The organism is Dyella sp. Tek66A03, from assembly GCF_052567735.1.
Map to the genome: position 1 here is coordinate 1,312,839 of NZ_CP199584.1, position 55,923 is coordinate 1,368,761.

A 55,923-nucleotide genomic window follows, 5' to 3' on the forward strand; every position below is an offset into this window, starting at 1 on the left:
CGCCAGACCATGGAAAACCTCCGTGACGAAGTGCGCGACGTCGGCGACGAAGCCGAGCGCGCCACCCGTGAGACGGAAAACTCGCTGGAACTGCGTACACGCGATCGTTACCGCAAGCTGATCTCCAAGATCGACAAGGCCTTGCGCCGCATCGAAGAAGGCCGTTACGGCTACTGCGAAGAGACCGACGAGGAAATCGGTGTCGAGCGTCTCGATGCCCGCCCGATTGCCACGCTGTCGCTGGACGCGCAGGAGCGTCGCGAGCACCTGCAGAAGCAGATGGGCGACTGACCAACGAGTCCGTCCCCACATGAACAAAGCCCCGCCAGCGAGCGGGGCTTTGTTTTCAAGCGCGGCTCGCTTCGGCTCGCCTCGCGCCTAGGCTGTCGGGATGGCGGTCAGCTGAATGCGCCTGGCCTTAGGCCTTTAACATGGCCGCCGCATACGCCTTGAGCTTGACCAGCATCGCAACGAGTCCATTGGAGCGCGTCGGCGACAAGTGCTTGGCCAGACCAATCGCCTCGATAAAGCGTGGCTCGGTGGCGACGATTTCGCGAGCGGAACGGTCCGAATACACGCGCAGCACCAGCGCGATCAAGCCGGACACGATGGCCGAATCACTGGCTGCCTGGAAATGCAGTTTCTCCGCGCTGCCGCCAGGCACCAGCCATACCATCGACTGGCAACCATGCACGCGGTACTCCTCGGTCTTCAAATCATCGGGGAGCGGCGGCAACTGCTTGCCGAGGTCGATCAGGTACTGGTAGCGCTCGGTCCAGTCGCCAAAAAAGGCGAACTCGTCGACGATGTCTTGCTGCGCCTGCTCGGCGTTAGGTAGGGCAATGGCGTTCATGCCTGCATTATCGCGCGTTTGCGCGATTACCGCCCTTGACTCCCTCTCCCCGGAGGGGAGAGGGAGTACCAGCATCAGCCTTTCACCACGCTCCAGCGCGTACCCTGGGCACCGTCCTCGATCGCGATACCCATCGCAGTCAGTTCGTCGCGGATCTCGTCGGCGCGCTTGAAATCGCGGGCGGCGCGGGCCGCGCGGCGTGCTTCCAGCAAGGCTTCGATGCGAGCTTCGTCAACCGCCGATGCATCGCCGGCCTGCTTGAACCAGCTTTCCGGATCCTGCTGCAGCAGGCCGAGCAGGGCACCCGCGCCAAGCAGGGCACGTTTGGCTTCACGCCTGGCAAGCGCATCGCCGGCCTGACGGGCGGCATCGGCCAGTTGGGACAACTCGGCCAGCGCCTGCGGCGTATTGAGATCGTCGCAGAGCGCCGCCTCGACAGTGCCCGGCACCGGCAAGTCGGTGGTGTCGACCTCGACATCACCCAGGTCTCGCAGCACGCGATACCAGCCTTCAAGCGTACTGATCGCCTGGGCGATCGTCGCATCGGACCAGTCCAGCGGCTGGCGGTAATGGCCCCGCAGCAGCAACAGGCGCAAGGCTTCCGGCGGGTGTTGCTTGAGCAGTTCGTGCACCAGCATCACGTTGCCCAGCGACTTGGACATCTTGCGGCCGCCGAAGGTAAGCATGCCGTTGTGCAGCCAATAACGGGCGAAAACCTTGCCGCCGTGCGCGCAGGTGGACTGCGCAATCTCGTTTTCGTGGTGCGGGAATTGCAGATCCACACCACCGGCATGGATGTCGATGGAGTCGCCCAGGTGCGCCTCGCTCATGGCGGAGCACTCGATATGCCAGCCCGGACGGCCGCGACCCCAGGGACTGTCCCAGCCGGGAAGTTCGGGCGTGGATGGCTTCCATAGTACGAAATCGCCGGGGCTCTTCTTATACGGGGCCACTTCCACGCGTGCGCCTGCCAGCAGTTCCTCCGGGTCCCGGCCCGAGAGGGACCCGTAATCGGCGTAGGAATCGACGTCGAACAGCACATGGCCTTCGGCGACATAGGCGTGTCCGCTGACGATCAGGCGCTCGATCATCGCGATGATTTGCGGGATATGCGCCGTGGCGTGCGGCTCCACGTCGGGCGGGGCGATCCCCAGAGCCGCCATGTCTTCGCGGTAGGCTTGCGTATAGCGGCCGGTGATGCTCTCAATGCCTACACCCAGCTGCTGGGCGGCAGCATTGATCTTGTCGTCCACGTCGGTAATGTTGCGGGCGTACACCACATGGGGATAGTGGCGGCGCAGCAGGCGCGCCAGCACGTCGAAGACCACCGGGCCGCGTGCATTGCCGATATGCACGTAGTTGTAGACCGTCGGGCCGCACAGATACATCGTTACCCGGTCGGGATCGAGCGGGATGAACGGTTCAACGCGGCGCGTCAGGCTGTTGTGAAGCGAAATCGGCATCAGCAGGAAATCCGGTCGGTGGGAGCGGGCGCAGGCAGGCGCAAGCCGGCCGCGCATCTTAACAAGGTGATGCATACGCCGCAGGCACCCGCTGGTATCGAAAGCGAAGCGCCGCGGCCTTTGGTCGCAAGACCTTGGGTGAGTTCTAAGCGTCGATTCAGTGTGAATTTGTTGCAATGGATGCTATGAGGCGCATAGACGCGTCCAACTTGCCCCCAAGCAGAGATCTAATGACCAAGATGCTGTCCCCCGTGCTGGTGCTTGCCCTGATGGCCTGTGGCCTGATGGTTACCAGCGCGTTTGCGCAGGATGCGCGGTACCCAAATCAAAACCAGGGTCCGAACCAGGGTCCGAACCAGGGTCCGAGCCAGGGTCCGAACGACGACAATACCCATTTTGGCTGGGCCGACGTGCTGCGCGTCGATCCCGTTTATGGGGTCGCCCGTACCGAAGTGCCGCGGCAGGAATGCTACGACCAGCAGGTCGTGCAGAGCGTGCCGCCCCAGGGCAGCGCCGCCGGCACCATCCTGGGTGCGGTTGTCGGCGGTGTGCTGGGTAGTACCGTCGGCCACGGTAGCGGCCGCACGGCGGCCACCGTGGTCGGTGCGGTGGCCGGTGGCGCCGTCGGCAACAGCGTCTCGGCCACTGGTGGCGGCGAATACCAGGGCACCGAGACCCACTGCCGCCAAGTCGCCGCGGTGAGTGAGCAGCGCCGCATCATGGGATATGACGTGGAATACCGATATCGCGGCGAGGTCTACGTCTCCCGTCTCAACTACGACCCGGGCGAGCGTCTCCGGGTGCGGGTGAGCGTTGCCCCCGCCGACTGAGCCATCGATCCCGGTCCATTCAGCCAACCGCCGCCTCCGGGCGGCGGTTGGCTGCGGGCCTGGCTTTGCGACCACCACTTGTTGCATGGCAGCGAAAATCCCGTCATGATGCGCGTTCAATTACCCGGAACCTCGATGTCCGCAGCCGTCTATACCGCCACCGTACTCACCAGCGCCCGCATGGCTGCTGGGATGACGTCGCGTGCGCGCCGACCGCTGGTCCGACATTCGGCCGGGTAGGCAGTCGCGCGCGTTTCATGTGTATCGACGACAAAACCCGGCCTGCAGCCGGGTTTTTTTGTTTTTGGATTTTGACTTAGCGGGCTGGCCCGCCCTTAGACCACCGGCCTACCGGGCCGAACGATGAGATAAAGGTATTCACGAGATGACTCTTCGCCATTTTCTGACCACCCAGGACTACAGCCGCGCCGAGATCGATGCGCTGCTGGAACAGGCGGCCGCCTTCAAGCGTTCCCCGCGCGGCCAGCAGCTGGCTGGCAAGTCAGTGGCGCTGATGTTCTTCAATCCTTCGATGCGCACCCGCACCAGCTTCGAGCTGGGCGCCTTCCATATGGGCGGCCACGCCATCGTGCTGGCGCCGGGCAAGGATGCGTGGCCCATCGAGTTCGAGGTGGGCAGCGTGATGGAAGGCGATACGGAGGAGCACATCGCCGAAGTCGCGCGTGTGCTGTCGCGCTATGTGGATCTGATCGCCGTGCGCGCGTTTCCGAAGTTCCAGGACTGGTCAGTCGACCGCGAGGACAAGGTCATCAAGGCATTCGCCCACTACGCGACGGTGCCAGTGATCAACATGGAAACCATCACCCACCCGTGCCAGGAACTCGCGCACGCGATGGCGCTGAAGGAGCACCTTGGCAATCTGCAGAACAAGAAGTACGTGCTCACCTGGACCTATCACCCCAAGCCGCTGAACACCGCAGTGGCCAACTCCGCCTTGCTGATCGCCACCAAGATGGGCATGGACGTGACCTTGTTGTGCCCCACGCCGGATTACGTGCTGGACGAGCGCTACATGGAATTCGGCTATCAGAACGCCAAGGACAACGGCGGCTCGCTCAAGGTCAGCCACAACATCGAAGAAGCCTATCGCGGCGCCGACGTGGTCTACGCCAAGAGCTGGGGCGCGTTGCCGTTCTTCGGCAACTGGGAACAGGAAAAGCCCGTCCGCGAGGCGAGCCGGCACTTCATCGTCGACGAGGCCAAGATGGCATTGACCAACAACGGCCTCTTCAGCCACTGCCTGCCGCTGCGTCGCAATGTGAAGGCCACCGATGCCGTGATGGATTCGCCGGCCTGCATCGCCATCGACGAAGCAGAGAACCGCCTGCATGTGCAGAAGGCGGTGATGGCATCGTTGATCGGTCAGCGCTGAGTCGAGGCGATCACCGCATGTACATGCCTGCCTATTTCAAGGAAACGCGCAGCGAAGCGCTGCATGCGTTGATGCGCGCGTATCCGTTCGCCACGCTGGTCACGCATGGCGATGCGGGTCTCGTCGCCAATCATCTGCCTTTCGAGCTGGTGGGTGATTACTTGCATGGTCACGTGGCGCGCGGCAATGAATTGGCGCGTGCCGATGGCGCTGAAGTGCTGGTGATCTTCCGTGGGCCGGAAGGCTATGTGAGCCCGAACTGGTATCCGAGCAAGCACGAGACCGGGCGCGAAGTGCCGACCTGGAACTATGCCGTGATCCATGTACATGGCCGCCTGCGCGTGGTCGAGGATCACACCTGGCTGCGGCAGTTGCTTGAGCGCCTGACCGATCGCCACGAAGCGGGCCAGCCCAAGCCGTGGCACGTATCCGATGCTCCCGCCGACCACATCGAGAAGTCACTGGGTGGCATCGTTGGTCTGGAAGTCAGCATCGAGCGCATCGAGGGCAAGTTCAAGCTGAGCCAGAACCATCCGGCAGCGAACCGCGCTGGCGTGGTCGAGGGCTTGCGCCAGCGCAGCGGCAGGGGCGATGCCGAGCTGGCTGATCTGATGGCTCAACAAGAGGAGAGCAGGTCGTGAGTAAGGGACATCAGCATCACTACAAGGTGGACGTGACGTGGACCGGCAATCAGGGCACCGGGACGAAGACCTACCAGGGCTATGGCCGCGAGCATGAGATACGCATCGCCGGAAAGCCGGTGCTGGCCGGTTCGTCCGATCCCACGTTTCGCGGCGATGCCAGCAAGCACAATCCGGAAGACATGCTGGTGACCGCGCTTTCCACCTGTCACATGCTGTCGTACCTGCATCAGGCCGTGCTGGCCGGTGTGGTCGTCACGGCTTATCAGGACAGCGCCGAAGGCACGATGGAAACCGATGCGCATGGCGGCCGTTTCCTTGAGGTGGTGCTGCGTCCCGTGGTCACCATCGCCGCCGGCAGCGATCCGGCTAAGGCCGAGGCGGCGCACGAGCCCGCGCACCATGCCTGCTTTATCGCCAATTCCGTGAATTTTCCGGTGCGCTGCGAGCCGCGCATCGTCATCCAATCAGTCTGACCTCGTTTGTTCTTATTTCTTCTTCAGGATTGCCAGTCATGAGCAAAGATATCGTTCTCGCCTTCTCCGGTGGCCTCGACACCAGCTTCTGCGTGCCTTACCTCAAGGAGCGCGGCTGGGCCGTGCACACCGTGTTCGCCGATACCGGCGGCGTCGATGCTGAAGAGCGCGCCTATATCGAGCAGCGCGCCAAGGAGCTGGGCGTCGCCAGTCACGTCACCGTCGACGGCGGTCCGGCCATTTGGGAGGGCTTCGTCAAGCCGTTCGTGCAGGCAGGTGAGGCTTACCAGGGGCAGTACCCGCTGCTGGTGTCCGATCGTTACCTGATCGTGGACGCCGCCATCAAGCGCGCCGGCGAGCTGGGCACCAAGGCGATTGCGCACGGCTGCACTGGCATGGGCAATGACCAGGTGCGTTTCGACCTGGCGGTGAAGGCCTTGGGCGACTACGAGATCGTGGCGCCGATCCGCGAGATCCAGAAAGAACACACCCAGACCCGTGCCTACGAGCAGGCCTATCTGGAAGAGCGCGGCTTTGAAGTGCGCGCGAAGCAGAAGAGTTACACCATCAACGAGAACCTGCTGGGCGTGACCTTGTCCGGCGGCGAGATCGATCACTGGAAGACCCCGGGCGAAGGTGCCCGCGGCTGGTGCAAGCCGCGCGCCGAATGGCCGTCTGAAAAGCTTTCAGTGACCCTCGGCTTCGCGAAGGGCGAGGCGGTGTCGCTCAATGGCGAAAAGCTGCCGGGTGCCAAGCTGCTGGCCAAGCTCAACGAGCTGTTCGCGCCCTACGGCGTGGGCCGTGGCATGTATACCGGTGACACCACCATCGGCCTGAAGGGCCGCATCGTGTATGAAGCCCCGGGCCTGATCTCGCTGCTCACCGCGCATCGCGCGCTGGAAGAGGCCGTGCTGACCAAGCAGCAGAACCGCTTCAAGCCGGAAGTGGCGCGCAAGTGGGTGGAAGTGGTGTACGAGGGTTTCTTCCACGATCCGGTCAAGACCGATCTCGAGGCCTACCTGGCTTCCAGCCAGAGCTGCGTCAACGGCGAAGTCGTGCTGGAAACCTCGGGCGCCCAGGTCACGGCCGTGGAAGTGCGTTCGCCGCATATCCTCAATGCCAAGGGTGCAACCTACGCGCAGTCGGCCGACTGGGGCGTGGAGGAAGCCGAGGGCTTCATCAAGCTGTTCGGTATGAGCAGCACGTTGTGGGCCGAGATAAATCGCGGCTGATCGTCATCTGGCGAATGCCGGAACCCCGTGTCCGGGCGCTATATCCGACGACGATGGGGTTCGGCCTTCGCAGGAGCGACGGCTTGAGGAAGCCCATGGGCGGCATCGATGAATAACCACACAAGACGGACTGCATGAGCGCACTACTGGACGACACTCTCAGACATCTTCGCGCACTGGTCAGTTACGACACGCGCAATCCGCCGCGCGAAATCGGCACGGGCGGCATTTTCGATTATCTGCGCGACAACCTGCCTGGCTTCGACGTCACGGTGACCGATTTCGGTGCCGGCGCCGTGAACCTGTATGCAGTGCGCGGCCAGCCAAAGCTGCTGTTCAACGTCCACCTGGATACGGTACCGGATTCGCCGCACTGGACGATTGATCCACATACGTTGCGCCTGACCGAGGATCGCGCTATCGGCCTGGGAGCCTGCGATATCAAGGGCGCTGCTGCTGCGCTGGTGGCGGTGGCCAATGCGACGCAAGGCGACATGGCGTTGCTGCTGTCCACCGACGAAGAAGCCAATGACGCGCGTTGCATCGACGGCTTCCTCAAGCACAAGCCGGCGTATGACGCCGTCATCGTCGCCGAGCCGACCAAGGGCGAGGCCGTATTGGCGCATCGTGGTATCCATTCCGTGCAGATGCGCTTCAAGGGCAGTGCCGGTCATGCGTCGGGCGAGCAGAAGCCCAGCGACAGTGCGCTGCACCAGGCCATGCGTTGGGGTTCGGCGGCGCTGGATTTTGTCGAGAAGCAGGCGCACGAGCGCTTTGGTGGCCTGACTGGATTGCGCTTCAACATCGGCAAGGTCGAAGGCGGCATCAAGGCCAATATGATCGCGCCGACGGCCGATATCCGCTTCGGGTTCCGTCCGTTGCCCACCATGGCGCCGGACCAGATGCTGGAAACCTTCCGTAGCCTGGTCGAACCGCAGCCGGTGGAATTCGGCGAGACCTTCCGCGGTGATTCACTGCCGGCAGGTGACACCGCCACGGCCGAAGCGCGCCGCCTTGCCGCGCGCGATCTCGCCGACGAGCTGGATATTCCCATTGGCAATGCCGTGGACTTCTGGACCGAAGCGGCCCTGTTCTCCGCGGCCGGCTACACCTGTTTCGTCTATGGCCCCGGCGACATCGCCCAGGCGCACACCGCCGACGAATGGGTCGCCCTGAGCCAACTCCAGCATTACGCAGAAACCATTTACCGGATCATTGATCGTGGAAGCGCATAAGCACACCAGAAAGACCATCGTCCGCCTGCTTTCGAGCATGGGCAGTGCGAAGGAAATCCAGCAATACCTCAAGCGCTTCTCGCAGCTCGATGCCAAGCGCTTTGCCGTGGTGAAGGTCGGTGGCGCCGTGCTGCGCGACGACCTGCCTGCACTGACGTCCTCGTTGACCTTTCTGCAGCAGGTCGGCCTGACCCCAATCGTGTTGCACGGTGCCGGTCCGCAGCTGGACGAAGAGTTGGCTGCCGCCGGTATCGAGAAGCACACGGTCAACGGCCTGCGCGTGACCACGCCGCAGGCGCTGGCGATCGTGCGCAAGGTGTTCCAGGAGCAGAACCTGCGCCTGGTCGAGGCACTGCAGACCATGGACACGCGCGCCACCTCGGTGCTGTCGGGTGTGTTCACCGCCACGTACTTGGACCGCAACACCTATGGTCTCGTCGGCAAGGTAATCCGTATCAACCTGGCGCCGATCGAGGCGAGCCTGCGTGCGGGTTCCATCCCGGTGATCGCCAGCATGGGCGAGACGGAAGAGGGGCAGATCCTCAACGTCAACGCGGACTTCGCCGCCAACGAACTGGTGCGCGTGCTGCAGCCATACAAGATCGTATTCCTGACCGGCACCGGTGGCCTGCTGGATGATAAGGGTCGCATCATCGACTCGATCAACCTCAGCACCGAGTTCGATCACCTGATGGCGCAGCCTTGGATCAACGGTGGCATGCGCCTGAAGATCGAGCAGATCGCCGACCTGCTGGCCGATTTGCCGTTGACCTCGTCGGTGTCGATCACCCAGCCCGCCGAACTGGCCAAGGAGTTGTTCACCCATAAGGGTTCGGGCACGCTGGTACGTCGTGGCGAGAAGGTGCTTCGGTTCGACTCATGGGAAGGTATCGACCAGGAGCGCATGCGTGTCCTGATCGAGTCGAGTTTCGGCCGCACCCTGGTGCCGGACTATTTCGAGCGCACCAAGCCGTTCCGTATCTATGTCAGCGAGAACTATCGCACCGCGATGATACTCACCATGGAGGGTGGCTTGCCCTACCTCGACAAGTTTGCCGTGCTCGACGATGCGCAGGGTGAAGGCCTGGGTCGCGCCGTATGGCAGGTGATGCGAGAGGAAAATCCGCAGCTGTTCTGGCGTTCGCGTCACGGCAACTCGGTCAATCATTTCTATTACGCCGAATCGGACGGTTGTCTCAAGCAGCCGAGTTGGAAAGTGTTCTGGTACGGCCTCGACGACTTCGAAACGATCGCCAGTTGCGTGGCGCATTGCGCCACGCGGCAGCCGACCCTGGTGGGCTGAAGCATGAGCATGAGCAAACAACGCATCGGTATTGTGGGTGCGCGCGGTCATACCGGCGCGGAGCTGATTCGCCTGGTGGCAGCGCACCCGGGGCTGGAGCTTGCCTTCGTCTCCTCGCGTGAGCTGGATGGCCAGCGCGTGGCGGATCAGGTGGAGGGCTTCACCGGCGAAGTGCGTTACGCCAACCTCGATCCGGCGGCGGTCGCCGCACAGGGTGCGGACGTGGTAGTGCTGGCCTTGCCCAATGGCAAGGCGGCGCCTTATGTCGAGGCCATCGACAAGGCCAAGCCCGAGACGCTGATCGTCGACTTGTCGGCCGACTATCGCTTCGACGAGCGCTGGTATTACGGCTTGCCGGAGTTGACCCGTGAACGCTGGCGCGGTGAAAAGCGCATCAGCAATCCGGGCTGCTACGCCACCGCCGTGCAGCTTTCGATCGCGCCGTTGAAGGATCTGCTGGCGGCCCCGCCGGTCTCCTTCGGCGTCTCTGGTTACTCCGGCGCGGGCACCACACCGTCGGATCGCAACGACCCGGAGAAGCTGCGCGATAACCTGATGCCGTACTCGCTTACTGGCCATATGCACGAGAAGGAAGCCAGCCGCCATCTCGGGGTGCCGGTGGAATTCATGCCGCATGTGGCGTCGCATTTCCGTGGTCTCACTGTCACCACCAATCTTTACCTGGTGCGCCCGATCAAGCGCGAGGACGTGATTGCCCGCTTCAATGGCGCCTATGCAGGCGAGAAGCTGGTGCGCGTGCTGGACGAGGCGCCGTGGGTCAGCCAGATCGCCAACAAGCATCATGTGGAGATCGGTGGCTTTGCGGTGTCCGCCGACGGCAAGCGCGTCGTGGTGGTGGCAACGCTGGACAACCTGCTCAAGGGCGCCGCCACCCAGGCCATGCAGAACATCAATCGCGCGATGGGCGTGGACGAATACACGGCTATTCCGCGACCGTGACGCTTACGCGAACGTCATTGTAGGGAGAATCCACCAACCAATCGTCCGGGGTCATCGTCATGCGTCTGTCCCGTTATCTGTTGCCCACCTTGAAGGAAACGCCCGCCGAGGCGCAGATCGTCTCGCATCGGCTGATGTTGCGCGCCGGCATGATCCGCCAGGAGGCCGCCGGCATTTATGCCTGGCTGCCGCTGGGTCTGCAGGTGCTGCGCAAGATCGAGCGCATCGTGCGCGAGGAAATGAATCGCGCCGGTGCCCTCGAGCTGTTGATGCCGACGCTGCAGCTCGCCGAGCTCTGGCGCGAGAGCGGTCGCTACGATGCCTATGGTCCGGAGATGCTGCGTATCCGCGACCGCAACGAGCGCGAGCTGTTGTACGGGCCGACCAACGAAGAGATGGTCACCGACATCTTCCGCGCGAACGTGCGTTCGTACCGCGACCTTCCGTTGAATCTCTATCACGTGCAGTGGAAATTCCGCGACGAGCAGCGGCCGCGTTTTGGCGTGCTGCGCGGGCGCGAATTCCTGATGAAGGACGCCTATTCGTTCGATCTCGACGAGGCGTCCGCACGGCGCTCCTACCAGCGCATGTTCGTCGCCTACCTGCGCATGTTCTCCCGCATGGGACTGGTGGCGATCCCGATGCGCGCCGAGACCGGACCCATCGGCGGTGACCTGTCGCACGAGTTCATCGTGCTGGCCGATACCGGAGAATCGGGAGTGTACTGCGATCGCCAGTTGCTTGAGCTGCCGGCACCGGACGAACATGTGAACTACGAGGGCGACCTAGCTGCGCTGATCGAGCCCTGGACGCAGCTCTATGCTGCCACCGAGGACGTGCATGACGCCGAGCGCTTCGAGCGCGAGGTGGCAGCGGAGCGGCGGCTGCATACGCGAGGCATCGAAGTCGGGCAGATCTTCTACTTCGGCACCAAATATTCCGAGCCGATGAAGGCGCTGATCACCGGTCCGGACGGCGTGGACCGGCCGATCCACGGTGGCTCCTATGGCGTGGGCGTTTCGCGACTGGACGGTGCCATCGTCGAGGCCAGTCACGACGAGCGCGGCATTGTCTGGCCGGATGCGGTGGCTCCGTTCCAGGTCGGCTTGATCAATTTGCAGCAAGGCAACCCGGATACGGATGCGGCCTGCGAAACGATCTACACCAAGCTCAGGCAATCCAGCGTCGAGGTGTTGTACGACGACACCGGGGCACGGGCTGGCGGCAAGTTCGCCAATATGGATCTGATTGGCTTGCCTTGGCAGCTGGCCGTAGGGCCGCGTGAGCTGAAGAACGGCCAGGTTGAATTGAAGCGACGCGCCACCGACGAGCGAAGCGTGCTCAGCATCGGTGCCGCATTGGCGTCTCTGGTCGATGCGCGCCCTGGACGCGATTGAGATCTCCTTTTGTTTAGGCGCACCGATTGCGCTCTCATCTATCGATACAGCAGGACACGAACATGACCCAGCCGCTCTGGCAAAAATCCAATATCAAGATCGACGCCCGCATCATGAAGTTCCTGGCGGGTGACGACGTCTTGCTGGATCGCGAGTTTTTCCTCTACGACGTCACCGCCAGCAAGGCGCACGTGGAAGGATTGGCCAATATCGGTGTGGTCAGTGCGGACGAAGCCGCAGCACTCAAGCGTGAGTTGGACGTGTTGGCGGAGGACTTTCGTGCCGGCAGCTTTGTGCTCGACGACCGCTACGAAGACTGCCATTCGGCCATCGAGGCACGGCTGACCGAACGCCTGGGCGATGCCGGCCGTCGCGTGCATACCGGTCGCAGCCGCAACGATCAGATCCTGGTGGCGACGCGTCTGTGGCTGAAAGACCAGCTGGCCACACTGGAGCAGCACTGCCGAGCCATCGCCAACGTATGCCTGGATCGCGCGGCCCGGCCGGGACTGCCGCTGCCGGGCTACACCCATTTGCAGCGTGCGGTAGTCTCGTCCACCGGCATGTGGTTCGCCGGCTTTGCCGAGGGCTTTATCGACAATGCCCTGCGCGCCCGGCAGACCGCGACCCTGATCGACGCCAATCCGCTGGGCACGGCCGCCGGCTACGGCGTCAATATGAAGCTCGATCGCGAGCACACCACGGCGGCGCTGGGCTTCGGGCGCATGCAGATTTCGCCGATCTATGCACAGCTGTCGCGTGGCAAGTTCGAAATGGCCGTGCTGGAAGCTATCGGTGGCGCGCTGCTGGATGTCCGTCGACTGGCCTGGGATTTGTCGCTGTTCACCACGGCCGAATTCGATTTCGTGAAACTGCCGTCCGAATACACCACCGGCAGCTCGATCATGCCGAACAAGCGCAACCCGGACGTGGTGGAGCTGCTGCGCGCCAGCTATGCCAGCGTGGCTGCAGCCCGTACCGAGATCGAGCAGCTGCTGTCGCTGCCTTCCGGTTACCAGCGTGATCTGCAGTTCTCCAAGGGCTCGTTGTTCCACGGCTGCCGCCATGGCCTGGCCGCGCTGGAGCTGATGCCGGACCTGCTGGCCCGCATGGAGTGGAACGAGCCGGCCATGCGTGCGGCCATCGAGCCGGCCATGTACGCCACCGACGTGGCGATCGAGCAGGCGGCAGCTGGCGTACCGTTCCGCGACGCCTACCGCGCGGCTGCCGATACGGCATCTTCGGCCGGCGCAGGCCGTACGCCGGAGGGAAGTCTGGCGGCGCGCGTATCGCCCGGTTCGGGGCATGACCTGCGCCTGGACGAATTGCGCGCTAGACTCAGCCATCTGGATGGCTAAACGGTGAATAGGATGGGGGCCGTCAGCAAGGCTAATGCCGAGCACTATCGCTGGGGGAAAGGCTGCGACGGCTGGCATTTGCTGGCTGGAGATGACCTGAGCGTGATCGAAGAGCGTATGCCGCCCGGCGCTGCGGAAGTTCGCCATCGGCACGCGCGATCGCGACAGTTCTTCTATGCGCTTGAGGGCACGCTGACGCTCGAGCTGGACGGCGCTGTTCACCAACTGCAGAGCGGACAAGGCCTCCACGTGCCTCCGGGCGCAGCCCATCAGGCTCGCAACGAAGGCAGTGCTGACGCACGCTTTCTGGTGGTTTCGGCACCCCGTAGCCACGGCGATCGCATCGCGGCTCCCCTGGATGCCGAGGCATGAGTATCGCGTCGGCACGGGATGCTTTAGCCGAGCAGCCGTTGCCGGCCTGGCGACGCGCTGTATTGAAGGTTGGCAGCAACCTGCTGGCGGCTGACGGTGGCGGGTTGACGCCACGTTACGCCGACGCTTTGGCAGGGTTTATTACCGCCAGTCGCGAAGGCGGGCGGGAGGTCATCCTGGTGTCGTCCGGTGCCGTGGCGGCGGGTCGTTCCTTGCTACGGCAACACGTGCCGTCCGGCGGCGATCTGGCCGCACGGCAAGCGCTGGCCGCACTTGGCCAGGCACCCATGATCGCGTTATGGCAGTCCCTCAGCACTCGCCCGGTGGCTCAAGTGCTGCTGACTCACGATGACTTGCGTAACCGCCGCCGCTACCTCAACGCGCGCGCTACGTTGCGTGGGTTGCTTGCCCTCGACGTGCTGCCCGTAGTGAACGAAAACGACACCGTTGCCGTCGATGAGTTGAAGCTCGGGGACAACGACAATCTCGCTGCGATTGTTGCTGCCCTGGTCGATGCCGACCTGCTGTTGATCGCTTCTGACATTGATGCGCTCTATAGCGCCGACCCTCGCCGCGATCCTTCGGCCGTGCCGATTGCCCAGGTGGACGCGGTGACTCCCGAAGTACTGGCCATGGCCGGTGGTAGCGGCAGCAGCGTGGGCACCGGTGGCATGCGTACCAAGTTGGAGGCGGCCATCAAGGCGGCCGGGGCGGGCATTCCCACGGCGCTCTTCTGCGGTCGTGATGAGGACGCCGTTGGCGCGCTTACGCGGGGTTACTTGCGCGGCACGCTGATCGCCGCAGGCGGAAGCCGCATGCAGGCACGCAAGTACTGGCTTCGCCATGCACCGGCGGCGCCCGGGAGGATCCGAGTGGATGCGGGCGCCGCACGCGCGCTGGCGAGCGGTCGCGCTTCGTTGTTGCCGGGCGGCGTGGTCGAAGTAAGCGGTGATTTTCATCGCGGTGACCTGGTGGAGATTGTCGATGACAGCGGCCAGCTGCTTGCGCGTGGACTAAGCCAATACGGTGCGGGCGAAGCACGGCGATTGGCGGGCCGGCATAGTCGCGACATCGAACACCTATTGGGCTACAGCTATGGGGCAGAAGTCGTGCACCGCGACGATCTGGCCACGCTGGCTCATGTCGGAGCGGTAGGGGAGAACAACGCATGAGCGATATCCGTTCACTCGCACTGGCCTGTCGTGAGTCGGCGCCGCTGATCGCAGCGCTCGACAGCGGGACCAAGCGTTCGCTGTTGCAAGACATGGCATCGTCGCTGGAAAAGCACGTCGACGCGATCCTGACCGCGAACGCGCGCGATATGCAGCAGGCGACGGATAAGGGTGCGCAAGGTGCTGTGCTCGACCGCTTGCGCCTGGACGCCGCTCGCGTGACGGGCATCGCGCAAGCCTTGCGCGAAGTGGCCGAATTGCCTGATCCGGTTGGCGTAGTGACTCGCCGCGAGACGCGACCCAACGGTATCGCGGTCGAACGGGTGCGTATCCCGCTGGGCGTGGTGGCGATGATCTATGAGGCCCGCCCCAACGTCACCGCCGATGCGGCGGCACTCTGCCTGAAGGCCGGCAACGCGGTGATTCTGCGGGGTGGCTCCGAAGCACTGCATTCCAATGCGGCGATCGCTGCGGCACTGCACGAAGCGCTGCGTGCGCATGGCCTGCCGGAAGCGGCGATCACGTTGGTCGAAGATCTTCGCCGTGAAGCGATGGTAGAACTGCTGCAGCTTGCCGATATCGTCGACCTCGCCATTCCGCGTGGCGGTGAAGGGCTGATTCGTTTCGTCGCGGAACATGCGCGCGTTCCCGTGATCAAGCACTACAAGGGTGTTTGCCATTTGTACGTGGATCGAGATGCCGATGTTTCGCTGGCACTGAACCTGCTGATCGACGGCAAGACATCGCGCCCGGGCGTATGCAATGCGCTGGAGACGCTGTTGGTGCACAAGGATATGGCGGGGACGTTCCTGCCTCACGCGGCGGAGGCGTTGCGTGAGCGCGGCGTGGAGGTGCGCGGTGACGTGACAACCTGCGCGCTCGTAGCAGGAGCAAAGGTCGCGACGGAGGATGATTACGCCGCGGAGTTTCTGGACCTGATCCTGGCCGTGCGCGTGGTGGACGATCTCGACGAGGCGATCGCCCATATCCGCCGTTTCAGCTCCGACCATACCGAGGTGATCGCCACGCGCGATGAGGCCGCGGCGCAACGCTTTGTGCAGGCGTTGCGCTCCGCGGTGGTGATGGTCAACGCGTCGTCGCGATTCTCGGATGGAGGCGAGCTTGGCCTGGGCGCGGAAATTGGTATTTCGACCACGCGCCTGCACGCCTACGGACCGATGGGGGCGGAGTCCCTGACGATCGAGCGCTTCGTGGTGCGTGGCGAAGGGCAGGTGCGGCATCCGCAGAGCCGCACATCGGAATCGCACTGACGCGACGGCGGCAGGCCGTCGTCATCGCATCAATGGCTTCTTACTTGCTGTTGGGGTCCTTGACCTCGCGGTGGTCGTAACTGATCACCCGCGTCATCTGCCACTGACCGTCCTTGTAGCGCCAGATATTGAGGAACTTGCCCACGCCTTCGCATTTGTTGGTGTTGATATTGCAGAAGCGGTGCGTGCCTACTTCCATCGCGCCATAGTCCTTGATCGGATACACCTCGAGTGTTCCGACCAGTTCGCGCCGCACCTTGCCGCAGATGTACTGGCGGGTGGCTTCCACCACGGAGTCACGCGAGTTCATCAGGCCAGCCTTGTCGTGAAAGAACTCCACGTCGGTGCTGAAGTAGTTGCCGAAGGTTTTCAAATCGCAGCTGTTGTAGGCATGGAAGACGGCGGTATCGAGATCGCTCACGGTGCGCACGAGCTCATCGCCCGCAGGCATGGCCACCTCCGGCGTGGCGGCGCGGGCCATGGAAATCGCCAGCAGCGGCGTGATCATCAGGGTCAGTCGTTGCAGGTTGGATTTGCGCATGGTCGTTCCTTGAGGGCGGATGTCGTGGTTGTGGTAGCAATCCGTGTGCCAACGTGTTTGGACGTTGTATGTGGCTGGCATATAGGCACAAGGGAGGTTCGCTTTGCACGCGAGTGTGCGTCCGCGGACACATGGCAGACGGTCGATGTGTCCGCTCTCCTTCGTGGGCTCGTTATCCATGCGAACGCGCCTCCAGCCTTCGCTTGGATGGCGAGCGGGAAGAGCGGCCTCAGGCGCTGCGCGCAGCCCACTCCTTCACCGCCTCCACAAACGCCCAGCAGTCCGCAAACCGGTTGTACAACGGTGCCGGCGAAATCCGAATCACATCCGGCTCACGCCAGTCACCAATGATGCCGTGCTCCATCAGATACTCGAACAACGCGCGCCCCCATTCGCGACCACCCAGCACGCGGATGGAGAGCTGCGCGCCACGGCGTTCGGGGTCGTTGGGTGTCACCACCTCGAGTAGATGGTTCAACTGGGTGTGCACCAGCCATTCCAGATAGCCGGTGAGTCGCAGTGACTTCTCGCGCAGACGCGGCATGCCGGCGCGGCGGAAGATTTCCAACGATACGCGCAGTGGTGCCAGGGCAAGAATGGGCGGGTTGGAAAGCTGCCAGCCATCGGCGCCATGGGTGGGCACGAATTGTGGGCCCATTTGGAAGCGGGTGGTCTTGTCGTGGCCCCACCAGCCGGCGAAGCGTGGCAGGTCGGTGCGGGCGTGGCGTTCGTGGACGAAGGCACCACCGACAGCGCCCGGGCCGCTGTTGAGGTACTTGTAGCTGCACCAGATGGCGAAGTCGGCACCGCTGTCATGCAGCTGCAGCGGGAGGTTGCCCACGGCATGCGCGAGATCGAAACCGACCATGCAGCCGTGGCGGTTGGCGAGCCGCGTGATGGCGGCGAGATCGAACGCCTGGCCGGTGCGGTACTGGATTCCGGGCAGCATCACCAGGGCAATGCGCGAGCCGTGCTCGGCCAGCACGCGTTCGATGGCGGCCATCGAAGTGGTGCCATTCGGTTCGTCGCTTTTAAGTTCGATCAGGGCGGTGCTGGGATCGAAGCCGTGGAAGCGGATCTGCGATTCCACCGCGTAACGATCGGTAGGGAAAGAGCCCGCTTCGATCAGGATCGCGTGGCGCGCCGGCGTCGGGCGATAGAAGCTCACCATCATCAGGTGCAGGTTCACACCCAGGGTATTCATCGCTACGACTTCGGTGGGCTGTGCGCCCACCACCGTGGCGAGGTCGTCGCGCACGAACTCGTGATAATCCATCCAGGGCAGGCGCCCCTTGAAATGACCTTCCACGCCCAGCTCGCCCCAGTAGTCCAGTTCGGCGCTCAGCGCGGGGCGCACGGCACGTGGCTGCAGGCCCAGCGAATTGCCGCAGAAGTAGTGACTGTCGCGACCTTCGTGCGGCGGGATATGGAACTCGTCGCGGAAGTGGCGCAGCGGGTCGGCGGCATCCTGGGCCTGCGCCCAGGCGAGGGTGGCTTCGTACGGTGCGGACATCGGCATTCTCGTGCAGTGCGCCGCTCGCCCTTCGAAGGGCGAGCGGCAATGAACCGGATTACTTCAGGCGTGCCGCGATGGCGTCGCAGCCCTTGTCGAAGGCAGCCTTCCAGGCGGGGCCGGCCTGACTCTGGCTGGGACGCACGCAGCGCAACTGGATGGCGTGGCTGCCCTTGAGCCAGTAGCGCTCGGTGTAGCTGAACTGCGCGCCGTTTTCCTGGGCGGTGTAGACGAAGTTGTCCGCCGCCTGGCTGGCGCCGGCCTGGAAGCCGGTAAGCGCCTTGGCCTTGCCCATGGCGGCGCTTACGTACTGCTGGTAGGCGTTGCCGTCTGCTACCTGCTTCACCGTCACGGTCACCCGGGCGAGGCTGCTGGCCGCGGTGGGCGAGGGATCCGGTACCTGGAATACCCGCACTTCCGGATCGCCCTGCGTCTCCATGATGCTCACCCATGCGTCCGGCGTGCTGAAGCTGACGCTGCCGTCGGCCATGGTGACGTCGGTGGCGTGGACTGCGCCGGCCAGCATGAGGGCGCTGACCAGAACCGTGTTGCGGAAAAAGCTCATGCCTGCTCCTGTTAGGCGGCGGTGGGTTCGAAACGGTGGAGCGGCAGCCCCAACCATTCCAGTGCGGTGCCGTGGAAGAGTCGCGCACGGTCGGCGTCGTCGAGACCCAGCGCCTCGATCCCGCTACCCGGATGTTGTTCCCCCAGCGGGAAAGGATAGTCGGTACCCAGCATGACGCGGTCGACGCCGGTCACATCCAGGAGATAGCGCAGGGCCTGCGGGTCATGCACGCAGGAGTCGAAATACAGGCGCTGCAGGTACTCGCGCGGATTGCGGGGGTTGTCCGTGGCCACCAGGTCCGGGCGCATGCGGAAACCATGCTCGATACGGCCGATGCTCCACGGAAAGCTGCCGCCGCCATGGGCCAACATCACGCGTAGCCTTGGCAGCCGCTCAAGCACGCCACCGAACACCAGGCAGCAGCCGGCGCGCGATTGTTCGGCCGGCATGCCCACCAACCAGGGCAGCCAGTACTTGGGCATGCTGGCGGCACCCATCATGTCCCAGGGATGCACGAGTACGGCCGCGCCAAGATCCGCTGCCGCCTCGAAAAACGGAAACAGTTCCGGCGCGTCCAGGTTCCAGTCGTTGCAGTGCGAGCCGATCTGCACGCCTTGCAGGCCCAGTTCGTCGATGCAGCGTTCCAGTTCACGGATGGCCAGCTCCGGCGACTGCAGCGGCACCGTGCCGATGCCCGCGTAGTGACGCGGATAGTCGTTGCACAGCCGGGCGGTCTCATCGTTCAGGTGTCGATGCAGCTCCAGCGCCTGGTAGCCCGGTGCCCAGTAGGAGAACAGCACCGGCACGGTGGAGATGACCTGTACGCCGACGCCAAAACGCGCGTAGTCGTCGATACGGTGTTGCGGATCGAAGGCCGAATCCCATACCTCACGGAAGAACTTGCCGTCCTTGTAGATACGGTGGCGCCCGTCGTTGTGGATCATCACCGGGAAACGTTCGTCGCCGTATTTGGCCGCCAGATTGGGCCAGTCGCGGGGCAGGATATGCGCGTGGGTATCGATCTTGAGCATGGCGCAGAGTGTAGAGCCTGTGAATGGTCTTCGCGTAGAGAGCCGCACGGCGGGTCGGGGCAGGGCTGTCCGCGGGCCAGGTGCAGGCGATTGGTCCGTGGATGGCCCGAATCCCCCCCTTTGGAAATGGGTGCTGTGCCGGGTGTATCGCCCTTGACGATACAACGCGAATTGCGGCTTGCCCGCAGGTGGCTGCAAGGTGAACTGGAAGCCGCCCGAACGTGCACAGCGGGCGCTTTGCCGCCATCATGCGGGACTCCTTTCCGCCAACCGGCCTTCGGGGGCAGCATGAAATTCCTGGTCATGATCTACAACGACGACGCCTTGCTGGATGCACTTCCGCCAGGCGAGTTCGACAGCATGATGCGCGGCTGTTTCGCCCATGCCGACGAGCTGCGTGCCGAAGGCTGCCTGCTCGATTCGATGCAGCTGGAAGCGCCCGCGCAAGCGAAGTCGCTGCGCATGCGCGACAGCAAGATCAGCGTGATCGATGGGCCGTTTGCCGAGGCCAAGGAATACCTCGGTGGCTTCAACCTGATCGAGGCCGCGGATATGGACGAGGCGGTGCAGATCGCCATGACGTTTCCATGGTCGCGGACCGGGCGGATCGAGGTCCGGGCGGTGAGGGATTCGGACGCCGTGCGGAAGCGCGTGGGAGCTTGAGCCTTTAGCTTCCTCTCCCCTCCGGGGAGAAGATTGAGGTGAGGGGCGGGTGCTCGCGGTAAGGCCTCAACGAAGCTCGCTAGGACAAGACCTCATCTCAAGATTGCCCCCTCACCCCAACCTTCTCCCCAGAGGGGAGAGGGAGTAAATCAGGCGGTCGCTGCCGACTTGCTGCGACTGCGCCCGGTGATATGAGCCAGCGTGTTCACATTGTCGACGAGGCGGTCGCTGATGCGCGTCAGCAGACCGGCGGCCTGTCGATCCTCGGTCATGTTGAGCAGCGCTGCGTACGTACGTTGCAGGCTGCGCAGATCGGGCAGGCGCTCCGGTATGCGTTGCGCGCGCAAGGCCGCGGCAATCTCGTGCAGCGCGATGGCGACGTGATTGACGAAGGCGCACATCTCCGCCTGCTCGGGCAGGTTGGGGTGATCGTCAATCAATGCTTCCAGCGTCATCGCCGTGCGCGCGAGTCGATTGCTGTTGGCGAACAGGGCGTTGGCCAGTTCGAGCAGGGCGGGCGGCGTCGCCGGTTCGGCACGTATGCGATCCAGCGACGCCTGCGCGTTGCTGCGTGCCATGCGAGCGCCCGTGCGCGCTTCGCGCCGGCCGTCGCGTCGTTCCGGATTGGCCAGGGCCTGCATATAATTGGCATACGCATCCAGCATCTCCGACAGCGCGACGCGTGCACGGCCACGTTCCCAGGTGGGCCACAGCACGTAGGCAATCAGCGCGATGCCGCTGCCTAGGGCCGTATTGATCACGCGATCCATCACCGCATCGCTGGAATTGACACCTTCAAACGACAGCAGGATGACCACGGTGCCGGTCAGCGCCGCGACGGCAACACCGTAGTGCGCGGTAGCGAGGTAACGGAATGCCATGCACAACACCGCCATCAGGGCGAGATGCGCCCAGGCCTCGTGCGGGGTGAAATGCAACAGGGCCGTGGTCAGCACCAGGCCCAGGATCGTGCCAACCACGCGCAGCAAGCCGAAGTTGAAGGTGGCGGCGAAGTCCGGGCGCAGCACGATGGCGGCGGTCATCGGCAGCCAATAGCCATGCGGCAGCTGCAGCTGGCGCGCCACCCACAGCGTGGCGGTCAGGGTGACGGCACTGCGCACGGCATGGCGGAACGCCACGGAATGCGGGGTGAGGTTGGCGCGCAGCGTGGCGCGCGCCGAACTGCTGCGCAGCGCCGCCGGCAACGGCGTTTCCGCAGCGGCGGCACGAAGTTCGCCGCGACTGCCGGCCCAGTTCGCATTGCGCACGACGGCGGCGAGCTGACCGGAAAGTGCGTGAACATGCGTGGCCAGCCCGTCGGCCTGGCCGCCGTTGCCAAGCAGGGCCTGTTCGCTGGCTTGCAGGGTTTGCAGGGCATGTTCGGCCTGCCGGGGCGAGTCGCCGGCCTCCAGCGCATCGGCGACTGCAGCGAGCACGCGTGCCGCATCGCCTCGGAACATGGCGTGGATGGTGGCGTTGGCGCGTAGCTCCGCCATGGCAGTGAGCTCCAGGCGGATGCGTTCGGCCAGCTCCAGCAGCACGCCAAACGCTTCCATCGCGCGACCACGCGCGTGGTGCCGCCCGAGCAAGGTGTGCTGCAGCGTGGTCATGGCATCCGTGAGTGCGGGCACGTCCGCGTCGTCATGCGCCTGCTGACGCGCCAGCGTGGCCAATCCGCGATACACCGCGGCGAGCGCATGGCGTTCGGGACGGTAACGCTGCAGCGGCCATGCGGCGACCGAGAACACGGTGAGCAACAGGCCGCCGGCAAAGATCAGGGCCGACGCACCGAGCGCTTCGCCCAAAGGCCTCGGCGAGGCTGCGGTGACCACCAGCAGGATCATGCTGGTCATGCCGACGCGGGTCAGGTCGGTGCCGAACACCACCAGCAGTCCGCCGCAGAAGCCGAAGACGGCGGTCGCAATGAGAATGGGGATGAGCTGGTCGCCGAGCAGGAAACCGATCAGCGAGGCCAACCCCGCGGCCAGCGAGGCTAGCAGCAGTCGCGCCATGCGCTGACGATAAGGGCCAGGCTGGTCGGAGAACATGGTGTCCAGCGCGCCCGCGCCGATGCCCAGGCCGACGCCCGGGTGGCCCGTCGCGATGCCGAGCGCCAGCGGCAGGATCACGGCTGCCGTATTGCGCAGTACCACACGAGCCGGCACGTCCGGTCGCTTGGCAGTGAGCAGGCTGTCGACGACCGTGGTACGTAGCGAATAACCGCTGGAAGACATGAGGCTTCGTTCGCTCCTGAGATCCCAAACAGGCTCTACACGATACGGCGATTTTGCATGAGTGCGCCTGAAGCTGGCGCGACGGACGTCAAGGTCGCGGTTTACGGTGCCGCCGGACCACTCAGCTGGCGCGTCAGCGCGTACAGCACGCGCAGGTCCTGCGCATCGAGTGTGTCGCCGTCCATGCCGCGGAAGTGATGATGGAACGTACGCACGGTCGCGGCACGGTTATCGAGGGAGTACCCGACCATGCCCAGCGCCATCCACGGATCGAAGTCCGGCGGCGGATCCACCAGGGTGCCTTGCGGCCACCATCCGAAGCCAGCATCGGCGAGCTGTTCCCACGGGAACAGCTCGCCGGGATCGTCCTTGCGTCCTGGCGCCAGATCCTCGTGTCCGATGATCTGCGTGCGTGGAATACGCAGCCGGGTGGTGAGGTCGGTAAGCAGGCCGAGCAGGCTGTCGATCTGTGCCTGCGCAAACGGCGACTGCCCATCGTTGTCGAGCTCGATGCCGATCGAGGCGGAGTTGACGTCGGTAATCGTGCCCCAGCGTCCGGCGCCGGCGTGCCAGGCGCGTTGGCCATCGGCCACCAGCTGGAAAATATGCCCGTCGCGACCGATCAAGTAATGCGCGCTTACCGGGCCGCTGTCGTTGGACGTGCGCAGCGTCTCCAGGCTCTGCTGTGCCGAATGCCCGCCGGTGTAGTGCAGCACGATTAGTACTGGCCGACGTTGATCGAAGTTGGGCGACGGCACCCATTGGGCCATCGGATTACGTGCCGGGGCGGTTGCGCAGGCGGCGAGCAACGCCAGCAAGATGAGCAGCAGGGTAGTGCGGCTGGCGATGAACAGGCGCGCATACCTGGGGCGAGCGAAAGGCATGGCAGTCACAGCGGGTTCGGGTAGGGGAAACGTGCCGCACCCACCGCGCGACGTCAAGCCGATACGCCAACGGCGCCTGCTTGCGCAGGCGCCGTTGCATTCACGTCTTGGTCGTGGCGGTTTAGGCGCGGCCGGCGAACTCACCCGTCAGCGTGTTCACCCATACCTTTTCTTCGTTGGAGATGTACTCGGGCACCTGGATCTCGATGCCGGTGTTGAGCTTGGCCGGTTTGGTCCGTTTGGTGGCACTGGCACCCTTCATTTCCGGTGCGGTATCGACCACGGTGAGCGTGACGCTGGTCGGCACCTGCAGGCCCACCGGTGCGTCGTCGATCACCTGCACGTAATAGCCTTCCACGCCTTCCACGATGTAGCCGGCGTTGTCGCCCACCAATTCCGGCGCGAGCATGTACTGCGTGTAGTCCTCGTTGTCCATGAAGACGAACGCGTCACCGTCCATGTACGAGAAGTTCACTTCGCGGCGCACCAGCTCCATTTCCCTGAGATCGTCGTCGGCGCGCAGGCTCAGGTCGAACTTGCGACCGCCCGGGATGGAATACATGGTGAAGCGGAACGTAATGTTGCCGCCACGCGCAGTCGGCGAGCTGCGCTCGATATCGCGCACCTGGTACACGGTACCTTCGTGTTCGACCACATTGCCTTTCTTGACGTCGGAAGCTTTCATGGATGTGAGACCAACTGGCTTGAGGGTTTCATGTCCGTCATCCCAGTCTTTGCCGGGATGACGGTGTACTTGTATGTGGCAATTACTTCGGCTGCAAACGCACCGCGCCGTCGAGGCGGATGGTTTCCCCGTTGATGTAGCGGTTGCCGAGGATAAAGGCGACCGTGGAGGCGAACTCCTCCGGCTTGCCCAGGCGCGATGGGAACGGAATCGAAGCGGACAACGACTCCTGCACCTGCGGCGGCATGCCGTCCACCATGGGCGTCCAGAAGATGCCCGGTGCGATGGTCACCACGCGGATGCCGAAGCGTGACAGCTCGCGTGCCATCGGCAAGGTCATGGCGACGACGCCACCCTTGGAGGCGGAATAGGCGGCCTGGCCGATCTGGCCTTCGTAGGCGGCCACGGAGGCGGTATTGATGATCACGCCGCGCTCCCCATCTTCACCGGCTTCATTGCCCTGCATCAAGGCGGCGGCGGCCTTGGCCACGTTGAAGCTGCCCACCAGGTTCACCATCACGGTGGTGGCGAAGGTGTTCAGCGGCATCGGGCCTTCCTTGCCCAGCACGCGGCCGGCGCCGAGGATGCCGGCGCAGTTCATCACCACGTTGAGCCCGCCCAGGGCCTCGCGTGCGGCGGCGACGTTGGCCGTCACGCCTTCCTCGGACGTCACATCGGTGCGAAAGAACGTGGCGCCCATCGCCTTCGCGGCTTCCTGGCCCTTCTCCTCGTTGACGTCGAACAGGGCGACCTTGCCGCCGTGGGCGACCAGATGCTGCGCCACCGCGTGGCCGAGTCCGGAGGCGCCGCCGGTGATGATCGCCTTGACCTGATTGAGCTGCATGGGGGTGTCCGCTTAGTGTCCAGTCCCCAAGTTTAACCGACCCGCAGCAGGGCCCGCAGCGCTGGGTCGTCGTACAGGCTGGCGAATGGTTGGATGGGGCGGGGCGGGTTCTCCGGTGGCTGCAGTTCCTTCTGCCACACCCCCACGTCCCACCATTGGCCCAGCTTGTAGCCGGAGCTCCGCCACACACCGGCCGGGATGAAGCCCATGGCCTCATGCATGGCGACGCTGACTTCGCCGGGCAGCGTGATCACGCCAACCGCCTGGTTCAGCCCCTGCAGGCGCATCGAATCGAGCAGCACGCCATAGAGCCGGCGGGCGATGCCGCGGCGACGGGCGTCGGCGTGCACGTAGATGGACGTCTCGGCGATCCAGTCGTAGGCGGCGCGCTCGCGAAAGCGGCTGGCGTAGGCATAGGCGAGCACGCGGCCGTGTTCTTCCCATGCCAGCCACGGGTACTGCGTGAGCCGGCCGAGGATGCGTTCGCGCATGGCCTCGACGCCGGGCAATTCGGTTTCGAAGGTGGCCACGCCGGCGAGGACCGAGGGCGTATAGATCTCGTGGATGGCGGCCGCATCGTCGGCGTGGGCGATACGAATCATGCGAGGAATCTCTCCATGCAAATGCTTAGGGGGTTGGCACGATGTTCGCCAAAGGGCGCGCAGCGGCGGTAACCAGCGCGCCCGTAAAGTTCCAGCGCCTCGGCCTGGGCCGTGCCGGTCTCGAGCCGAATCAGCTTGCCGCCGGCCTGCGCTACTTGCTGCTCCAGCGCTTCCAGCAGTTGCTTGCCCAGGCCCAAGCCGCGGCATGCTGGCAATACGTACATGCGTTTCACCTCGACGTAGTCCGCGTGCCAAATGCAGGCACCACAGGCGACGGGTCTACCGTCGACGCGAGCGGTGAGAAACGTGACATTGGGCTGTTTGAGTGCCTCCACCGACACCGGCTGGATGTTGCCGGTGGGATACAGCTCGGCCAGATAGCCGTCCAGTTCGTGGATGAGCGGGATAACGTCCGCTGAAGCAGGGTCGTCAACTTCAAAGCGGAGCGCGGGCGCTCTCAGCATGACTCGTACTTCCAGTTGCGGCGCTTGCCTTCGGCCAACCATTCCAGTGTTGTCGCGATGCGCTTCTGCCGCGTGGCCTCGGTCTTGGCCTCACCGATCCATTCCACATATTCGCGCTGGGCGCCGGGTGGAAAACTTTCGTAGGCTTTGCGCGCCGCCACGTGCTTCTTCTGTGCGAGCAGGGCGGCAACGTCGTCTGGCATGACCGGTGGTGGCTTGGGTGCGCTCTTGGGACGCTTGGGCGCTGTGCCGGTATCGATCCGCACCATCGCCTGCTTGATCATGGCCACGAGTTCCTTCTTTGGCGGCAAGTCTTTCAGCGTCGTGAGCTTGCCGAATTGACCCATGCCTTCGTCATGAGCGTCGGCCGCGTCGCCAACGACATCCTTGTGGCGCCAGAACCCCAAGGCAGCGTGCTGCTTGAACGCCGCCATGTGACACATGGGCGAGCCGCGGTAGAGAAAGAACGGCATGCCCCATTTGATGCCTTCTTCCACCTCGGGACAACTGGCGTGTACCAGCGCACGGAGGTGTTCGAGTATCGGCTGGGCGAACGGCGCCGATTTGGCGAGATAGCTATCGACGCGTGGATCGTGGCTGCCCATGGCGAGGCCTCACAGTTCGCGGATAAAGAATTTGTCGCAGCTGAAGTGGCCCGTGCCGCCCATGGGCGCGTCCAGCCGGGTGAATCCATGTCGACGATACAAGCTTTGGGCGGCATCCATGCCGCTCAGGGTTTCCAGGTAACAGCGCTGGAAGCCATGTGTGCGCGCCGTATCGAGGCAGCGCAGCATCATGGCGCTGCCCGCACCGATGCCACGGGCTTCTGGCAGGAAGTACATCTTGCGCAGTTCACAGACGCCCGCATCGCCTCCCTCCAAGGGGGCGATGCCGCCGCCACCAATCACCACGCCGTGGCGCTCGACCACGAAGTACGCGCTACGCGGTCGAGCATAGGCTTCGTGCATGCCATCCACTTCAGCGTCATGGATGGCAAAGCCCGGACCGTCGGCGCCGAACTCGGGCATGACGGTGCGGATGATGTTGGCGACGGCGGGGTTGTCGCAGGCTTCGATGGGACGGATCAGAAAGTCGGTCATGGCGTCGCTGTTGGGGTGCGGTAGATGGTGCCGTCCTTCATCACGAAGACGGCCTGTCGGAGATCATCAATATGCGTGCTCGGATCGCCGTTGAACGCCACCAGGTCGGCGCGCAGGCCGGGCGCGATGCGACCGAAGCGGTCCTGCTGGCGCAGGATGCGCGCCGCCACATCGGTGGCCGCGTGCAGCGCCTGGGGCGGGGTCATGCCGTCGCGCACCATCGCGGCAGGCTCGCGCCAGTTCTCGCCATGGGTGAACACGCCGACGTCGCTGCCGTTGCCGATGGTCACGCCGAGCTTGAGCGCGGCGCGGAAGGCGCGCTCGGATTCACGCATGCGTGGCGTGGGCTCGCTTTGGCCGGGCACGTAATGTTCGAAATACTGCGCCGTCGACTCGACCGCCGTCAGCGTGGGCTCGTAGGCCACATGGTGCTGCTTGAGCAGGCGGAACGTGGCTTCGCTGGCGCCGTAGCCGTGTTCGATGCTGTCCACGCCCGCTTCGACCGCGAGGCGCACACCGGCGTCACTGGACGCATGTGCGGCTACCGGGCGTCCCGAGAGATGCGCGGTGTCGACGATGGCCTTCATTTCGGCCAGCGACAAGGTGGGTTGCGTGCTGCCGTCCGCACCGACACGATAGTCGGCGTACAGCTTGATCCAGTCCGCGCCGCGTCCGGCCTGTTCGCGGGTGGCGCGAATGGCTTCGTCGACGCCGCTGATCTCCTGCGCGCCACTGGGTAGATCCATATCGGGCCGGAAGCCGCGTGGGCCCGGGCCGTAGCTGGCGGTGGCCACGATGGCGCGTGTCGCCACGAACAGGCGCGGGCCGGGAATCATGCCCTCATCGATAGCGCGCTTGAGCGAGACATCGGCAAAGCCGGCACCTTCCGTCCCGAGGTCGCGCAAGCTGGTGAAGCCGGCCATCAGGGTGGCGCGCGCATGTGTCGCGGCTTCCAGCGTGCGGTAGTCCTGCGGCTCCTTGAGCACCTGGTCGTTCCACAGGGTTTCGTTGTACGGATGCAGGAAGACGTGCGAGTGCAGGTCGATCAGGCCCGGCGTCAAGGTGGTCCCGGCCAGGGTGATGCGTTGCGCGTAGGATGGGGCTTTGATCGTGTCGACGGGGCCGACCGCCGCGATGGCGCCCTCATGCACCAGTACGGCCCAGCCGCTGTGTGCGGTGTCGCCGTCTGCCGTCCAGACGCGATCAGGCAGCAGCAGGATGTCGGCGTGGGGCGTCGCGGCCATGGCGCTCGAGCCACCCAGCAGCAGCGTGGCCAGGAGCGCGCCGATCCAACCTTCGCATCGATTCCACCGCATCGCCAGTCCCCACGAATCCGAAGTCCGATTCTAGCGAGGTGTGGCCTGCGGCGGCGAGCCGGCGGGTCAGCGGGTCAGCGTGATGCGCGCCCGGCGTCTGCCATCAGCTGCCTGCAATCGTCGTCGGGTGCCGGCGTGGAGTTGACGCAGCTCTGGAAGCCGGCGGGTAGGCTGGTGTTGATGCGCATCTCGCCCTCGCGCACGGCGAAGTGCAGCGGCGGCGCGGCGCACGCGGCGCTGGCGGGCGCGCAATCATTGGCGACCACGGTGTAGTGACACTCGCCGCTCTCGCTACGCAGACAGCGGAAGCTGGCGAGCGGCCCGGTGACGTTGACCTTGCTATAGACCACGTCGTGGCCGTTGACGATCGAATGGACCACGACCGTGCGTCCTTGCTCGCATCCGGCGAGGACCAGCAGCAGGGGGAGCAATACGATGATCTTGTTCATGGGGACCTCTTGCGCGGGGCGCTGCGTGGCTTCGCCAGGAAGCTCACATGTTGCGGAACAACGCCATGAAGGGTTGGCTCACCACCAGGGTTTCCGGGCGCTGCTTGAGGCGCAGCGTGCCCTTGCCGGTGTCGTCGCGAACAATCGACGCGATCGCCTTGAGATTGACGATGGTCGAGCGATGGATCTGCTTGAACATGCTGGGGTCGAGCATGGCGGCCAGCTCGCGGATCGGCTTGCGCAACAGCGCCTCGCCCTCGGCGGTCATGGCCACGGTGTATTTGTTGTCGGCTCGGAAATAGGCTACGTCGTCCACCATGATCAGGCGCGTCTCGCGCCCGTTGCTGGCGGTGATCCAGGTCAGCGGCGACGCACCGGGCGTGTTGCCGATGGATAGCTCGCGCAGCAATTCGGCCAGCGCAGCGGTATCGGCGGGGTGCTTGTCCGTGCGGGCCTTCAGGCGCTGCACGGTCGCGGCGAGACGCTCGGTGGTGATGGGCTTCAGCAGGTAGTCCACCGCGCCCCGCTCGAACGCATCGATGGCGTATTGATCGTAGGCGGTGGTGAAGACAACTTGCGTGCCAGGGCTGGCCTCGGCGGCCGCGGCAGCCACTTCCAGTCCGCTCAGGCCGGGCATGCGGATGTCGAGAAAGGCCACGTCGGGTCGGTGCGCGTCGATCGCTTCGAGCGCGCTGGCGCCGTCCTCGCATTCGGCCAGCACGTCCAGTTCGGGCCATACATGGGCCAACAGGTCGCGCAGGGCGGCGCGCAGCAGGGCTTCGTCCTCGGCTAGGATGGCGGTGGTCATGTCGAAGCCTCCTTGTCGCCCGCCGCCGCGATCCGTCGCGGCACCGTGATGGTGCTGGCCACGCCTTCCGGCGCGTTGCCGACGACCGATAGCGAGGCGGCGCTGCCGTAGATCAAACGCAGGCGTTCGCGTACGTTCTTCAGGCCGATGCCGGTACCGCCGCTGGCATCGCTGAAGCCACGTCCGTCGTCGGCAATCGTGATGCTGACCCGGTCCTCATCATGGCGCGCGAGTATCCATACCGTGCCACCGCCGGGCTTGGGTTCCAGCCCGTGCTTGATCGCGTTCTCCACCAGCGTCTGCAGCATCATCGGCGGCAGCGAGATGGCACGCAGCGCATCGGGGACGTCGATCTGCAACGACAGGCGCGGGCCCATGCGCAGCTTCATGATCTCCAGATAGGCGCGGGTGCGTTCCAGCTCATCGCCCAGGGTCGACAACGCGTCGTCCGTGGTCGGCAGGGAGTGGCGCAGGTAGTGGATCAGATGGCCGAGCATCTGGTCAGCCTGGGCCGGATCGCTGCGGGTGAGGTATTGCGCGCTGGCAAGGGTGTTGTAGAGAAAGTGCGGTTCGACCTGGGCGTGCAGCAGGTTGAGTCGGGCCACTGTGCGTTCTTTTTCGCTCTCCGACTGCGCCGAGCGCAGCTTTTCCTGGCGCCGCTTTTCGGACACGCGGCGGGTAATGGCGCGGATGATCGCCTCGGCGTTTTCCAGGTTGGTGCCGTCGTCCACGCGGAACCAGTCGCTCCAGGCGCCGGCCTCGGGCTCGCAGATCAGGGTGACGCTGCCGGTGCCGTCGCCAGGGGTGACTGTCGCGAAGATCTGGTTGCGCAGGTGGCCGAACCAGGTGGATGGATCCAGGCGACCCAGTGCGCTACGTCCGTAGGGCATCGGTCGTTGCACCTTGGCGCGAACCTGCAGGCTGTCGCGGGCGCTCTCGATATCCTCGGTGCGTGGCAGCTCACGGATCGCGGCGTCGAGCAGGTCGAATGCTTCGTCGGCTTCGAACGGTATCTCCACCCGCCGCCGCTGCCGGTTGCCCAGGGTGTCGCTATCGATATGGCCGGCGATAAGCCGCACGCGGCGCAGGTGGGAGACCGCGCCGGTGACCACCATCAGCAGGGCGATGGCAACCAGCAGCACGAACGCACCGCCTGTGTCCCGGTAACGGAACGGTGGGCTGTTGGAGATCAGCAAGGCGGCGAACAGCAGGGCAAGAAACCATGCCAGGACCAGGCGGGCAACGAAGAGCACACTCTTGATCACGGCGGAACCTTGGGCTTCGGTGGGATGGCCGAGAGCATACTCAGCCCGGTTCCGGCCCGGGGCCCCTTTTCGACGAAACCGGGGTGGCCGCGACGAAAGCGTGCTGCGGGGGTGCGAAACCGTCGCCCCTTACCGCCTAGCCGGCCGTACGCGCCCGCGTCACCCGGCTGGCGGTTTCCTTGTGCAGCTGGGCGGCCAGCCATGCGCCGGTGGCCACCAGGATGTCCAGGTCGACGTCGGTGTGCATGCCGATGCCGTGCAGCATGTAGACCACGTCCTCGCTGGCGACATTGCCGGTGGCACCCTTGGCATAGGGACAGCCGCCGGTGCCGGAGACGGAGCTGTCGACGACGCGCACGCCTTCTTCGAGGCAGTTGAGGATATTGGCCAGCGCCTGGCCGTAGGTGTCGTGGAAGTGCACGGCCAATGCAGCCATCGGTACCTCCTGCGCCACCGCCCGCAGCATGGCACGCGCTTTCGCCGGCGTGCCGACGCCGATGGTATCGCCCAGTGAAATTTCGTAGCAGCCCAGTTCATGCAGGCGGCGCGCCACGCGCACGACATCGCTGATCGCTACGTCGCCCTGGTAGGGACAGCCTAGTACGGTAGAAACATAGCCACGCACCTTCACGCCATCGGCTTTCGCGCGTGCCAGTACCGGCGTGAAGCGCTCGATCGATTCATCGATCGAGGCGTTGATGTTCTTGCGGTTGAACGCTTCCGACGCCGCGGTGAATACGGCAATCTCGGTCACGCCGCTTGCACGCGCACGCTCATAGCCCTGCTCGTTGGGCACCAGCACCGGGTAGCTTACCCCGGGCACCTTGCGGATACCCTGGTAAACCTCGGCGGCGTCGGCCATCTGCGGCACCCACTTGGGGCTGACGAAGCTGGTCGCCTCGATGGTCCGTAGGCCGGTGCCCGACAGGCGATCGATCAGCGCGATCTTGACGTCGGTCGGCAGCAAGGTCTTTTCGTTCTGCAGGCCATCACGCGCGCCGACTTCGACGATGCGGACGTGGTCGGTTGAGATTGATGACGTGTTCATGACGTGCCTATTTGATCGATGCGATCAGGAATGGGGTTCCGCAATAAACCGAACCAGCACCGCGTCGGCTTCCACGAAGTCGCCTTGCGCGGCGCTGATGCTTTCGATGGTACCGGCGCGGGGCGCTTTCAATGCCAGCTCCATCTTCATCGCTTCCATCACCAGCAGTTCCTGACCCTCGACGACGCTATCGCCGGGGGCGGCCTTCACCAGCACGATACGGCCAGGCATCGGCGCCGCGATTTGGTTGCCGCCGCCGGCTTCCTTGGTCTGCCAGGCAAAGGCGGGCGCGCGTTCGAAACTGTGACGGTTACCCGCAGCATCGTGCACGGTGACACGGGCGCCATCGGCGCGTACCGGCATGCGCAGCGCTTCGTCGTCAAGGCGGGCACTCAGGTACTCGCCATCGTGGCGTGCACCGCGCACATCGGCGTTCGCTTCGCCGTGATGCAGTTGATAGTCCCCATCGTGGCCGTGCGCTTCGATCTCGTAGCGATGGCCGTGCAGCGATAGCGCAACGATGCGTTTGCCGGCATGACCCACGCGCCATGCATCGGCGCGCGACCATGGGGAATACGGATCGCTGCCATAGCGTGCGTTCGTCATGACGACGCACTCGTCATGCAGCAGGGCCGCAACCGCCGCGGCGAACAGCGCGCGCTGGTCCGGCGCCGTATCGCCGGCGAGAAATTCATCGAGATGACGGTCGAGATAGCCGGTGTCGATGCGAGCTTCGACTACGGCTGGGTGGCGTGCCAACCGTTCGAGGAAGGTGATATTCGATTTTGGTCCGACGATCTCGCCCTGCATCAACGCATCGCGCAGACGCTGCAAAGCCTGCGGGCGGTTCTCGTCCCACACGATGAGCTTGGCGATCATCGGGTCGTAGAAGATGGTGACGGTGTCGCCTTCGATCACGCCGCCGTCGAGGCGCACATGACGCGAGGGCGCGGGCAGGCGGAGCTTTTGCAGCTTGCCGGAGCCCGGCAGGAAGTTTTGGTCGGGATCTTCGGCGTATAGTCGCACTTCGATGGCGTGGCCGTGCGCGCGAACCTGGTCCTGCGACAACGGCAACGCTTCGCCAAACGCCACACGCAGCTGCCATTCGACCAGGTCCAGACCCAGCGTCTCTTCAGTCACCGGGTGCTCGACCTGCAGACGCGTGTTCATCTCCATGAAGAAGAACTCGCCGCCCTGGCCAACGATGAATTCCACCGTGCCGGCGCCGACGTAGTTCACCGCCCTGGCGGCCGCGACGGCGGCGGTGCCCATCGCGGTGCGACGTGCGTCGTCGAGGAAGGGCGAGGGGGTTTCTTCCAGCACTTTCTGGTAGCGACGTTGCGCCGAGCATTCACGCTCGTTGAGGTGGATCACGTTGCCGTGAGTATCGCCGAACACCTGGAATTCGATATGGCGGGGATGGTCTACGTAGCGCTCAAGAATCACGCGCGTATCGCCGAACGCACTGGCCGCCTCGCGCTGGGCGGACGCGAGCGCGTCGACGAACTCGGCCTCGCTACGCACGATGCGCATGCCCTTGCCGCCGCCACCCGACGCCGCCTTGATCATCAGCGGGAAACCGGTGTGACGCGCCTGCTCGGCGAGCACGTCAGCTGACTGGTCGGCACCGTGGTAGCCAGGGACGAGTGGCACATCGTGTTGTTCCATCAAGGCCTTGGCGGCCGCCTTGGAGCCCATCGCATCGATGCTTTCCGGACGCGGCCCGATAAAGGCAATGCCGGCATCCGTGCAGGCGCGCGCAAATGCCGTGTTCTCGGACAGAAAGCCGTAGCCCGGATGGATCGCCTGTGCGCCTGACTTGCGTGCCACCTCGAGGATCACGTCGCCGCGCAGATACGAATCCGTCGGACGAGGGCCGCCAATGGGCCACGCCTCATCCGCCAGTCGCACATGTTGCGCGTTGGCATCCGCTTCCGAATACACGGCGATGGTGCGGATGCCCAGGCGTCGGCAGGTGCGAATCACCCGACAGGCGATTTCGCCGCGATTGGCAATCAGTACGCGCTCGAACATGCGGCTTCCGGGGTTGTGCGAAGTGCCTAAACGTAGCAGATCGGCGTGACGTAGCCGATGCGCGGCGCAGCATGAGAGGGGATGGAGTGTTTGGTCATGTGTAGTTTTGGTGGATGTTGACGAGGCGCGCGAAAGACCTGCGTGGGTTTATTTCTTTCGCTCGTCATCCCAGCGAAGGCTGGAGGCGCTTTACAACAGCGAAGCTGGTCATCCAGTGACTTCGCTTTTCCGAGCTTGACCGCGATCTGGCTCGCCTGCGGCGGGCTTCCGCCCTCCTGCCGGAGGCCGGGTTACTTTCTCTTGCTTGCCCAAGAGAAAGTAACCAACGGAGAAAGGCACCCCGCTTGGCGCTTGCCGAGCTTAAGCTCGGCAAGTCCGTGAGGGTCGGCCGGGCTTTTCGACAGGGCTCCTGCCCTGACGAAAAGGGATCGACATCCCTGTCGATCCCCCTGCGGGCCTGATCGTCCGACCCTCACCGCCGCACAGGGGCCCCTAAAGTCAAAAGCCCGAGCTGAAGGCTCGAGCAGCGCGGTGCGCTGCTCATCGCTCTTGTGGCTCTTGTGCTGTTGCTTGAGCTTTTAGCTCTTGGCACTTCGGGCCCCTATGGCGCGGCGGGTGGGTGGAGGAAAAGCCCGCAGGGTGGCCGGCAGGACGCCGGCCAGTTTGTCGTCAGGGCAGGAGGCCCTGTCGACAAACCTCCGTAACCCACCCGCGCACCTGGAGGGCAAAGCCCGGAAGGCGCGCCATCGGGGCGGCCTCTCTTTTGGTTACTTTTCTCTGGCCAAAACAGAGAAAAGTGACCCGGGCCGCGGCAGCGGCTCGGAAGCCCGCGGCAGGCGAGCCAAGTCGCGGTAGCGCTACAACAGAGCGAAAGTCACCGGGAGAAAAGCGCCGCCGTTTTGAGGAGCCTTCAGCAAAAGCCATGAGCCCGACTTACTCCCCCTCCCAATAATCCACCGAAGAACCCGGCACATTGACCACGCGAAATCCCTGCGGCGAACCGTCCGCCGCAGGCGGGTATTCCGCCAGCACGCCGTACTTGCCGGTGTCCGGGTACTCGCAGATTTCCGGCGTCTGCTTGGTACTCACCGCGAGATAGCGCAGTTCGACCGTGCCGGTATTGATGATCTGGTGGGCGTGTTCCGGACCACCGGGAGGGCAGGCGATGACGTCGCCGCTGCGGATCGGGTGTCGCTCGCTGCCGATGCGGACCTCGCCTTCGCCTTCCAGCACGAAGAACATTTCTTCGTTGAAGCGGTGGCAGTGGAAGGGGAACGCGCGTTTGCCCGCAGGCACGGCGGTGATGTTGTAGCCGAGCTTCTGCGCACCGATCTGGGCAGAGAAACGACCCATGCGTGCTTCGAAACGATCGGCGACATCGCCGGTGGGGCCGAGACCCGGTGGGAACGGCTGCAGTTCGACGTCGGCGATATTGATGATCGGGTGAGTCATGACGTAGCGTCCGATGGAGATGTTGCGGAGTATCGCCCCTAGGACTCGCGCTTGCGGGTGCAGGGGGGCGGGCCTCCTGTCGCGCCGCTGTCATTGCGGCAAGTGGCACACCGCTTCGATATTGTGGCCGTCCGGATCGAGCACGAAGGCGCCGTAGTAGTGCTCGTGATAATGCGGACGCAATCCCGGCGGACCGTTGTCCTTGGCACCGGCAGCCAGCGCGATCAGGAAAAAATCATCGACGGCAGCGCGGTTGGGCGCCGCGAAGGCGATATGGACGGGGCCGGTCGCCATGCCGTTCGATGTCGTGCCGATCCAGAAGTTGGGCACGCCATTCACGCCGAAACCGGCATGGTCGCCATCGCCCGTCTGCTCTGCCGTCACCTCCATCACCAGCGCGCCACCGAGCGGCGCCAGCACCTTGCGATAGAACTCGCGGCTGCGTTCAAAGCCGGACACTTGCAAACCGAGGTGGTCGATCATGAGGTCGGTCCTTGCGTTAAGTGAAGCGCACGGCGGCGAGTATGCCGTGGCCTTCGTCAGTCCTTTGTGCACCAGGCGGGCAGACGTTTGCCGAGGAAGGCGCCGAGCCCTTCCTGTCCCTCGGGCGATACGCGCAGGCGCGCGATCAGTGCGGCGTTTTCCTGGTCGAGGCGTTCCGCTTCGACTTCGGCGGCACCGGCCACGCGCGAGGCCAGCTGCTTGGCCTCGGCCTGGGCCAGCGGGCCTGCCTTGGACAGCAAGCTCAGCGTGGCGTGGACGGCGTCGTCCAGTTTTTCCGCCGGCACGCACTGATGCAGCAGCCCGATCTGTAGCGCGGTGGCTGCGTCGAACAGTTCCCCGGTGAGGAACAACCGACGTGCATGGCGCAGGCCGATCGCGTGGATGACGTAGGGCGAGATCACGGCCGGTACCAGGCCGAGCTTCACTTCGGTCAGGCCGAAGCGTGCGCTGTCTACCCCGATGGCGATATCGCAACAGGCGACCAGGCCCACGCCGCCGCCGTAGGCGGCGCCGTTGACGCGGGCGATGGTCGGCTTGGGCAGGTATTGCAGGCTGCGCATCAGGCGCGCCAGTCGCAGCGAATCCTGGCGATTTTCCGCTTCGCTGGCGCCGGCCATGCCGCGCATCCAATTGAGGTCGGCACCAGCGGAAAAACTTGCGCCTTCACCGCTCAAGACGACGGCTCGCACGGCGGGGTCCGCCCCGGCCGTTTCCAGGGCCGTGGTCAGCTCGGCAATGAGCCCGTCGTCGAACGCGTTATGCACCTGCGGGCGGTTCAGGGTGATGCGACGGACCCCGGCCTGGTCGGCAATCTGGAGGTTGGCGGTCATGCGGGACTCCCGGAAAGGACGGACATCATAAACAGGGGACTTCCGCTGCGGGTGCACTGCAGGCGACGGCGGAATACCGTACAATGCGAACCATTCTTATTTGAGTGGTAGCCAGTGCGCCTGTCCGACCTGCCGAAAGGGTCTCCTGCCGTGGTGGACCGAGTGGACGATGCTCATGCTTCCGACCCGATTGCGCAGCGCTTGCGCGACCTCGGGTTCGTGGAGGGCGAACCGGTCCGGGTGGTGGCGATAGGCCCACTCGGCGCCGACCCGCTGTTGATCCAGATTGGCTCGACCCGCTTCGCGCTTCGACGCAGCGAAGCAGCTCGAGTGGTGGTGAACGCACAGGTGGCGGCATGAGTGCCAGCACGCTGCGCATCGCCCTGGTCGGCAATCCCAACTGCGGCAAGACCGCGCTGTTCAATCAACTCACCGGTGGCCGCCAGAAGGTGGCCAACTACGCCGGCGTCACGGTCGAGCGCAAGGAAGGGCGCTTCAGCGCCCCGTCGGGCCGCGTGCTGCACCTGCTCGATCTTCCCGGCACCTACAGCTTCGATGCGAACAGCCCTGACGAGCAGATCACCCGTGACGTATGCGAAGGCGTCTATCCGGGCGAAGCGGCGCCGGACCTGATCGTCTGCGTGGCCGATGCCACCAACCTGCGCCTGCATCTGCGTTTCGTGCTTGAAGTGAAGCGCCTGGGCCGACCGGTCGTGCTCGCCTTGAACATGATGGATACGGCGCGTCGCCGCGGCGTCGTCATCGATGTGCCGGAGTTGCAGCGTCGGCTGGGCATGCCTGTGGTGGAGACCATCGCTGTGCGACGTGATGGGGTGAAGGCGCTGGTCGAGCAGGTGGACGGCGCGATTCCGAAGGCCGCACCGGCGCAGCCGGACGATGCTGCCAGTCGCGCCGACCTGCATGCGCAGGTGCGTGAGCTGCTGGCCGCGACGGTAACCATGCCGCGCGCCACCGCCGAACTCGACGATGCGCTGGACCGCTGGGCCCTGCATCCGGTGTTCGGACTGGCGATCCTGTCGGTGGTGATGTTCCTGGTATTCCAGGCCGTGTATGCGGCGGGCAAACCGATGACCGACCTGATCGGCGATGGCTTCAGCTGGCTGGGCCAGCACGCGACGACGTGGATGCCGGCCGGGCCGCTGCAGAGCCTGATCGTCGACGGCATCTTCGGTGGCCTGGGCACCGTGCTCGGCTTCCTGCCGGTGATCCTGGTGTTGTTCTTCTTCATCCTGGTGCTGGAGGAATCCGGTTACCTGCCGCGCGCGGCCTTCCTGCTGGACCGCTTGATGGTGTCGGTGGGTCTGACCGGCCGTTCGTTCATTCCGCTGCTCTCGAGCTTTGCCTGTGCGATCCCCGGCATCATGGGCACGCGCAGCATTACCGATCCGCGCGACCGGCTCGCCACCATTCTGGTGGCACCCTTGATGACGTGTTCGGCGCGCCTGCCGGTGTATGCGTTGCTGATCGGCGCCTTCATTCCCATGCGACGCGTGTTTGGCGTCTTCAACATGCAGGGCCTGGTGCTGTTTGCGCTGTATGCCGTCGGCGTACTGGGCGCGATGGGCGTGGGTTGGGTGATGAAGAAACTGCGGCGCGATCGCAGCGAGCATGCGTTGCTGATGGAGCTGCCGTCCTACCGCCTGCCCAAGGTGCGCGATGTGGCGATCGGCTTGTGGGAACGCGGCGCGATCTTCCTCAAGCGCCTCACCGGGGTGATCCTGGGGCTGACCGTGCTGATGTGGTTCCTTTCCAGCTTCCCATCAGCGCCGGCCGGTGCCACGGGCCCGGCCATCGACTACAGCTTCGCCGGTTATATCGGCCATGGTTTGCAGTACATCTTCGCGCCGCTGGGCTTCAACTGGCAGATCAGCGTGTCGTTGATTCCGGCGTTCGCCGCACGCGAAACCGCCGTGGCCGCGCTCGCGACGGTCTACGCCGTGGGCGGTGATGCGGCGAACGGTGCCGGCTTGGGCCAGGCCCTGGCAGCGAACTTCTCCCTGGCCAGCGCGCTGTCGCTGCTGGTGTGGTTTGCGTTTGCACCGCAGTGCATGTCCACCTTGGCGGTGATTCGCCGCGAGACCCAGTCATGGCGAAACGTGGCGATCTCGTTTAGCTATATGTTCGTGGTTGCCTACATCGCCTCGCTGCTGACCTACCAGATCACGAGCCTGCTGACATGAGTACCGGACTGCTGGCGCAGTACATCGCGATTGGCGTGATCGTCTTGATCAGCACGCTGGTCACGTTCCGCAAACTGGCGCCGCAACTCACCAATCGCTGGCTGGCAGCGACGGCGCTTCACTTCGACCAACAAGGTCATCCTGCCTGGCAGCGCGCGCTTGGTCGGTATCTGCAGCCCAAGCAGGCCACTGGCAACTGCAGCGACGGTTGCAGCACGTGTGGCGCTTGCGGTCCCAAGCCACCGGCGGGGGCGCATGCCGAGGCGCAGCCGCTGGAATTTCGGCCGCGCGCGAAATAAGCCCCGGGTGCCGCGCGGCAACGTCAGCAAAGGCGATGCTGTACTTCGTTCACTGGTGCTCGGGGTTCTGCGAATCCGATGACGGTTTGTTGCCGTCCTTGTAGGGCGTATCGAAGTCCTGTTTCCTGATCGGGGTGAGGATGCCTACGGTGACCGTGCCCGACAGCAGATCCGTTTCGAACTTCGGATCGTAGGGATTGCGGCTGGCGCGCAGCTGTTCATAGGCGATGGCGCCATCGGTGTTGTGCACACCGGTGACTTCACCGGGCGTTGTGGCAATGATTCCACCATTGCCGACATCATAGTTGGCAGGTTGATGATGGCCGGCCAGGCCCACCATGCCGCCCGCCAACATATGCGGCGCTGCCGAACCAACGCGCGAACCGGTGGCGGACATCAGCACCTCGCGCCAGCGTGCCTTGGCCCGGGCCAGGGCGGTCGCGTCGCCATACGTGGGCAGCAACTCGCGCCAGATCTCGTTGGCCTGTTCAAACTGCGCTGGGCTCAGATGCGCGTATAGCAGCTGCTTCGCATACACATATTGCGTGTCGCCGCGCTCTGCTGACAGGGCGAACCAGGCCATCGCGCGCGGCAGATCTACTTCCGAACCATGGCCATTGAGATAAAGCACGCCCAGGTTGTACTGGGCGGGCTTATACGCCCAAGAGGCCGAGATCTCGTACATGGCGATCGCGTGCGTAAAGTCGTGTCGCTGATTCGCCAGGGCGCCGAGATAGAAGAAATACTCGCCGGGCCGGCCGTCATCCTGCGGCGTATTGAACGCGTCGTTACGACTGGCGGGCACGTCCGGGGTGGCGTGGAAGCTTACGACCTTGGGCGGCGGCGTCTGGGGATCGATTGGAATGGTTGGCAGTGAGGCGTCGCCGCCATTCGCGTGGGCCGATGCCATGGCCAACCAGAGCAGGGTGGGGAGGACGAAAGAGATGGATCTCGGGAACCTTTGCGCAGTCATGGCGGTGCCTATGATGGTCTGCGAGGAGACAGGCTCACGGTACTCCGGTTGGTGTAAAGGGACCATGTAGGGATGGACGTCTTTGCGGGCCATGACCCGCAAAGCCCCTTCGGGGGTTCCGAGGGTGAGGCGGGTGCGACATCGCCGTCTTTGGCGATGCTAGTGAGTCGAGGCGGAGCCCTCTCCGGCACGTTCCGCCGGACCGAGATACGACGGCGGAATCGGCCCCGTGCTCAGGACCAGCTTCTGCAGCACCGCGTTGTCGTCGAGACGCCACACCTTGACCACATGCCTGCCTGCCGTCACGCCTGGGAACTGCGCGTGCAGGACACGCGCATTGTCTTCGACGGCCTGGTTCCAGTCGCGCTGCTCCTGGGTGGTCGTCCCGTTCGCGGCGGGTGCCAGCCGATCGGTCACGACCTGCATGCGACCGTCGTCGATGGAGACGCCGGTACGGACGGCGCCGCTGCCCGTGGTATCGAGCGTCGGCACCATATAAAGCTGCAAGCTCAGATCGCCGGGCTTGCTTAGCGCCACGTCGTATTCGAGGCGCACGCCATCCTGCTCGCTGGTCGGGGCATGGCCTTGCGGCAAGGCGGTCACGGCGCCGAGGGTGCGGCCGAGATGGGGAATGGCATGCCAGGTCAGGTCTTTGCCGTTCACCGCTCGGCTGTAGTGCGGTGCCTCGATGGCAATGACATCGCCCTCTGCGACCGTCGCGGCGCTGGTCGAAACAGGCGCGAATTCGATCGGTTGTGGCGCCTGCCGGCTCGCCACCCGCCTCACCTCGGGCATCACCTGCTGCTTGGGCTCTTGCCAGGTGGTGTAGCCGATATGGGTCTGCGCCATCATGCCGTCCCACTTACCGCCGCCCAGTGCGTGATAAGCGTCGGTAATGACCTGGTCGCGGCGGAAAGCGGCTTCCGCCCGGTCGGCAAAGAGGTTGGCTCGCGGGTCGCCTGCCGCCGCCAATCGGCGGTTCCACGCCACGGCATAGTAGAGCTAGTACAGATTGGAGAGCGCGAGGATCGGGTGCTCAACCAGCTGAAAATACGCATCCCGCTGCTCCTGCGGCAGCGTTGCCTTGACCTTGAGCATGTCCCGCTCGAGCGCCTGCCACTCAGTAATCATCGCGCCGAATTCTCCGCCATCGAGCCTGTCCCCAACGCCGGCGCCCAAGCGGAAGCTATCGGCATCGATGAGTTCGGGCTTACGTCGCGCCGCCAGCTGGCTGTACCGCGTGACAAGCTGCGCGATCGCGCCCGCCTGCGCCGGTCCGAAGGCGGCGCTGGCCCAGGCCTCGGGATAGTGCTCGAGCACAGCCGGTGTCATCGCCTCGGGGTTCCAGGCCTGCTGCATGAAGAAGCTGAGCGGGAACTCCATCGGCTTGATGTCGCCGACATTGACGATCCACAGGGTGCGGGCCCCGCTGGCGTAAGCGAGATCCATCTGTTGCCAGACCTTCTCGATCTGGTTGGTATTGATCCACTTGTAGTTGCGCGGGCCGCCGACATAGTCGAAGTGGTAATAGATACCGTAGCCACCCTTGCGTTCGCCGTTCGCTGCCGGAAGCCGTCGGATCTGTCCCCAATTGTCGTCTGCGAACAACAGGGTGACATCGTCCGGCACCTTCATGCCGTGGTCGTAGTAATCCTGTACTTCCTTGTAGAGCGCCCAGGCCTGCGGTGTCTGATCCGCGGGTTTGCCCGTGACGTCGGCGATGATCTTGCGCTGGTCCGCGACGATGGTTTGCAGCAGCTGGGTGGCGGTGCCCTCGGTCATCGGTTCGTCGCCGTCGCCGCGCATACCCACCGTCACCACGCTTTCGTAGGCGTGGCCATCGCCCTTGGACATCATTCGCTCGATGCCGCCGCGCCAGAACGTGCGCAGGTTCGCGCCGTTGGTCGCGTAGTTCCAGGGGCCGCCGGTGACGCCCTGATCGGTATGACGGTGCCATTCGTCCTGCGCACGCATCATCGCCTCGTGATGCGAGGTGCCCATGACGATGCCCATCGCGTCGGCGAGCACCATGTTTTGCGGATCGTCGTCGTTGAACGCCTTGGGCGCCCACATCGCCGGCCACAAAAAATTGCCCTTCAGGCGCAGCTCGAGCTCGAAGACGTGCGCGTACATGCGCGCATTGATGCCGCCGAAATGCTTTTTCGCCCAGCCGGTGAAGCTTGGGTCCTCGTCATTGATGAAGAAGCCCCTATATTTCACCCTGGGCTGATCGCGGCGCGATCCCGCAGTGATGAAGACGTTGGCTTGCTGCCGCACCGGTACATCGGCAAACCAGTACCACGGCGAGACGCCGATCTTTTCAGAGATGTCGTAGGTACCGTAGACGGCTCCGCGCCGATCGGCGCCAACGATCACCAAGGCGCGCGCTACGTTGGGGAAGGGACGGTCGACGACGATCTGCCGATAGGCCTCCCACTGCCCGGCAAGGTCGCTCGCCTCGATCTTCCTGGCGCGGACCAGCTCGTCGATGACCGGGCTGTGGCCGAGCTCGCCGATGATGACCAGGTTGCCATTCGCAGATGGAACTTGCTGGAGGCGCTGCGGCACCCGTCCGCTCACACGCTCCAGATCGGCGGCGAAGCTGTCCGCGACATGTCGCACCGCCGGATCGGCCGATGCATCGACCAGGATGGCCGCCGGCTGGCCTTGCCGGATCAGTGCGAAGCTCGCTTGCCCATCCTGCGAGCAGACGGAAACCGGCGTCGTGCATGCATGGGCTACGGGTCCGCAAGCTAGCGCCGCGAGGACCAGCACCAAGCCCAAGGGCAGCCTCGCGCGCTCGATCGCCCTGCGGCCTCGAGGTGTACGTATGACGATCCGTGCCATCGGCGGGCAGTGCAGTCGCATGACTCTTCCTACTTAGGTTAGCGCTACCATCTCTTCATAGCAGGTGGCGGCCGCATGCGACAAGCGCGCATCGTTCGCCGCCGCGCGCTAGAGCGTATCGGCGAGATGATTCAGGATCATGGCCCAGCCCTCCTTGGTACGCTCGCTCCAATCGGGCAATACGCCTTCATGGGTAAGCGTGAGCAGGCAGCCGTCGCCATCGCGTTCCAGCTCGATCGTCACCTGGGTATAAACGCTGGAGTATTTCGGCACGGCAAAGGTGAACACCAATCGGCGAGGGCGATCGATCTCGAGGTATTCGCCCACATGCTCGACGTCGTCGCCATCGCGGCGGTCGACGAAGATAAAGCGGCCACCGACGCGCGCATCCATGTCGACTTTCGCCATCTCGCCGCCCGGGGCGCTGAACAACCAGCGCCCTGCCATGGTGGGATCGAGCCAGGCATCGAAAACGCGTTCTGCGTGGGCATCGAAACGTCGCGTGACGCAAAGCGCCTTCATGGTGGAGGTGTTCATCGTGTTTTACCTTTGCGTTTGGGCCTGCTCGTGGTCCGGTCCTGGGCCTTGAGCAGGGCATCGAGTGCATTGAGCTTGCGCGTCCAGAACTGTTCGTAGAAACGCAGCCACTCATCGGCCGCGGCAAGCGGCCGTGGATCGAGCTGGCATAGGTGCGTGCGGCCCTTGATCACGCGCTTCACCAGACCTGCCCGTTCAAGCACCTTCACGTGTTTGGAGGCAGCGGCCAGCGACATCTCAAACGGTGCCGCCAGTTCGCCGATATTGAGCTCGCCGGAGGCCAGGCTTTTCAGCATGGCGCGACGGGTGGGGTCGGTTAGCGCCTGAAATACGCTATCAAGCGGGCGTGCTGAATATTCAACCATGGGGTTGAATATCCGCCCGCGCCGGTCGATTGTCAACCGATAGGTTGAATATTTCGCGCTGGGCAGCCGGATCGGATAGCGGCGCTTTCAGTTCGTTTCCGCAGACGCCGGGGGAGACGGGTCCGTTCCCTTTGCCGCTGCGCGATAGCGAAAGCGCAACTGCTTGCGTTGGCCGATCAGGTCGGCCAACCAATAGGACAGCGCGAAGATGGCCGACAGCGCGGGATAGCGCAGCGCTGCCCAGGCCGCGATGCCCAAGATGTAGAGCAGCGCGAGCCCCGATGTGAACTTGCTCGGCTGCTTCTGGCGGGGATTCCGACGCAGATAGCGCAGATTGGCGAGTACCGCCGCGGAAAGCAGTAGCGCTTGCCCTGCAATCAGCTGATCGAAGCCCAAGCAGAGCAGCAGCCCGGCCGTCACGAGCAGTGGAAGGAGGCCCATGCGCAACAGCGGGCACGGTTGTACAGGCTCTTCGGGACGTTGTTGCCAAAGTAGCAGGGCACTGAATCCGATGTAGTAAAGCCATCCCAGCGTGATGCCGCCGCTGAGCATGAGCGGCAGCCAGGTATCACCGGCTGCCATCGAAGCCGGCGGTGACCGCAGCAGCCAGAGCTGGAGGCCGGCGCCGACCAGCAACAGTGCGATGCAGCGGACGGCGCCGACAAAAAGACGCGGGATGGCCAGCCGGGTGCGGTCCGCCGCGGCGATCCAGAAGCGCGTCACGCGCGGATCGAAAAAATCGTCCAGGCGTGACGGCACGCCACCGCTCAATCGCCACGCGAACAGGCCTAGTGCGCTGGGGAGCTTGGGTACGAGTGCCGCCAGCGTGATCCACCACCATTGAAAGGGGCGTTGCATACAGTGCAGGTGACGGGCCGCCTTGCGTGGATCGCCAAAACGCTCCTGCGGCTGCTTGACCTGCAGGGTCAGCTTGCCGGCGTTACGCGGCAGCATCAGCCACTTCATATGCAGGTGGGCGACCCGTTCGCCGAGGTTCTCTCCCCGCTGCGCGGCGAGTGCGGCGAGGCCAAAGAAGTTCAACAGCAGGCCGGCGCAATCCTGCGGCATGGGAGGACATTCGCGCAGCAGGCGATCGAGCAGATGCGACGCCGCCTTTTGGCGGACAGCCAGCGAGCGCAGCGCAGGTTGTGCATGGAGCACGGCGGCCATGCGTTCGCTATCGCCTTCCAGCGCTTGGTCGCAGAACCATGAAAAGAAGGCGGACAGATCCAGTTGGAGTCGGTTTGCGCCCCATGCATGCATCTTGGAATCGAAGCGCTGCAGCAGCGCAAAGCGTTCCTGCATGGCCTGGCGCAATTGCCGCATCTGCAACGGATCGATCCCGGTCAGCGCATGATCGAGGCCGAAGAACTGCAAGGTCGCATCGAAGCTGCTCATACGGATCGCCGGTGGATCGCGAAAGAGCCGCTGCAGCAAGGCGCGGCCTGCCTCGTGCTTGAGGTGCAGCGACCACAACTCGTGGCGTCCGTGCAGCCATCGCGCCACGATCTCAGCACCACCGTCGACGGCGACATCGATGAAATCGGCGACAAACCGATCGGTATCGAAACGTACCGGTTCGAGTTCGGCTTCAACGACCGGGGTGTCGAACTGGACGGGATGCCAGGCTCCGCCGCGCGGCGTGGGCAGCGTGGGTCGCGGTGCTGCTGCGGGCAGGCCGGGCGTTGCGAGAGGGGGATGGTCGACTTGCTCAGGCGAGGGGGCGCCATCCGCATCGCCTGGTGGCACTACCGCTGCCAGCGGGGCGACCGCCGCCGACGCCGAGCGTTGGCCTGCCGCCAGGGATTCGCGGGTTGGCGCATCGGTGGCGGCCGCAAGCTGGGCAACCGACGGCTGTTGCTGCTGCCAGGCCAGCGCGCGCTGATACATGTCGTGCAATTGCTGGAAGCCGGCCGGGTCTTCATCGGGCCGCGTCGTCTTCAGACGCCTGGCGTAGGCCCGCTTGATCTCGCGCTCGTCTGCATCGTCCGCCAGCCCAAACCAAGCCAGCGGCGAGCTCATACGCTGGCCTCCAGCGAGTCCAGTGCCTCGCCGAACTGGCGACGGTGTTCGCGGATCAGGTGTTCATCCTGGCTTTCCAGCACGCTGCGGAAGTTCGCGATCCACTGCTGCAGTTGCGTACGCGCGACCACGTATTCCTCATACAGCCGCTCGGCGCGCGCCATCATGGCGACGTTTTCCTGCTTGCTGCGCGGATGGATCTTGATGCCGTCCAGCGCTTCGAGGCGCGCGCGGATATCCGCCGGATCGAGCAGGCCGGGGTTCTGTTCCAGCACCAGCTCGTAACGCTGCTGGCTGGCCATCAAGGTCGCTTCGACCTGCAGCACGCCGTTGATGTCGTAGGTGAAGCGAAGCTTCACCGCGTTGTCCGCCATGCTGCGATGGGGGGGCAGCGGAATGTCCAGTTCGCCCAGCTTGATATTGCGCTCCACCATCGGGTTCTCGCCCTGGTAGATCTCCAGCGTGAGCTTGGTCTGGTTATCGCGCATCGGCTGGAACACTTCTTCGCGGCTCACCGGCACCGTACTGTTGCGGTGGATGATCGGCGCAAAGAAGCCGGTCTGCTCCTTGCCGCCTTCATCGCGACGTGACACCTTGGTGCCGAGCGTATAAGGGCAGACATCGGTGAGGATGACCTCGTCCAGCCGTTCGTCGCGCGCTTTCAGCCCGGCCGCGACGCAGGCGCCCAAGGCGATGGCCTGGTCAGGATTGACGTGGCGCAGCGGCAGCCGACCGAACATGCGTGACACCAGCCGCGCCACCAGCGGCATGCGGCTGGCGCCGCCCACCAGGATGATTTCATCGAGCTGTGCTGGCTGCAGACGAGCGTCACGCATGGCACGCTCAAGAGGTGCGCGCATGCGCTGGACCAGGCTCTCGCTGAGTTTGGCGAAACGCTCCTCGTCGATGCGCCAGGCGATGCTGCGATCGCCAAGCCGCCACTCGATGCCGGTGCTGCCATTGGCGCCGAGCTCGCGCTTGGCAAGTTCCAGGCGGCGTCGCAGCTGACCGTGCTCCTGCGGCGAAAGCGCGCCGACCGAGATCTTCTCGTCGGCGCAGAACGCCGCTTCCATCACATCGAGAAAATCCTCGCCGCCGAGGAAGTTGTCGCCGGCGCTGGCATGGACCTCAACCACGCCATCGAACATTTCCAGCACCGATACGTCGAACGTGCCGCCACCCAGGTCGAACACCAGGAAGCGTGCACCGTCGTGTTTCTCCTGCAGGCCATAGGCGAGGGCGGCCGCGGTGGGCTCGTTGATCAGTCGCTCGACGCGAAGGCCGGCGAGTTGGCCGGCCGCGCGTGTCGCCTTGCGTTGGGCGTCGGAGAAATACGCCGGTACGCTGATCACCGCCTCGGTGATTTTTTTGCCGGTGGCGGCTTCGGCATCGGCGACCAGCGAGCGGAGAATCAGCGCGGAGAGTTCTTCCGGGCGGAAGTTCTGTTGGCCAAGGCGGGTTTCGCGCGGCGTGCCCATCCAGCGCTTGAACGTGGCGACGCTGGCTTCCGGATGACTGACCAAGCGGTCGCGCGCCGCCTGGCCGACGATGATGTGTCCGTCGTCATCGATGCTGATGACCGAGGGCGTCAGGAAGTCGCCAAGGGCGTTGGGATATAGCACCGGGCCCTGCGCCCCATAGGTGCCGACGAGCGAATGCGTAGTGCCCAGATCGATACCGACGATCATTCCCGACGATGCCCCCTATAGGTCAGGCGGGCAGTGTACACGCCGGCCGCTCGCCTCCCCATGTCCCGTCCGATGGGGGCACTCGCGTGGCAGGGTGCCGGCTGGTTAGTATTTCCGGACTCTCAAGGAACTGGCCATGCATACGACACCGCCCACCGATAAGCCATTGCTGGATGGCGACGGAACTGAAATCACCGTTCCGCCGACGGCGCTGCGTCATCCGCCCGGCCATGGTCTGCTGGACGCGCTCGATATTGCCGGCCACGACGAAGTGCAGCACGAGGCGGCGCTGCGCGACTCGGCGCTGCGACCGCCGCGCTAGGCGATTTACACCAGCAGGGTTTTTACACCTTGCGCTTCCAGCGCCTGGATGTATTCGGCGGGTGCGGCGGTGTCGCTGATCACCAGGCCCAAGCTGCTCACCGGTGCGATGACCGAGAGACTGCGCTGGCCGAACTTGCTGGCATCCAGCACCGCGACCGTTTGCCGCGATACACGGATCATCAGCGCGTTGAGCGAGGCTTCCAGCGGGTCGGGTGTGGTAACGCCGACTTCGGGGTCCAGACCGTCGACGCCTAAGAACAGGCGGTCGGCAGAGAGTCGCAAGAGGGTTTGTTCCGCATCGGGGCCGGCCAGCGAATATGAAGTCTGCCGCAACAGGCCGCCCAGCATCATCACGCGCACGGCGGGAAGGCCGGACAGTTCCATCGCAATATTCAGCGCATTGGTGATCACTGTCAGCGACGTCCACTTTTGCTGGCGGATCTGCCGCGCGATTTCCACCGTGGTGGAGCCGGAGTCGAGGATGATGGTGTCGCCGTCCTGGATCAGCCGGGCGGCGGCCTGACCGATGCGCCGCTTCTGCGCGTGGTGGCGTGTTTCCTTGATATTGAGCGGGGTGTCCAGCTGCGCAGGGCCCGCGGGCAAGGCGCCGCCATGGGAGCGGCTGATCGCGCCGATCCGGTCGAGCGCTTCGAGGTCGGCGCGGATGGTAACCGCCGAGATATCGAACAGCGATACCAGCTCCTCGACGGTAGCACGGCCCTGCTGCTCGACCCGCTCGACGATCCGGCGCCTGCGCTCCTCGACCAGCAGCTTCGTCGGTGGCGCGGGGGCCTTGCGTCCTTTGTTCATGGATCAGGGTATCCCTAGCAGGCGAGCGGCGTTGTCGTGATAGATCTTGCGCAGGATCTCGGGCGGCAGACCGACGCCATAGATCGACCAGCGGCCCTGCGGCGGGACGGCCGCTGGAGCGTAATCGAAATATTCGTCCTCTGTCTCCAGGAATCGGTAGTAGATCTCGTAGAGCTCGTCGCCCAGCAGTTGCTGGGGTACGTCGTTGCCATACGGCGCAGGTACGGCATCGGTGCCGAACAGGATACGGTCCTGGTATCGCTCGAAGAAACGCCGGGCCTGGCGAGGCTGGCGGCCCAGCTCGCTGATGCGCGCGCTGATGTCCACCTGCACGTTCGGATGACGGTCCATGCATTGCGCGATGGAGGCGAGGTCTTCCGCCTGGTTGCCGACGTGCATCAGGACGAAGGTGGTGTCCGGATGGCGGGCGATGACCCGGTCACGCGCGGCCAGCAGGTCGCGATGGCTGGGGTACTCAGGGCCATAGAACGACCAGTCCGGATGACGGGCCAGTTCCTCGTAGCGCTCGTTGCTGCTGTTGCCGGGCAGGAAGAATGCTTCCGGATCGGAGGTGTGGATAAACACCGGCATGTTCAGCGCGGCGCAGGTTTCCCACATCGGTTCGAAGCGGGCATCGTCCACACCCACCAGCGCGCCCTGGTCGATGCCTTCGCGCAGATACAGGCCCAGCGTCTTCAGCAGCTTCAGGCCGGCGGCACCGATGCCGCGCGCATGTTCGATCGCCTCGGCCTGAAGTCGGGGGTAGTCGGTTTCGGCGAACAGCTCGAACGATGGCTCGGTCATGGTGAGAAAACGACCGGGTGCGACGGCATCGAAGCGCGCGATGGTTTCCTCCAGTCCGCGCCCGGTGCCGCCGGTGAGATTGACCATGCTGCGGATGCCCTTGCGGTCCATCAGCGGCAGCAGCTCGGCCGGATCGGCAAAGTAGGTCATGGCCTGGCCGAGCGACACGCCACTACGCGTTTCGCTCATCCAGCTCAGATGAGTGTGCACATCGATCACCGGAAACGCCGGTTGCTCCACCCGCGTCACGGGGACGTGCAACATGCTGCGTGGCTGGAATTCCGCCAATCGCAGCGCGGTATCGCCCCCGCTGGGTGCCGTTTGCAACGGATTCTTGCTGCTGCCCCCGCCCAGCATGGGCGGAGCGCAGCAGCCGCAGCCGGTGCGCGTCACGCTGAGTTGATGGCGGCGATCCGCTTGGGATCGCCGCGCGCCGTGTCGGTTTGCAGGAAGCATCGCCCGGTCCTGCTCAGCGCGGGTAGCGCGCCATGATGTCGTGCACGGCGCGGGTGAGTGCCACTGCCTGATCGAACGGACGCAGCCACATATTGCGGCCGAACATCACGCCGGTCGCGCCTTGCTCCATGTAGAACTCGACCTTGCGCAGCACCGCGTCATCGTCGTCGTCCTTCTCGCCGCCCGAGAACAGCACCATGGTGCGACCGGCGGAACGTACGACGCGGCTGCTGCGCGTGGCGGCGTCTTCGTCCAGCGTGTTGTAGGGCTTGGGCGCACTCGCGCGCTCGGCGTCGGGCTCGTGCAGTTTCACGATGTCGGCACCGAGTTCCAGCGCCACGCGAGCGGCATAGTCCTGCGCATACAAGCTGCCTTTGCCGCCCTTCGCATCGATCGCCGCGCCGCGTGGGTACGACCACAGCACCAGCGGCATGCCGTAACGCTCGCAGTCCTGCCGCACCTTCTCGAACTGGCGGAACTCATCGTGCTGGCGCGGTGAACCGACGTACATGGTGTAGCCGACGGCATCAGCGCCCAGGCGCACGGCATCTTCCACCGAGGCAAACAGCGGCGAGGTGGCGTCCGCATCGCTCGGAATATTGGTCTTGCCATTGAGCTTGAGGATCAGCGGCACGCGGCCGCAGTGATCGGCCATGTACTTCTCGGCCAGGCCGATGCCCAGCGCAATCGCAGAAAAACCGCCGGCTTCCGCAAGGCGGAACTGGTAGCTCGGGTCGAGCGCCGGCGGGTGGGGAAAAAAGTCGGTCGGGCCGTGTTCCAGACCCTGGTCCAGCGGCAGCACCAGCAAGCTGCCGTTGCGCGGACCGCTGCCGTACAGCAGGCGCCATAGGCGGGTGCGTTTGCCATGCGAGAGAGACAATTTCGAAAACTTTTCGGAAGATTTCGAAAGTGCTTGTAAGCCCAGATTCATTTCGAATACCCTGCATTTCGTGACAGAACGGTTTCACATTCAAGCGAATCGGGCGAAATGTCAATACTTGATAAGAAAACGAAAGCAAATATCACCCTGGCCGAACTGCGCGAGCAGCCGCTGTCCGTACAGCGTTCGGCGGGTTATGCCGACACCTTGCGCGAGATCCTGCAGCAGCCGGAGACGTGGAAGAACACCGCGGCGCTCCTGCGCCAGCCCGATGTGGCGCAACGACTGGCCCGGATCCTGGAGCTGAGCCCCCGACACATCGTGCTGACGGGCTCGGGCAGTTCCATGTACATCGGCGAATGCCTCGCCCCGACCTTGCAGGAAGGGCTGCGACTCTCGGCGCAAGCAATTGCGGCCGGCACCTTGCTAACGCACTGGCATAGCGTGCTCCCCCCGGGTCCCGGCCTGCTGATTTCGCTGGCCCGCTCGGGCGACAGTCCCGAAAGCTGCGGCGTGGTGGATCGCATGCTGGCCGACGTGCCGGACTGGCTCCATCTGGTGATCACCTGCAATGCCAAGGGCAAGCTGGCGACGCGTTATAAGCACGATCCGCGGGTAAGCGTGCTGGTACTGGACGAGCGCACCAACGACCGCAGTCTGGTAATGACCAGCAGCTTCACCAATCTGCTGGTGGCCGGTAGCGGACTCCCGCTCGGGCGAGATCGCGAGCTTGGCGAGCATGCCGTCGGCGGTGTCGCTGCCGCGGTCGAACACGTCTTCAATCACCAGGCCGACGCCATTGCGCGGCTTGCCGAATGCGACTTCGACGCAGCCGTCTATCTGGGCAGCGGTGGCGCCATCGGCGCTGCCCACGAAGCGGCGCTGAAGATGGTGGAGATGACCGGCGGCAAGGTCATCACCATGGCGGAAAGCTATCTGGGCCTGCGCCACGGCCCGATGTCCAGCATTCGTCCCACCACGCTGATCGTGGGTTTTCTATCGCCAGAACCTGCCGTGCGCAGCTATGAACTCGATCTGCTGCGCGAACTCTCGCGCAAGCAATTAGGCATGCCGGCGAAGCTATTGGTAGGTGCGGCCATTCCCGCCGACATCCTGGCGCCTGGCGATGTAGCGATCGAGCTCCCCGAGCTGAGTGCGGATGGCGAGTTGTCATCGCTGCTGGCGGGCGTGGTGACGGGCCAGCTGCTGGCGATGTTCAAGTGCATGCACCTGGGCGATCACCCCGACGCACCGTCGCAGGGCGTGCTGACGCGAGTCGTACAGGAGTTCGCCATCCACGGGGCGGGCGCGTGACAGCGGCCGCTCCCATGAAGCAGGTGCTGGTAGCCGGCGAGATCAATGTGGATCTCGTATTCAAGGGGCTTAGCGGCGCGCCTGAACCCGGCCAGGAAGTGCTGGCCGACGACTTCCTGATCACGCCGGGAAGCTCGTCGATGATTTGCGCGATGGGGCTGGCACGGCTGGGCAACCGCGTCGCCTTTCACGGCAAGCTGGGATGCGATGCGTGGGGCAACTATTGCCTGGATGCATTGCATAGCGCTGGTATCGACGTGAGGTCGCTGAATCCCGATGCCGCCTTGCGCACGGGCGTCACTGTGTCTTTGTCCACGCCGCGCGATCGCGCGCTGGTTACCTATGCAGGCGCAATCGCGTCGCTGCAGGCCGACGAAATCAACACGTCCATGCTGGCGCAGGCCAATCACCTGCATGTCTCCTCCTACTACCTGCAGAAGGCGCTACGTCCAGGCTGCCAGGCCTTGTTGGCACGCGCGCGGGCGGCCGGCCTCAGCACCTCGCTGGACCCGGGGTTCGATCCGGATCGCCTATGGGGTTCTGACCTGATCGACGTGCTGTGCGAGCTTGATCTGTTTCTCCCCAACGAGGAGGAGTTGAAGGCGATCACCGGTCACGCCGATCTGCTCGATGCCTTGATCGCGCTCGACAACGGCTGCACGCAAACCATCGTGAAACGCGGCCGCCTGGGTTGCGCCACGCTCCTGGATGGACGCCTGCTCGAAGTTCCCGCCTGGGTCGTCGATGCGGTCGATAGTACGGGGGCTGGTGATTCCTTCGACGCCGGCTTTCTGCACGCATGGCTGCGCGACAGGTCACTGCTCGAATGCATGCGTTGGGGTAGCGCCTGCGGAAGCCTGTCGACGCGTGGCATCGGCGGCACCACGCGACAGGCCACGGCCGAGGAAGCGCAAGCCTTGCTGGTGGGTTCGCCATGATCACCGTGGGCGGTTTCAACACGGCCATCGATCGGTTGATCAGGGTCGGCTCGCTGCAACCGGGCGAAGTCAATCGCGCGCTGGACGAGCAGGTGTATCCCGGCGGCAAAGGCCTGCATGTTGCGCAGACCATCGCCGCGCTGGGTGAGCGTGTGCAGCTGGTGGGTCTCGTCGATGCCGCGCACCGGAACCTGATCGCCCGACATTTGAGCAAGCGTCATGTGCTATTCCATGGTGTCGAGACCCTCGCGAGCATCCGTACCTGTCTCGCCGTGCAGGACGCCACGGGACAGATCACCGAGATTCTCGGGCAAGGACCTCAACTCACCAGCTCGCAGCAGGAGAGCCTGCTCTCGACACTCCAGCGCTGTCTGGACGAAAGCGAGCTGATAATACTTTCGGGCAGCTTGCCGCGCGGTTTTGCCGAGACCACCTATGGCGAGCTGACCACGCGTGCCCACGCCGTTGGCAAACGGTGCATGGTCGACGCCAGTGGGCAGGTCCTGCGCCAGGCGCTGCCCGCCAGCCCCTATCTGGTCAAACCCAATCGCGATGAAATCGGTGAGCTGCTCGGGCGCCCGATCGATGACCTGGCCGCCGCCGCCGATGCGGCGCTTGATCTATACGCACGCGGCATCGCCATGCCGGTGGTGACGATGGGGGCGCTGGGCGCGATCGCCGCCGATGCGAGTGGCGTCTGGCACGCATCCGTTGATTTGGCAGACGTACGCAACACGGTCGGTTCGGGCGATTGCCTGCTGGCCGGGATGGCGGTGGGCAGCGTGCGCGGCCTGGCGTTGGAAAAGACCTTGCAACTGGGTGTGGCCTGCGGCGCCGCCAACGCCGTCGCCGAGGAAACCGGCTTTGTCGAGAGACAAGTGGTTGAGCGCTTGCTTGCGCAGGTGCGCGTGCGTCGTCTGTCGGACGCAGTGAAACGAAGTTGATTGAACGGCCAGCTGTCCCCGCGAGCCGTGCGCTCGCGCGGGTGGCTATCAAGCAGTGAAGACACGCCCTGGATAAACGACTTTCCAAGGGCATTCATCAACGGCTGTAACAGACGGGGAGAGGGAATGTCTGCGCAGCTCGCTAGCGAACCATGGGAGAGGGTTATTCATGAATGCACGGAAGAGTGGTTGTTGTAAGGCTGATGGCACGGGGGAAAAGTTGCTGGCTTTGTCGGTGAGCCGAGCGATCATGGCGATGCGGCTGGCATGTGCGGTCGGTGGTCTGGCCCTGGCCGGCAATGCGTTCGCACAGAGTGATCCTTCCGCCGCGTCGGCCGATGGCACCGTGGCCAAGCCGCCGGCGAAGAAGTCTGCCGCGGATCCAGCGGATGCCGGCAAGGCAGTGAGCCTGCAGCAGGTGAGCGTGACCGGCTCGAATATCCGCAGCGTCGACGTGGCGGATGCACAGCCGGTCTTTACGATTACGCGCGAGGATATCCAGCGGCAGGGCTTCGCCACGGTGGGGCAGATTCTGCAGAACGTATCCTCCGCCAGTACACCCGACTTGAGCATGTCGGCACCCGGCGATCTCGGCCCTAATCAGGGCGGACAGTTCATCAATCTGCGTGGGCTGGGTGCGCCGCGCACGCTGGTGTTGGTGGATGGCCAGCGCATCGGCGCCGCGCATGGCGGCTATACCAATATCAACGTAATTCCGGTAGCGGTGATCGAGCGCATCGACGTGCTGGCCAACGGCGCCTCGGCTGTCTACGGTTCGGACGCCATCGCGGGCGTGATCAATATCATCACGCGCAAGGACTTCAGCGGTGTCGAGATCAATACCTACAACGGCATGTACGCGCCGCATAGCGATGGCAAGCAGGGCCAGTACGACGTGACCTTCGGCAAGACCACCTCGCAGTGGGGTGTGGTCTTCAGCGCCTCGTATCAGGAGCAGGATCCGGTGTGGACGAGTTCGCGGGGTTTCTCCAGCTATCCGTGGACCGATCGTCACCCCTACTACGGTCGTTCCTATGTGGGCTTCCAGCCGATCATCACCAACGCCACCTTTGCGGACGGAAGCCACCATGGCATCGCGCTCAATCCGGGCGGTAATGGTTCCGATCTCAACGACTACCATCGAATCGTAAAGCCGACCTATAGCGCGAACGGGGACGTGGCGAGCCTTGCCGACGCTGGCGACTACACCTACAACCGGGACAGCGGCCACCAGTACATGCTGCGCACGGCCGATACCACCAAGAACCTGTACCTGGACACGCACTACAAGATCACCGACAACATCACCGCCCGCTTCAATGCCGGCTACAACATTGATCGCGAGACGGCGACGGCGGGCACGGCGGCGCTGTATAGCGGCATGGGTGGGCACGACGATTTTCCCTCCCTGCTGTCCGCCGAAAGCTACTACAACCCCTATAACCAGCCCGGCATGACGCCACAGGACGTGAAGTTTTATCGACGGATCGCCGGACTTACCTACAACAGCTACAACGATCCCAAGAACTATCGCTACAGCGCAGGCCTGGATGGCAACTTCGGCGTGGGCGACCACTTGTTCAACTGGGACGTGAATTACTACGACAGCAAGATCACCGGCGTGAATACGCGCACAGGCTACTTCAACCTGATCAATGCGCAGAACGCACTTGGCCCGTCCTTCCTTGGCTCCGACGGCACCGTGCACTGCGGAACGCCGAGCAATGTCATTG

The 55,923-nt window shown here is 64.4% G+C and carries 55 protein-coding genes and 1 pseudogene (2 of these 56 running past the window's edge); 24 read left to right on the forward strand and 32 right to left on the reverse strand.

The features are described 5' to 3' along the window. Positions 1–291 carry the end of an RNA polymerase-binding protein DksA gene (dksA, locus tag ACT01B_RS05860; protein WP_445146438.1) on the forward strand. The gene continues 834 nt to the left of window position 1, outside the view, so the window shows 291 of its 1,125 coding nt (coding positions 835–1,125); its start codon lies off the left edge, out of view; its stop codon occupies positions 289–291. A gap of 127 nt (positions 292–418) precedes the next feature. Here dksA and ACT01B_RS05865 read toward each other — a convergent pair whose 3' ends face one another. Beyond that, positions 419–853: a SufE family protein gene (locus ACT01B_RS05865; RefSeq protein ID WP_445146439.1), complete on the reverse strand. Its 435-nt coding sequence runs from the start codon at positions 851–853 to the stop codon at positions 419–421. Positions 854–927: 74 nt separating this feature from the next. Continuing rightward, the gene (gene cysS / locus ACT01B_RS05870) at positions 928–2,316 is read right to left on the reverse strand and encodes a cysteine--tRNA ligase (protein ID WP_445146440.1); all 1,389 of its coding nucleotides are present in this window, start codon (positions 2,314–2,316) and stop codon (positions 928–930) included. Between the two features lie 230 nt (positions 2,317–2,546). Between cysS and ACT01B_RS05875 the strand changes: the two genes are divergently transcribed. The 13 genes from ACT01B_RS05875 to ACT01B_RS05935 all read left to right on the forward strand — a co-directional run bounded on the left by ACT01B_RS05875 (position 2,547) and on the right by ACT01B_RS05935 (position 15,956). After that, positions 2,547–3,146 carry a glycine zipper 2TM domain-containing protein gene (locus tag ACT01B_RS05875; RefSeq protein WP_445146441.1) on the forward strand — a complete coding sequence of 200 codons (600 nt, stop codon included), beginning with the start codon at positions 2,547–2,549 and terminating at the stop codon, positions 3,144–3,146. A 385-nt stretch (positions 3,147–3,531) separates the two neighbouring features. Then, positions 3,532–4,539 carry an N-acetylornithine carbamoyltransferase gene (locus ACT01B_RS05880; protein WP_445146442.1) on the forward strand — a complete coding sequence of 336 codons (1,008 nt, stop codon included), beginning with the start codon at positions 3,532–3,534 and terminating at the stop codon, positions 4,537–4,539. 17 nt (positions 4,540–4,556) lie between these two features. Continuing rightward, positions 4,557–5,180 carry an FMN-binding negative transcriptional regulator gene (locus ACT01B_RS05885; protein ID WP_445146443.1) on the forward strand — a complete coding sequence of 208 codons (624 nt, stop codon included), beginning with the start codon at positions 4,557–4,559 and terminating at the stop codon, positions 5,178–5,180. Next, positions 5,177–5,656: an OsmC family protein gene (locus ACT01B_RS05890; protein WP_445146444.1), complete on the forward strand. Its 480-nt coding sequence runs from the start codon at positions 5,177–5,179 to the stop codon at positions 5,654–5,656. The genes ACT01B_RS05885 and ACT01B_RS05890 overlap by 4 nt, the downstream gene beginning before the upstream one ends. A 38-nt stretch (positions 5,657–5,694) precedes the next feature. Beyond that, positions 5,695–6,888 carry an argininosuccinate synthase gene (locus tag ACT01B_RS05895; protein WP_445146445.1) on the forward strand — a complete coding sequence of 398 codons (1,194 nt, stop codon included), beginning with the start codon at positions 5,695–5,697 and terminating at the stop codon, positions 6,886–6,888. A 134-nt stretch (positions 6,889–7,022) separates the two neighbouring features. Beyond that, positions 7,023–8,123, forward strand: coding sequence for an acetylornithine deacetylase (locus tag ACT01B_RS05900; protein WP_445146446.1), 1,101 nt, complete (start codon positions 7,023–7,025; stop codon positions 8,121–8,123). 37 nt (positions 8,124–8,160) lie between these two features. After that, a complete protein-coding gene (locus ACT01B_RS05905) occupies positions 8,161–9,426 on the forward strand; it encodes an acetylglutamate kinase (protein WP_445147435.1) in 1,266 nt (421 codons plus the stop codon). Between the two features lie 3 nt (positions 9,427–9,429). After that, positions 9,430–10,386: an N-acetyl-gamma-glutamyl-phosphate reductase gene (gene argC / locus ACT01B_RS05910; RefSeq protein WP_445146447.1), complete on the forward strand. Its 957-nt coding sequence runs from the start codon at positions 9,430–9,432 to the stop codon at positions 10,384–10,386. Positions 10,387–10,445: 59 nt separating this feature from the next. Continuing rightward, positions 10,446–11,783 carry a proline--tRNA ligase gene (proS, locus tag ACT01B_RS05915; RefSeq protein ID WP_445146448.1) on the forward strand — a complete coding sequence of 446 codons (1,338 nt, stop codon included), beginning with the start codon at positions 10,446–10,448 and terminating at the stop codon, positions 11,781–11,783. A 62-nt stretch (positions 11,784–11,845) separates the two neighbouring features. After that, a complete protein-coding gene (locus ACT01B_RS05920; protein WP_445146449.1) occupies positions 11,846–13,141 on the forward strand; it encodes an argininosuccinate lyase in 1,296 nt (431 codons plus the stop codon). 12 nt (positions 13,142–13,153) lie between these two features. Continuing rightward, positions 13,154–13,513, forward strand: a complete 360-nt coding sequence (locus tag ACT01B_RS05925; RefSeq protein WP_445146450.1) for a cupin domain-containing protein — start codon at positions 13,154–13,156, stop codon at positions 13,511–13,513. After that, on the forward strand, positions 13,510–14,685 hold the full coding sequence (gene proB, locus ACT01B_RS05930; RefSeq protein WP_445146451.1) for a glutamate 5-kinase: 1,176 nt from the start codon (positions 13,510–13,512) through the stop codon (positions 14,683–14,685). Before ACT01B_RS05925 ends, proB begins: the two co-directional genes overlap by 4 nt. Then, positions 14,682–15,956, forward strand: a complete 1,275-nt coding sequence (locus tag ACT01B_RS05935) for a glutamate-5-semialdehyde dehydrogenase (protein ID WP_445146452.1) — start codon at positions 14,682–14,684, stop codon at positions 15,954–15,956. The genes proB and ACT01B_RS05935 overlap by 4 nt, the downstream gene beginning before the upstream one ends. A 40-nt stretch (positions 15,957–15,996) precedes the next feature. Here the strand turns inward: ACT01B_RS05935 and ACT01B_RS05940 are convergent, their stop codons facing one another. The 4 genes from ACT01B_RS05940 to ACT01B_RS05955 form a co-directional block, all read right to left on the reverse strand. Next, on the reverse strand, positions 15,997–16,497 hold the full coding sequence (locus ACT01B_RS05940) for a nuclear transport factor 2 family protein (RefSeq protein ID WP_445146453.1): 501 nt from the start codon (positions 16,495–16,497) through the stop codon (positions 15,997–15,999). A 229-nt stretch (positions 16,498–16,726) separates the two neighbouring features. After that, positions 16,727–18,010 carry a kynureninase gene (kynU, locus tag ACT01B_RS05945; protein WP_445146454.1) on the reverse strand — a complete coding sequence of 428 codons (1,284 nt, stop codon included), beginning with the start codon at positions 18,008–18,010 and terminating at the stop codon, positions 16,727–16,729. 58 nt (positions 18,011–18,068) lie between these two features. Further along, positions 18,069–18,575: a hypothetical protein gene (locus ACT01B_RS05950; RefSeq protein ID WP_445146455.1), complete on the reverse strand. Its 507-nt coding sequence runs from the start codon at positions 18,573–18,575 to the stop codon at positions 18,069–18,071. Between the two features lie 11 nt (positions 18,576–18,586). After that, positions 18,587–19,606, reverse strand: a complete 1,020-nt coding sequence (locus ACT01B_RS05955) for an amidohydrolase family protein (RefSeq protein ID WP_445146456.1) — start codon at positions 19,604–19,606, stop codon at positions 18,587–18,589. 288 nt (positions 19,607–19,894) lie between these two features. Here ACT01B_RS05955 and ACT01B_RS05960 point away from each other — a divergent pair, with 288 nt between their 5' ends. Beyond that, positions 19,895–20,269 carry a YciI family protein gene (locus ACT01B_RS05960; protein ID WP_445146457.1) on the forward strand — a complete coding sequence of 125 codons (375 nt, stop codon included), beginning with the start codon at positions 19,895–19,897 and terminating at the stop codon, positions 20,267–20,269. Positions 20,270–20,418: 149 nt separating this feature from the next. On the opposite strand, the gene ACT01B_RS05965 is transcribed toward ACT01B_RS05960, so the two are convergent. The 17 genes from ACT01B_RS05965 to ACT01B_RS06045 all read right to left on the reverse strand — a co-directional run bounded on the left by ACT01B_RS05965 (position 20,419) and on the right by ACT01B_RS06045 (position 36,788). Further along, on the reverse strand, positions 20,419–22,503 hold the full coding sequence (locus ACT01B_RS05965) for an FUSC family protein (protein ID WP_445146458.1): 2,085 nt from the start codon (positions 22,501–22,503) through the stop codon (positions 20,419–20,421). 101 nt (positions 22,504–22,604) lie between these two features. Beyond that, entirely contained in the window at positions 22,605–23,387 is a 783-nt protein-coding gene (locus tag ACT01B_RS05970) for an N-acetylmuramoyl-L-alanine amidase (RefSeq protein ID WP_445146459.1), read from the reverse strand. Between the two features lie 121 nt (positions 23,388–23,508). Beyond that, entirely contained in the window at positions 23,509–24,072 is a 564-nt protein-coding gene (gene efpL / locus ACT01B_RS05975; RefSeq protein WP_445146460.1) for an elongation factor P-like protein EfpL, read from the reverse strand. A gap of 82 nt (positions 24,073–24,154) precedes the next feature. Further along, positions 24,155–24,916 carry an SDR family oxidoreductase gene (locus ACT01B_RS05980; RefSeq protein ID WP_445146461.1) on the reverse strand — a complete coding sequence of 254 codons (762 nt, stop codon included), beginning with the start codon at positions 24,914–24,916 and terminating at the stop codon, positions 24,155–24,157. Positions 24,917–24,948: 32 nt separating this feature from the next. Then, positions 24,949–25,518 carry a GNAT family N-acetyltransferase gene (locus ACT01B_RS05985; protein WP_445146462.1) on the reverse strand — a complete coding sequence of 190 codons (570 nt, stop codon included), beginning with the start codon at positions 25,516–25,518 and terminating at the stop codon, positions 24,949–24,951. Further along, positions 25,515–25,982 (reverse strand): GNAT family N-acetyltransferase, encoded by a 468-nt coding sequence (locus ACT01B_RS05990; RefSeq protein ID WP_445146463.1) that lies wholly within the window; start codon positions 25,980–25,982, stop codon positions 25,515–25,517. The genes ACT01B_RS05985 and ACT01B_RS05990 overlap by 4 nt, the downstream gene beginning before the upstream one ends. Continuing rightward, positions 25,976–26,587 (reverse strand): YdeI/OmpD-associated family protein, encoded by a 612-nt coding sequence (locus tag ACT01B_RS05995; RefSeq protein ID WP_445146464.1) that lies wholly within the window; start codon positions 26,585–26,587, stop codon positions 25,976–25,978. Before ACT01B_RS05995 ends, ACT01B_RS05990 begins: the two co-directional genes overlap by 7 nt. A 9-nt stretch (positions 26,588–26,596) precedes the next feature. Continuing rightward, a complete protein-coding gene (locus ACT01B_RS06000) occupies positions 26,597–27,082 on the reverse strand; it encodes a GNAT family N-acetyltransferase (RefSeq protein ID WP_445146465.1) in 486 nt (161 codons plus the stop codon). After that, a complete protein-coding gene (locus ACT01B_RS06005; protein ID WP_445147436.1) occupies positions 27,079–28,326 on the reverse strand; it encodes an amidohydrolase family protein in 1,248 nt (415 codons plus the stop codon). The genes ACT01B_RS06000 and ACT01B_RS06005 overlap by 4 nt, the downstream gene beginning before the upstream one ends. Positions 28,327–28,472: 146 nt before the next feature. Beyond that, positions 28,473–28,847, reverse strand: a complete 375-nt coding sequence (locus tag ACT01B_RS06010) for a hypothetical protein (protein WP_445146466.1) — start codon at positions 28,845–28,847, stop codon at positions 28,473–28,475. Positions 28,848–28,890: 43 nt separating this feature from the next. Then, on the reverse strand, positions 28,891–29,655 hold the full coding sequence (locus ACT01B_RS06015) for a LytR/AlgR family response regulator transcription factor (RefSeq protein WP_445146467.1): 765 nt from the start codon (positions 29,653–29,655) through the stop codon (positions 28,891–28,893). Further along, a complete protein-coding gene (locus tag ACT01B_RS06020) occupies positions 29,652–30,920 on the reverse strand; it encodes a sensor histidine kinase (RefSeq protein WP_445146468.1) in 1,269 nt (422 codons plus the stop codon). Before ACT01B_RS06020 ends, ACT01B_RS06015 begins: the two co-directional genes overlap by 4 nt. 136 nt (positions 30,921–31,056) lie before the next feature. After that, entirely contained in the window at positions 31,057–31,968 is a 912-nt protein-coding gene (locus ACT01B_RS06025; RefSeq protein ID WP_445146469.1) for a hydroxymethylglutaryl-CoA lyase, read from the reverse strand. 24 nt (positions 31,969–31,992) lie between these two features. After that, positions 31,993–34,002, reverse strand: coding sequence for an acetyl/propionyl/methylcrotonyl-CoA carboxylase subunit alpha (locus ACT01B_RS06030; RefSeq protein WP_445146470.1), 2,010 nt, complete (start codon positions 34,000–34,002; stop codon positions 31,993–31,995). Positions 34,003–34,935: 933 nt separating this feature from the next. After that, positions 34,936–35,454, reverse strand: coding sequence for a cupin domain-containing protein (locus ACT01B_RS06035; protein ID WP_445146471.1), 519 nt, complete (start codon positions 35,452–35,454; stop codon positions 34,936–34,938). A gap of 90 nt (positions 35,455–35,544) precedes the next feature. Further along, positions 35,545–35,937: a VOC family protein gene (locus ACT01B_RS06040; protein ID WP_445146472.1), complete on the reverse strand. Its 393-nt coding sequence runs from the start codon at positions 35,935–35,937 to the stop codon at positions 35,545–35,547. Between the two features lie 56 nt (positions 35,938–35,993). After that, positions 35,994–36,788, reverse strand: coding sequence for an enoyl-CoA hydratase/isomerase family protein (locus tag ACT01B_RS06045; protein ID WP_445146473.1), 795 nt, complete (start codon positions 36,786–36,788; stop codon positions 35,994–35,996). Positions 36,789–36,902: 114 nt separating this feature from the next. Between ACT01B_RS06045 and ACT01B_RS06050 the strand changes: the two genes are divergently transcribed. Genes ACT01B_RS06050 through ACT01B_RS06060 form a run of 3 tightly spaced genes read left to right on the forward strand, consistent with a single transcriptional unit; the run spans position 36,903 to position 39,288 of the window. Further along, entirely contained in the window at positions 36,903–37,148 is a 246-nt protein-coding gene (locus tag ACT01B_RS06050) for a FeoA family protein (RefSeq protein WP_445146474.1), read from the forward strand. Continuing rightward, the gene (gene feoB, locus ACT01B_RS06055; protein ID WP_445146475.1) at positions 37,145–38,989 is read left to right on the forward strand and encodes a ferrous iron transporter B; all 1,845 of its coding nucleotides are present in this window, start codon (positions 37,145–37,147) and stop codon (positions 38,987–38,989) included. Before ACT01B_RS06050 ends, feoB begins: the two co-directional genes overlap by 4 nt. Next, positions 38,986–39,288 carry a DUF6587 family protein gene (locus ACT01B_RS06060; RefSeq protein ID WP_445146476.1) on the forward strand — a complete coding sequence of 101 codons (303 nt, stop codon included), beginning with the start codon at positions 38,986–38,988 and terminating at the stop codon, positions 39,286–39,288. Before feoB ends, ACT01B_RS06060 begins: the two co-directional genes overlap by 4 nt. Before the next feature lie 49 nt (positions 39,289–39,337). Here ACT01B_RS06060 and ACT01B_RS06065 read toward each other — a convergent pair whose 3' ends face one another. The 6 genes and pseudogenes from ACT01B_RS06065 to ACT01B_RS06090 all read right to left on the reverse strand — a co-directional run bounded on the left by ACT01B_RS06065 (position 39,338) and on the right by ACT01B_RS06090 (position 47,720). Then, on the reverse strand, positions 39,338–40,198 hold the full coding sequence (locus ACT01B_RS06065; protein WP_445146477.1) for a tetratricopeptide repeat protein: 861 nt from the start codon (positions 40,196–40,198) through the stop codon (positions 39,338–39,340). A 222-nt stretch (positions 40,199–40,420) separates the two neighbouring features. Beyond that, positions 40,421–43,108: pseudogene (locus ACT01B_RS06070) on the reverse strand (glycosyl hydrolase 115 family protein). 108 nt (positions 43,109–43,216) lie between these two features. Continuing rightward, the gene (locus ACT01B_RS06075; protein WP_445146478.1) at positions 43,217–43,645 is read right to left on the reverse strand and encodes an SRPBCC family protein; all 429 of its coding nucleotides are present in this window, start codon (positions 43,643–43,645) and stop codon (positions 43,217–43,219) included. After that, on the reverse strand, positions 43,642–44,010 hold the full coding sequence (locus ACT01B_RS06080; RefSeq protein WP_445146479.1) for an ArsR/SmtB family transcription factor: 369 nt from the start codon (positions 44,008–44,010) through the stop codon (positions 43,642–43,644). Before ACT01B_RS06080 ends, ACT01B_RS06075 begins: the two co-directional genes overlap by 4 nt. An 87-nt stretch (positions 44,011–44,097) precedes the next feature. After that, a complete protein-coding gene (locus tag ACT01B_RS06085; RefSeq protein ID WP_445146480.1) occupies positions 44,098–46,032 on the reverse strand; it encodes a hypothetical protein in 1,935 nt (644 codons plus the stop codon). After that, positions 46,029–47,720 carry an Hsp70 family protein gene (locus ACT01B_RS06090; RefSeq protein ID WP_445146481.1) on the reverse strand — a complete coding sequence of 564 codons (1,692 nt, stop codon included), beginning with the start codon at positions 47,718–47,720 and terminating at the stop codon, positions 46,029–46,031. The genes ACT01B_RS06085 and ACT01B_RS06090 overlap by 4 nt, the downstream gene beginning before the upstream one ends. 136 nt (positions 47,721–47,856) lie before the next feature. Between ACT01B_RS06090 and ACT01B_RS06095 the strand changes: the two genes are divergently transcribed. Then, positions 47,857–48,042 carry a hypothetical protein gene (locus tag ACT01B_RS06095; protein WP_445146482.1) on the forward strand — a complete coding sequence of 62 codons (186 nt, stop codon included), beginning with the start codon at positions 47,857–47,859 and terminating at the stop codon, positions 48,040–48,042. A gap of 5 nt (positions 48,043–48,047) precedes the next feature. On the opposite strand, the gene agaR is transcribed toward ACT01B_RS06095, so the two are convergent. Both agaR and ACT01B_RS06105 read right to left on the reverse strand, forming a co-directional pair. Beyond that, on the reverse strand, positions 48,048–48,854 hold the full coding sequence (agaR, locus tag ACT01B_RS06100; protein ID WP_445146483.1) for a transcriptional repressor AgaR: 807 nt from the start codon (positions 48,852–48,854) through the stop codon (positions 48,048–48,050). A 3-nt stretch (positions 48,855–48,857) separates the two neighbouring features. Continuing rightward, a complete protein-coding gene (locus ACT01B_RS06105) occupies positions 48,858–49,922 on the reverse strand; it encodes an amidohydrolase family protein (RefSeq protein ID WP_445146484.1) in 1,065 nt (354 codons plus the stop codon). On the opposite strand from ACT01B_RS06105, the gene ACT01B_RS06110 reads away from it, so the two are divergent. Beyond that, positions 49,921–50,061: a hypothetical protein gene (locus ACT01B_RS06110; RefSeq protein WP_445146485.1), complete on the forward strand. Its 141-nt coding sequence runs from the start codon at positions 49,921–49,923 to the stop codon at positions 50,059–50,061. The two genes, ACT01B_RS06105 and ACT01B_RS06110, sit on opposite strands and share 2 nt — an antisense overlap. A 66-nt stretch (positions 50,062–50,127) precedes the next feature. On the opposite strand, the gene ACT01B_RS06115 is transcribed toward ACT01B_RS06110, so the two are convergent. Next, complete coding sequence (locus ACT01B_RS06115; RefSeq protein ID WP_445146486.1) at positions 50,128–50,994, reverse strand: class I fructose-bisphosphate aldolase; 867 nt, start codon at positions 50,992–50,994, stop codon at positions 50,128–50,130. Positions 50,995–51,102: 108 nt separating this feature from the next. On the opposite strand from ACT01B_RS06115, the gene ACT01B_RS06120 reads away from it, so the two are divergent. From ACT01B_RS06120 to ACT01B_RS06135, 4 genes are all read left to right on the forward strand, one after another. Further along, positions 51,103–52,308: an SIS domain-containing protein gene (locus ACT01B_RS06120; protein WP_445146487.1), complete on the forward strand. Its 1,206-nt coding sequence runs from the start codon at positions 51,103–51,105 to the stop codon at positions 52,306–52,308. 14 nt (positions 52,309–52,322) lie between these two features. Next, positions 52,323–53,246, forward strand: a complete 924-nt coding sequence (locus ACT01B_RS06125) for a carbohydrate kinase family protein (RefSeq protein WP_445146488.1) — start codon at positions 52,323–52,325, stop codon at positions 53,244–53,246. After that, positions 53,243–54,190: a 1-phosphofructokinase family hexose kinase gene (locus ACT01B_RS06130; RefSeq protein WP_445146489.1), complete on the forward strand. Its 948-nt coding sequence runs from the start codon at positions 53,243–53,245 to the stop codon at positions 54,188–54,190. Before ACT01B_RS06125 ends, ACT01B_RS06130 begins: the two co-directional genes overlap by 4 nt. A 235-nt stretch (positions 54,191–54,425) precedes the next feature. Continuing rightward, positions 54,426–55,923 carry the beginning of a TonB-dependent receptor plug domain-containing protein gene (locus ACT01B_RS06135; protein ID WP_445146490.1) on the forward strand. It continues 1,526 nt past the right edge of the window, so 1,498 of the gene's 3,024 nt are visible here — the first part of the coding sequence; the start codon lies at positions 54,426–54,428; the stop codon falls past the right edge of the window.

Excerpts from the sequence above, each read along its gene's own strand:
- ACT01B_RS06035 (WP_445146471.1), bottom strand. The coding sequence starts at position 35,454 with ATGACTCACCCGATCATCAATATCGCCGACGTCGAACTGCAGCCGTTC.
- ACT01B_RS06085 (WP_445146480.1), bottom strand. The coding sequence starts at position 46,032 with ATGAGCTCGCCGCTGGCTTGGTTTGGGCTGGCGGACGATGCAGACGAG.
- ACT01B_RS06005 (WP_445147436.1), bottom strand. The coding sequence starts at position 28,326 with ATGGCCGCGACGCCCCACGCCGACATCCTGCTGCTGCCTGATCGCGTC.
- agaR (WP_445146483.1), bottom strand. The coding sequence starts at position 48,854 with ATGAACAAAGGACGCAAGGCCCCCGCGCCACCGACGAAGCTGCTGGTC.
- ACT01B_RS06000 (WP_445146465.1), bottom strand. The coding sequence starts at position 27,082 with ATGACCGACTTTCTGATCCGTCCCATCGAAGCCTGCGACAACCCCGCC.
- ACT01B_RS05950 (WP_445146455.1), bottom strand. The coding sequence starts at position 18,575 with ATGAGCTTTTTCCGCAACACGGTTCTGGTCAGCGCCCTCATGCTGGCC.
- ACT01B_RS05985 (WP_445146462.1), bottom strand. The coding sequence starts at position 25,518 with ATGATTCGTATCGCCCACGCCGACGATGCGGCCGCCATCCACGAGATC.
- ACT01B_RS06030 (WP_445146470.1), bottom strand. The coding sequence starts at position 34,002 with ATGTTCGAGCGCGTACTGATTGCCAATCGCGGCGAAATCGCCTGTCGG.
- proB (WP_445146451.1), top strand. The coding sequence starts at position 13,510 with ATGAGTATCGCGTCGGCACGGGATGCTTTAGCCGAGCAGCCGTTGCCG.
- efpL (WP_445146460.1), bottom strand. The coding sequence starts at position 24,072 with ATGAAAGCTTCCGACGTCAAGAAAGGCAATGTGGTCGAACACGAAGGT.
- ACT01B_RS06065 (WP_445146477.1), bottom strand. The coding sequence starts at position 40,198 with ATGGCATCGGCCCACGCGAATGGCGGCGACGCCTCACTGCCAACCATT.
- ACT01B_RS05905 (WP_445147435.1), top strand. The coding sequence starts at position 8,161 with ATGGGCAGTGCGAAGGAAATCCAGCAATACCTCAAGCGCTTCTCGCAG.
- ACT01B_RS06095 (WP_445146482.1), top strand. The coding sequence starts at position 47,857 with ATGCATACGACACCGCCCACCGATAAGCCATTGCTGGATGGCGACGGA.
- ACT01B_RS05940 (WP_445146453.1), bottom strand. The coding sequence starts at position 16,497 with ATGCGCAAATCCAACCTGCAACGACTGACCCTGATGATCACGCCGCTG.
- ACT01B_RS06125 (WP_445146488.1), top strand. The coding sequence starts at position 52,323 with ATGAAGCAGGTGCTGGTAGCCGGCGAGATCAATGTGGATCTCGTATTC.
- ACT01B_RS05885 (WP_445146443.1), top strand. The coding sequence starts at position 4,557 with ATGTACATGCCTGCCTATTTCAAGGAAACGCGCAGCGAAGCGCTGCAT.
- ACT01B_RS05900 (WP_445146446.1), top strand. The coding sequence starts at position 7,023 with ATGAGCGCACTACTGGACGACACTCTCAGACATCTTCGCGCACTGGTC.
- ACT01B_RS05935 (WP_445146452.1), top strand. The coding sequence starts at position 14,682 with ATGAGCGATATCCGTTCACTCGCACTGGCCTGTCGTGAGTCGGCGCCG.
- ACT01B_RS06015 (WP_445146467.1), bottom strand. The coding sequence starts at position 29,655 with ATGACCACCGCCATCCTAGCCGAGGACGAAGCCCTGCTGCGCGCCGCC.
- ACT01B_RS05995 (WP_445146464.1), bottom strand. The coding sequence starts at position 26,587 with ATGGGCAGCCACGATCCACGCGTCGATAGCTATCTCGCCAAATCGGCG.
- cysS (WP_445146440.1), bottom strand. The coding sequence starts at position 2,316 with ATGCCGATTTCGCTTCACAACAGCCTGACGCGCCGCGTTGAACCGTTC.
- ACT01B_RS06060 (WP_445146476.1), top strand. The coding sequence starts at position 38,986 with ATGAGTACCGGACTGCTGGCGCAGTACATCGCGATTGGCGTGATCGTC.
- ACT01B_RS06075 (WP_445146478.1), bottom strand. The coding sequence starts at position 43,645 with ATGAACACCTCCACCATGAAGGCGCTTTGCGTCACGCGACGTTTCGAT.
- ACT01B_RS06025 (WP_445146469.1), bottom strand. The coding sequence starts at position 31,968 with ATGAACACGTCATCAATCTCAACCGACCACGTCCGCATCGTCGAAGTC.
- ACT01B_RS06130 (WP_445146489.1), top strand. The coding sequence starts at position 53,243 with ATGATCACCGTGGGCGGTTTCAACACGGCCATCGATCGGTTGATCAGG.
- ACT01B_RS05865 (WP_445146439.1), bottom strand. The coding sequence starts at position 853 with ATGAACGCCATTGCCCTACCTAACGCCGAGCAGGCGCAGCAAGACATC.
- ACT01B_RS06090 (WP_445146481.1), bottom strand. The coding sequence starts at position 47,720 with ATGATCGTCGGTATCGATCTGGGCACTACGCATTCGCTCGTCGGCACC.
- ACT01B_RS05970 (WP_445146459.1), bottom strand. The coding sequence starts at position 23,387 with ATGCCTTTCGCTCGCCCCAGGTATGCGCGCCTGTTCATCGCCAGCCGC.
- ACT01B_RS05920 (WP_445146449.1), top strand. The coding sequence starts at position 11,846 with ATGACCCAGCCGCTCTGGCAAAAATCCAATATCAAGATCGACGCCCGC.
- ACT01B_RS05875 (WP_445146441.1), top strand. The coding sequence starts at position 2,547 with ATGACCAAGATGCTGTCCCCCGTGCTGGTGCTTGCCCTGATGGCCTGT.
- ACT01B_RS06080 (WP_445146479.1), bottom strand. The coding sequence starts at position 44,010 with ATGGTTGAATATTCAGCACGCCCGCTTGATAGCGTATTTCAGGCGCTA.
- feoB (WP_445146475.1), top strand. The coding sequence starts at position 37,145 with ATGAGTGCCAGCACGCTGCGCATCGCCCTGGTCGGCAATCCCAACTGC.
- ACT01B_RS05960 (WP_445146457.1), top strand. The coding sequence starts at position 19,895 with ATGAAATTCCTGGTCATGATCTACAACGACGACGCCTTGCTGGATGCA.
- ACT01B_RS05925 (WP_445146450.1), top strand. The coding sequence starts at position 13,154 with ATGGGGGCCGTCAGCAAGGCTAATGCCGAGCACTATCGCTGGGGGAAA.
- ACT01B_RS05895 (WP_445146445.1), top strand. The coding sequence starts at position 5,695 with ATGAGCAAAGATATCGTTCTCGCCTTCTCCGGTGGCCTCGACACCAGC.
- argC (WP_445146447.1), top strand. The coding sequence starts at position 9,430 with ATGAGCATGAGCAAACAACGCATCGGTATTGTGGGTGCGCGCGGTCAT.
- proS (WP_445146448.1), top strand. The coding sequence starts at position 10,446 with ATGCGTCTGTCCCGTTATCTGTTGCCCACCTTGAAGGAAACGCCCGCC.
- ACT01B_RS05965 (WP_445146458.1), bottom strand. The coding sequence starts at position 22,503 with ATGTCTTCCAGCGGTTATTCGCTACGTACCACGGTCGTCGACAGCCTG.
- kynU (WP_445146454.1), bottom strand. The coding sequence starts at position 18,010 with ATGTCCGCACCGTACGAAGCCACCCTCGCCTGGGCGCAGGCCCAGGAT.
- ACT01B_RS05980 (WP_445146461.1), bottom strand. The coding sequence starts at position 24,916 with ATGCAGCTCAATCAGGTCAAGGCGATCATCACCGGCGGCGCCTCCGGA.
- ACT01B_RS06105 (WP_445146484.1), bottom strand. The coding sequence starts at position 49,922 with ATGTTGCACGTCCCCGTGACGCGGGTGGAGCAACCGGCGTTTCCGGTG.
- ACT01B_RS05880 (WP_445146442.1), top strand. The coding sequence starts at position 3,532 with ATGACTCTTCGCCATTTTCTGACCACCCAGGACTACAGCCGCGCCGAG.
- ACT01B_RS06110 (WP_445146485.1), top strand. The coding sequence starts at position 49,921 with ATGCTGCGTGGCTGGAATTCCGCCAATCGCAGCGCGGTATCGCCCCCG.
- ACT01B_RS06040 (WP_445146472.1), bottom strand. The coding sequence starts at position 35,937 with ATGATCGACCACCTCGGTTTGCAAGTGTCCGGCTTTGAACGCAGCCGC.
- ACT01B_RS06045 (WP_445146473.1), bottom strand. The coding sequence starts at position 36,788 with ATGACCGCCAACCTCCAGATTGCCGACCAGGCCGGGGTCCGTCGCATC.
- ACT01B_RS06010 (WP_445146466.1), bottom strand. The coding sequence starts at position 28,847 with ATGAACAAGATCATCGTATTGCTCCCCCTGCTGCTGGTCCTCGCCGGA.
- ACT01B_RS05955 (WP_445146456.1), bottom strand. The coding sequence starts at position 19,606 with ATGCTCAAGATCGATACCCACGCGCATATCCTGCCCCGCGACTGGCCC.
- ACT01B_RS06120 (WP_445146487.1), top strand. The coding sequence starts at position 51,103 with ATGTCAATACTTGATAAGAAAACGAAAGCAAATATCACCCTGGCCGAA.
- ACT01B_RS05990 (WP_445146463.1), bottom strand. The coding sequence starts at position 25,982 with ATGCTGAGAGCGCCCGCGCTCCGCTTTGAAGTTGACGACCCTGCTTCA.